The sequence below is a fragment of the Pseudoalteromonas galatheae genome (genome assembly GCF_005886105.2).
In the GTDB taxonomy this organism is placed as follows: domain Bacteria; phylum Pseudomonadota; class Gammaproteobacteria; order Enterobacterales; family Alteromonadaceae; genus Pseudoalteromonas; species Pseudoalteromonas galatheae.
Genome location: NZ_PNCO02000001.1, coordinates 2,652,815 through 2,710,485 on the forward strand (window position 1 = coordinate 2,652,815; position 57,671 = coordinate 2,710,485).

The 57,671-nt window shown below is 42.9% G+C and carries 53 protein-coding genes, 3 tRNA genes and 1 pseudogene (2 of these 57 running past the window's edge); 28 read left to right on the forward strand and 29 right to left on the reverse strand.

Annotated features, from left to right (window positions below):
* Positions 1-201: the beginning of a GTP cyclohydrolase II gene (locus tag CWC29_RS11725; RefSeq protein WP_128725550.1), read on the reverse strand. 426 nt of this gene lie to the left of the window's left edge; the window shows 201 of its 627 coding nt (coding positions 1-201); its start codon is at positions 199-201; the stop codon falls past the left edge of the window.
* Between the two features lie 160 nt (positions 202-361).
* On the opposite strand from CWC29_RS11725, the gene CWC29_RS11730 reads away from it, so the two are divergent.
* From CWC29_RS11730 to CWC29_RS11740, 3 genes are read left to right on the forward strand one after another with little or no spacing between them, the layout of a single operon-like run.
* Positions 362-1,588, forward strand: coding sequence for a hypothetical protein (locus CWC29_RS11730; RefSeq protein ID WP_138522337.1), 1,227 nt, complete (start codon positions 362-364; stop codon positions 1,586-1,588).
* Positions 1,588-2,010, forward strand: a complete 423-nt coding sequence (locus CWC29_RS11735; protein WP_138522339.1) for a type 2 periplasmic-binding domain-containing protein — start codon at positions 1,588-1,590, stop codon at positions 2,008-2,010. Before CWC29_RS11730 ends, CWC29_RS11735 begins: the two co-directional genes overlap by 1 nt.
* Entirely contained in the window at positions 2,003-3,568 is a 1,566-nt protein-coding gene (locus CWC29_RS11740; protein WP_138522341.1) for a sensor domain-containing diguanylate cyclase, read from the forward strand. Before CWC29_RS11735 ends, CWC29_RS11740 begins: the two co-directional genes overlap by 8 nt.
* Before the next feature lie 69 nt (positions 3,569-3,637).
* Here CWC29_RS11740 and CWC29_RS11745 read toward each other — a convergent pair whose 3' ends face one another.
* Both CWC29_RS11745 and CWC29_RS11750 read right to left on the reverse strand, forming a co-directional pair.
* Entirely contained in the window at positions 3,638-5,452 is a 1,815-nt protein-coding gene (locus CWC29_RS11745; protein ID WP_328820803.1) for a DUF3413 domain-containing protein, read from the reverse strand.
* Between the two features lie 111 nt (positions 5,453-5,563).
* Positions 5,564-6,070 carry a DUF3087 domain-containing protein gene (locus CWC29_RS11750; protein WP_138522345.1) on the reverse strand — a complete coding sequence of 169 codons (507 nt, stop codon included), beginning with the start codon at positions 6,068-6,070 and terminating at the stop codon, positions 5,564-5,566.
* A gap of 169 nt (positions 6,071-6,239) precedes the next feature.
* Between CWC29_RS11750 and CWC29_RS11755 the strand changes: the two genes are divergently transcribed.
* The 3 genes from CWC29_RS11755 (at position 6,240) to CWC29_RS11765 (ending at position 8,124) form a co-directional block, all read left to right on the forward strand.
* Positions 6,240-6,875 (forward strand): energy transducer TonB, encoded by a 636-nt coding sequence (locus CWC29_RS11755; protein ID WP_138522347.1) that lies wholly within the window; start codon positions 6,240-6,242, stop codon positions 6,873-6,875.
* A 93-nt stretch (positions 6,876-6,968) separates the two neighbouring features.
* Positions 6,969-7,526 (forward strand): RNA polymerase sigma factor, encoded by a 558-nt coding sequence (locus CWC29_RS11760; RefSeq protein ID WP_128725543.1) that lies wholly within the window; start codon positions 6,969-6,971, stop codon positions 7,524-7,526.
* Positions 7,519-8,124, forward strand: coding sequence for a hypothetical protein (locus CWC29_RS11765; protein WP_128725542.1), 606 nt, complete (start codon positions 7,519-7,521; stop codon positions 8,122-8,124). The genes CWC29_RS11760 and CWC29_RS11765 overlap by 8 nt, the downstream gene beginning before the upstream one ends.
* Before the next feature lie 9 nt (positions 8,125-8,133).
* Here CWC29_RS11765 and CWC29_RS11770 read toward each other — a convergent pair whose 3' ends face one another.
* The gene (locus tag CWC29_RS11770; RefSeq protein ID WP_138522349.1) at positions 8,134-9,510 is read right to left on the reverse strand and encodes a Na+/H+ antiporter NhaC family protein; all 1,377 of its coding nucleotides are present in this window, start codon (positions 9,508-9,510) and stop codon (positions 8,134-8,136) included.
* A gap of 212 nt (positions 9,511-9,722) precedes the next feature.
* On the opposite strand from CWC29_RS11770, the gene CWC29_RS11775 reads away from it, so the two are divergent.
* On the forward strand, positions 9,723-10,571 hold the full coding sequence (locus CWC29_RS11775) for a MurR/RpiR family transcriptional regulator (protein WP_128725540.1): 849 nt from the start codon (positions 9,723-9,725) through the stop codon (positions 10,569-10,571).
* Positions 10,572-10,629: 58 nt separating this feature from the next.
* Here CWC29_RS11775 and CWC29_RS11780 read toward each other — a convergent pair whose 3' ends face one another.
* From CWC29_RS11780 to xerD, 10 genes are all read right to left on the reverse strand, one after another.
* On the reverse strand, positions 10,630-11,787 hold the full coding sequence (locus CWC29_RS11780) for an exo-beta-N-acetylmuramidase NamZ family protein (RefSeq protein WP_138522351.1): 1,158 nt from the start codon (positions 11,785-11,787) through the stop codon (positions 10,630-10,632).
* Positions 11,788-12,343: 556 nt separating this feature from the next.
* A tRNA-Arg gene (locus CWC29_RS11785) sits at positions 12,344-12,420 on the reverse strand.
* Between the two features lie 136 nt (positions 12,421-12,556).
* A tRNA-Arg gene (locus CWC29_RS11790) sits at positions 12,557-12,633 on the reverse strand.
* A 21-nt stretch (positions 12,634-12,654) separates the two neighbouring features.
* A tRNA-Ser gene (locus tag CWC29_RS11795) sits at positions 12,655-12,747 on the reverse strand.
* 106 nt (positions 12,748-12,853) lie between these two features.
* A complete protein-coding gene (locus CWC29_RS11800) occupies positions 12,854-13,048 on the reverse strand; it encodes a hypothetical protein (protein ID WP_235956569.1) in 195 nt (64 codons plus the stop codon).
* 238 nt (positions 13,049-13,286) lie between these two features.
* Positions 13,287-14,837 carry a lysine--tRNA ligase gene (gene lysS, locus CWC29_RS11805; protein WP_099030199.1) on the reverse strand — a complete coding sequence of 517 codons (1,551 nt, stop codon included), beginning with the start codon at positions 14,835-14,837 and terminating at the stop codon, positions 13,287-13,289.
* 27 nt (positions 14,838-14,864) lie between these two features.
* Positions 14,865-15,963, reverse strand: a protein-coding gene (gene prfB, locus CWC29_RS11810) for a peptide chain release factor 2 (RefSeq protein WP_100053028.1) whose coding sequence is annotated in 2 segments (ribosomal slippage) — positions 14,865-15,887 and positions 15,889-15,963 — 1,098 coding nt in all. Because the reading frame shifts where the segments join, the coding sequence is not laid out codon by codon here.
* A gap of 169 nt (positions 15,964-16,132) precedes the next feature.
* Entirely contained in the window at positions 16,133-17,866 is a 1,734-nt protein-coding gene (gene recJ, locus CWC29_RS11815) for a single-stranded-DNA-specific exonuclease RecJ (protein ID WP_138523276.1), read from the reverse strand.
* Between the two features lie 102 nt (positions 17,867-17,968).
* A complete protein-coding gene (gene dsbC, locus CWC29_RS11820) occupies positions 17,969-18,706 on the reverse strand; it encodes a bifunctional protein-disulfide isomerase/oxidoreductase DsbC (protein WP_128725894.1) in 738 nt (245 codons plus the stop codon).
* Between the two features lie 98 nt (positions 18,707-18,804).
* Complete coding sequence (gene xerD, locus CWC29_RS11825) at positions 18,805-19,728, reverse strand: site-specific tyrosine recombinase XerD (RefSeq protein WP_128725895.1); 924 nt, start codon at positions 19,726-19,728, stop codon at positions 18,805-18,807.
* Positions 19,729-19,808: 80 nt separating this feature from the next.
* Here xerD and fldB point away from each other — a divergent pair, with 80 nt between their 5' ends.
* Positions 19,809-20,333, forward strand: a complete 525-nt coding sequence (gene fldB / locus CWC29_RS11830) for a flavodoxin FldB (RefSeq protein WP_128725896.1) — start codon at positions 19,809-19,811, stop codon at positions 20,331-20,333.
* Between the two features lie 103 nt (positions 20,334-20,436).
* Here the strand turns inward: fldB and CWC29_RS11835 are convergent, their stop codons facing one another.
* The gene (locus CWC29_RS11835) at positions 20,437-21,138 is read right to left on the reverse strand and encodes a tRNA1(Val) (adenine(37)-N6)-methyltransferase (protein ID WP_138523278.1); all 702 of its coding nucleotides are present in this window, start codon (positions 21,136-21,138) and stop codon (positions 20,437-20,439) included.
* A gap of 67 nt (positions 21,139-21,205) precedes the next feature.
* On the opposite strand from CWC29_RS11835, the gene srmB reads away from it, so the two are divergent.
* Positions 21,206-22,432: an ATP-dependent RNA helicase SrmB gene (gene srmB, locus CWC29_RS11840; RefSeq protein WP_138523280.1), complete on the forward strand. Its 1,227-nt coding sequence runs from the start codon at positions 21,206-21,208 to the stop codon at positions 22,430-22,432.
* A gap of 365 nt (positions 22,433-22,797) precedes the next feature.
* On the opposite strand, the gene CWC29_RS11845 is transcribed toward srmB, so the two are convergent.
* From CWC29_RS11845 to CWC29_RS11855, 3 genes are all read right to left on the reverse strand, one after another.
* The gene (locus CWC29_RS11845) at positions 22,798-23,268 is read right to left on the reverse strand and encodes a hypothetical protein (protein ID WP_138523282.1); all 471 of its coding nucleotides are present in this window, start codon (positions 23,266-23,268) and stop codon (positions 22,798-22,800) included.
* A gap of 125 nt (positions 23,269-23,393) precedes the next feature.
* The gene (locus tag CWC29_RS23740) at positions 23,394-24,317 is read right to left on the reverse strand and encodes an HNH endonuclease (RefSeq protein WP_235956570.1); all 924 of its coding nucleotides are present in this window, start codon (positions 24,315-24,317) and stop codon (positions 23,394-23,396) included.
* Between the two features lie 55 nt (positions 24,318-24,372).
* On the reverse strand, positions 24,373-24,954 hold the full coding sequence (locus CWC29_RS11855; RefSeq protein ID WP_128725900.1) for a class I SAM-dependent DNA methyltransferase: 582 nt from the start codon (positions 24,952-24,954) through the stop codon (positions 24,373-24,375).
* A 186-nt stretch (positions 24,955-25,140) separates the two neighbouring features.
* Between CWC29_RS11855 and CWC29_RS11860 the strand changes: the two are divergent.
* Positions 25,141-26,021, forward strand: a pseudogene (locus CWC29_RS11860) (transposase).
* A 237-nt stretch (positions 26,022-26,258) separates the two neighbouring features.
* Here CWC29_RS11860 and CWC29_RS11865 read toward each other — a convergent pair.
* The 3 genes from CWC29_RS11865 to CWC29_RS11875 form a co-directional block, all read right to left on the reverse strand.
* On the reverse strand, positions 26,259-27,107 hold the full coding sequence (locus tag CWC29_RS11865; protein WP_138524702.1) for a DUF3859 domain-containing protein: 849 nt from the start codon (positions 27,105-27,107) through the stop codon (positions 26,259-26,261).
* A 414-nt stretch (positions 27,108-27,521) separates the two neighbouring features.
* A complete protein-coding gene (locus CWC29_RS11870) occupies positions 27,522-28,004 on the reverse strand; it encodes a YbaK/EbsC family protein (protein WP_138524700.1) in 483 nt (160 codons plus the stop codon).
* 192 nt (positions 28,005-28,196) lie between these two features.
* Positions 28,197-29,336, reverse strand: coding sequence for an EAL domain-containing protein (locus CWC29_RS11875; protein WP_138524698.1), 1,140 nt, complete (start codon positions 29,334-29,336; stop codon positions 28,197-28,199).
* A gap of 133 nt (positions 29,337-29,469) precedes the next feature.
* On the opposite strand from CWC29_RS11875, the gene CWC29_RS11880 reads away from it, so the two are divergent.
* Positions 29,470-30,384: an ABC1 kinase family protein gene (locus CWC29_RS11880; RefSeq protein ID WP_235956571.1), complete on the forward strand. Its 915-nt coding sequence runs from the start codon at positions 29,470-29,472 to the stop codon at positions 30,382-30,384.
* Between the two features lie 364 nt (positions 30,385-30,748).
* Here the strand turns inward: CWC29_RS11880 and CWC29_RS11885 are convergent, their stop codons facing one another.
* Complete coding sequence (locus CWC29_RS11885) at positions 30,749-31,780, reverse strand: IS110 family RNA-guided transposase (protein WP_138524990.1); 1,032 nt, start codon at positions 31,778-31,780, stop codon at positions 30,749-30,751.
* An 89-nt stretch (positions 31,781-31,869) separates the two neighbouring features.
* On the opposite strand from CWC29_RS11885, the gene CWC29_RS11890 reads away from it, so the two are divergent.
* The 11 genes from CWC29_RS11890 (at position 31,870) to CWC29_RS11940 (ending at position 43,423) form a co-directional block, all read left to right on the forward strand.
* Positions 31,870-32,280, forward strand: coding sequence for an AarF/ABC1/UbiB kinase family protein (locus tag CWC29_RS11890; RefSeq protein ID WP_138524908.1), 411 nt, complete (start codon positions 31,870-31,872; stop codon positions 32,278-32,280).
* Between the two features lie 246 nt (positions 32,281-32,526).
* Complete coding sequence (locus CWC29_RS11895) at positions 32,527-33,201, forward strand: response regulator transcription factor (RefSeq protein ID WP_138524910.1); 675 nt, start codon at positions 32,527-32,529, stop codon at positions 33,199-33,201.
* A 1-nt stretch (position 33,202) separates the two neighbouring features.
* Complete coding sequence (locus CWC29_RS11900) at positions 33,203-34,579, forward strand: sensor histidine kinase (RefSeq protein WP_138524912.1); 1,377 nt, start codon at positions 33,203-33,205, stop codon at positions 34,577-34,579.
* Positions 34,580-34,706: 127 nt separating this feature from the next.
* Positions 34,707-35,063, forward strand: a complete 357-nt coding sequence (locus tag CWC29_RS11905) for a DUF1800 domain-containing protein (protein ID WP_138524914.1) — start codon at positions 34,707-34,709, stop codon at positions 35,061-35,063.
* Positions 34,967-36,499, forward strand: coding sequence for a DUF1800 domain-containing protein (locus CWC29_RS11910; RefSeq protein WP_138524916.1), 1,533 nt, complete (start codon positions 34,967-34,969; stop codon positions 36,497-36,499). The genes CWC29_RS11905 and CWC29_RS11910 overlap by 97 nt, the downstream gene beginning before the upstream one ends.
* Positions 36,500-36,510: 11 nt before the next feature.
* Positions 36,511-37,866 (forward strand): DUF1501 domain-containing protein, encoded by a 1,356-nt coding sequence (locus CWC29_RS11915; protein ID WP_138524918.1) that lies wholly within the window; start codon positions 36,511-36,513, stop codon positions 37,864-37,866.
* Between the two features lie 211 nt (positions 37,867-38,077).
* Positions 38,078-39,499, forward strand: a complete 1,422-nt coding sequence (locus CWC29_RS11920; RefSeq protein WP_138524920.1) for a DEAD/DEAH box helicase — start codon at positions 38,078-38,080, stop codon at positions 39,497-39,499.
* 96 nt (positions 39,500-39,595) lie between these two features.
* The gene (locus CWC29_RS11925; protein WP_128725910.1) at positions 39,596-40,405 is read left to right on the forward strand and encodes a fascin domain-containing protein; all 810 of its coding nucleotides are present in this window, start codon (positions 39,596-39,598) and stop codon (positions 40,403-40,405) included.
* A 99-nt stretch (positions 40,406-40,504) separates the two neighbouring features.
* The gene (gene dbpA / locus CWC29_RS11930) at positions 40,505-41,893 is read left to right on the forward strand and encodes an ATP-dependent RNA helicase DbpA (protein ID WP_138524922.1); all 1,389 of its coding nucleotides are present in this window, start codon (positions 40,505-40,507) and stop codon (positions 41,891-41,893) included.
* A gap of 333 nt (positions 41,894-42,226) precedes the next feature.
* Positions 42,227-42,856, forward strand: coding sequence for an SDR family oxidoreductase (locus tag CWC29_RS11935; RefSeq protein WP_128725912.1), 630 nt, complete (start codon positions 42,227-42,229; stop codon positions 42,854-42,856).
* A gap of 396 nt (positions 42,857-43,252) precedes the next feature.
* Positions 43,253-43,423 carry a hypothetical protein gene (locus CWC29_RS11940; RefSeq protein ID WP_010370673.1) on the forward strand — a complete coding sequence of 57 codons (171 nt, stop codon included), beginning with the start codon at positions 43,253-43,255 and terminating at the stop codon, positions 43,421-43,423.
* A gap of 239 nt (positions 43,424-43,662) precedes the next feature.
* On the opposite strand, the gene CWC29_RS11945 is transcribed toward CWC29_RS11940, so the two are convergent.
* The 4 genes from CWC29_RS11945 to CWC29_RS11960 form a co-directional block, all read right to left on the reverse strand.
* The gene (locus tag CWC29_RS11945) at positions 43,663-43,911 is read right to left on the reverse strand and encodes a DUF3297 family protein (protein WP_010370670.1); all 249 of its coding nucleotides are present in this window, start codon (positions 43,909-43,911) and stop codon (positions 43,663-43,665) included.
* A 103-nt stretch (positions 43,912-44,014) separates the two neighbouring features.
* Positions 44,015-45,001, reverse strand: coding sequence for an acrylyl-CoA reductase (NADPH) (gene acuI, locus CWC29_RS11950; RefSeq protein ID WP_167815425.1), 987 nt, complete (start codon positions 44,999-45,001; stop codon positions 44,015-44,017).
* Between the two features lie 76 nt (positions 45,002-45,077).
* Entirely contained in the window at positions 45,078-45,716 is a 639-nt protein-coding gene (gene acuR, locus CWC29_RS11955; RefSeq protein WP_128725914.1) for an acrylate utilization transcriptional regulator AcuR, read from the reverse strand.
* 153 nt (positions 45,717-45,869) lie between these two features.
* Positions 45,870-46,763, reverse strand: coding sequence for a LysR family transcriptional regulator (locus CWC29_RS11960; RefSeq protein ID WP_167815426.1), 894 nt, complete (start codon positions 46,761-46,763; stop codon positions 45,870-45,872).
* Between the two features lie 96 nt (positions 46,764-46,859).
* Between CWC29_RS11960 and CWC29_RS11965 the strand changes: the two genes are divergently transcribed.
* Complete coding sequence (locus CWC29_RS11965) at positions 46,860-47,792, forward strand: peptidyl-alpha-hydroxyglycine alpha-amidating lyase family protein (protein WP_161568672.1); 933 nt, start codon at positions 46,860-46,862, stop codon at positions 47,790-47,792.
* A 276-nt stretch (positions 47,793-48,068) separates the two neighbouring features.
* On the opposite strand, the gene CWC29_RS11970 is transcribed toward CWC29_RS11965, so the two are convergent.
* Positions 48,069-49,166 carry a TRAP transporter substrate-binding protein gene (locus CWC29_RS11970; protein WP_138521869.1) on the reverse strand — a complete coding sequence of 366 codons (1,098 nt, stop codon included), beginning with the start codon at positions 49,164-49,166 and terminating at the stop codon, positions 48,069-48,071.
* Between the two features lie 196 nt (positions 49,167-49,362).
* Between CWC29_RS11970 and CWC29_RS11975 the strand changes: the two genes are divergently transcribed.
* From CWC29_RS11975 to CWC29_RS11995, 5 genes are all read left to right on the forward strand, one after another.
* The gene (locus tag CWC29_RS11975) at positions 49,363-50,859 is read left to right on the forward strand and encodes a cytochrome-c peroxidase (protein WP_138521871.1); all 1,497 of its coding nucleotides are present in this window, start codon (positions 49,363-49,365) and stop codon (positions 50,857-50,859) included.
* A gap of 20 nt (positions 50,860-50,879) precedes the next feature.
* On the forward strand, positions 50,880-52,352 hold the full coding sequence (locus tag CWC29_RS11980; RefSeq protein WP_138521873.1) for an ATP-binding protein: 1,473 nt from the start codon (positions 50,880-50,882) through the stop codon (positions 52,350-52,352).
* A 12-nt stretch (positions 52,353-52,364) separates the two neighbouring features.
* Positions 52,365-53,063, forward strand: coding sequence for a response regulator (locus CWC29_RS11985; RefSeq protein ID WP_128725920.1), 699 nt, complete (start codon positions 52,365-52,367; stop codon positions 53,061-53,063).
* Positions 53,064-53,190: 127 nt separating this feature from the next.
* Positions 53,191-54,273 (forward strand): MBL fold metallo-hydrolase, encoded by a 1,083-nt coding sequence (locus CWC29_RS11990; RefSeq protein WP_138521875.1) that lies wholly within the window; start codon positions 53,191-53,193, stop codon positions 54,271-54,273.
* A 237-nt stretch (positions 54,274-54,510) separates the two neighbouring features.
* Entirely contained in the window at positions 54,511-55,896 is a 1,386-nt protein-coding gene (locus CWC29_RS11995) for a hypothetical protein (protein WP_128725922.1), read from the forward strand.
* Between the two features lie 100 nt (positions 55,897-55,996).
* Here CWC29_RS11995 and CWC29_RS12000 read toward each other — a convergent pair whose 3' ends face one another.
* Together CWC29_RS12000 and CWC29_RS12005 are read right to left on the reverse strand one after the other, a co-directional pair.
* Entirely contained in the window at positions 55,997-56,245 is a 249-nt protein-coding gene (locus tag CWC29_RS12000) for a hypothetical protein (RefSeq protein WP_138521877.1), read from the reverse strand.
* 222 nt (positions 56,246-56,467) lie between these two features.
* Positions 56,468-57,671, reverse strand: the 3' end of a protein-coding gene (locus CWC29_RS12005) for a DUF2339 domain-containing protein (protein WP_138521879.1). Its footprint extends 1,493 nt past the window's final position; the window shows 1,204 of its 2,697 coding nt (coding positions 1,494-2,697); its start codon lies off the right edge, out of view; the stop codon is at positions 56,468-56,470.

Below are 57,671 nucleotides of genomic sequence, written 5' to 3' on the forward strand. Positions count from 1 at the left end.
ACGAGAAGAATGAAAGACATCGCCAGTCAAGCACTCAGAGTGCATACGGATTAGGGGAATTTGCTGCTGACTGTCTGCGCCATTAAATACTAGCGCAACGTGTTCTTGACCATCTTTTAGCCCAGAAAATGAAACTATTTCTGCAGGGATGTTACTGTGCTGCCCTACTTTCAGCCCGACTCTCGCTCTTACTTCTGCCACGTCTCAATCTTGCCTAATGTGATAATATAACAATATGTTACCATAAATGGGATATGGTGTCTCTTGCATCATTATACAAGGGCGAGACGAACATCGCATTGGTAAATGTCAAAATTCGAACTAGGCTGTATAAAAAGGAAAGCGAAAACGTATATATCTCATGCGCTCTGTTTTTATCTGCCTACTATTATTTTCAACCACGTTTAGCTACAGCTCTGACATTGATTTCAGCGGCTTCGCTACGCTCAAAGCGGTTAAAACAGATTCACACACAGCCAAAATTAGAGAGACCATCTCTCAACCAAGTGGTGTCACCAAAGATGAGCTCGACTTTTCATTTTCTTCTTTGGGTCTACAGGCCGAGTGGCATGCAAATGATAATGTAGAGCTTGTTGGCCAATTGCTTTTAAAAGAGCAGCGTGATGATCGAGTTAACAATGCAATCAAACTAGCTTTTCTACGCTACAACCTAAATTCAAACTGGCAATTTCGCGCAGGACGCACCGGGTTAGACCTATTTTTAATGACTGAATATCGTGATATTGGCTATTCAATGGATATGGAGCATCCGCCTGTCGAGTTTTATTCTATTATTCCTCATCAAAACTTGGACGGTGTTGACTTGCAATATCGCGCACCACTTCATCAAGGCATAGCCGGCATCAAAACATACTGGGGGCGTTCCAAATCTCCTATATATAGTGATAATGATTTTTTTTGGAATGTAGAGCTCAAGTCTATCTTAGGCGTGGCGATACAATACGAAACGTTAAACTGGCTGTTTAGAGCCAACTACACAACGACAAAGTCAGCAAATGAACACCAGCAGCAACGGCAATTACGTGACGCTTTGTCACAAGTTCCGTTACAAGTTTGGCCAACAAGAAATGAGCTGATCGAATCATTGAATATCCTCGATAAACGCTTTACTTATAGTGCGTTCAGCATGAGATACGATGACTCGAAGTGGTTGGTACAAAGTGAAATATCTTTGACGGATTCAAATTCCAGCGTACTTAATCGCTTAAAAGCAGGTTATATCACATTGGGTAAGCGCTTCGATTTAGACACCTTGTCTTTCACTTACTCACTTGCTAAATCCGACAACGAAGAGAGAGTAGAGCCAGGTCCACTTGTTCCATTACCCGAGTTAATGCAAATTTATGAAGCCGCCTCCATGCATTCTGGCTTTTATCAGCTGGATCAGTATAGCACCTCGGTTACTTGGAGACGTGAGCTAAGCCCGACATTAGCTTTAAAGCTCAACTGGAAACATACATCAGCCGATCACTTGCCAAGCGCTTTCTATCTTCATCACATTGACCAGTTTGATGATCCCGACCTCTCGTTCAACACCTTTACGCTTAGCTTTAATTGGGTGTTCTGATGGGTAGGTTACTTTCTATTGTTTTCGTCCTAATTTCTTATCCATTCTCGGCAACTGCTGATATTGCGGTCATTGTTAACAAAGACAACCCTGTTGACTCTATATCTCAGCGTCAGCTCATCGACATGTACATGGGAAAATACGTTGCCTTTCCCAACGGCGATATGGCTGTGACCTATGACTACGAAAAATCTCACCCTTTAAGAGGCCCTTTTTTTCTGGCACTGACAGGACGCAATGAGAGCCAAATCAACGCCTATTGGTCGAGAATAAAGTTCAGCGGTAAAGTTTCTCCCCCACAGTCATTTTCCTCACCGTCGGCTATACTTGAAAATGTTAGAAATATTCCAAATGCAATCGGCTATGTTCCAGCAGACTTTGTAACAGGTGATGTGAAGGTAATCTATCAAATCAATGACTAAGTATGGGTTGATCGTGCGACTGGCACTCGTGCTTGTTGTCTCGACTTTTATTTTTTCGATGCTTTACGCTAAGTTATATCACGACCATATTTTTGACCGTGAGCTTCGGCGCTCTACTACTATTATCGGGCAAATTGGCCAAACTGTTTCATCCTCCTCTTCTATTGCGACTTATCTCAATGATAAAGATCTTGCTGTAGAAGTTATTAATGGCCTAGTCAGTAATGACGTTATTTCTTCGGCTGCAATTAAGAGTGAAGCAAAATGGCTTGCTCAGAGTGTAGGGTTTAAGCCACAAGATGCCACTATTATTAAACTTAATCATCCATTTTTATTGAGCGAAGTTGTTGGTGAGATCTATATACAACCAAACTCCGTTTTTATCGAACAAAATGCTAGAGAAATCGCACGTTCAAGCGTTCAAACCTTACTGGTCGTAATCATCCCTATCTTGATCATCTTCACTGTTGTAACACATTTCATAGTGACAAAACCCCTAAGCAACTTGAGCAGTCAGATAGCGACAGTTATTCCTGGAACACCTTTGAATTTAGTCGTGCCAAGAGGACACAGATCGAGTGAAATCGGCGACATTGCGAGTAATGCCAATCAACTTATTGCCAAAACCGCTTCTATGTTTGAGCAAGAACGGCAACTAAGAGCTGATATTGAAGTGCTAGAGAAGCGCTTTCGGCTCATGTTTGAAAGATCTTCCTCTCCCACTTTATTGGTAAAAGATAAAGGCGAAGTCATCTTAGCTAACGATGCTGCCTGTGATTTACTGGCTCGCATGGCTATTGACCTTGATGAATATTTCCCAGAAAGCTTTGGTCGGTACTGCACGACTCCAGATATTCTTTATACTTTCACTGAGCATACACTGGAGTTAAACCAACCAACCCAGTCAGAGTTTGAATTCATTAATCCGTTAACCGAACAACCTGTATGGTTGAGCATTATCATGTTGAGAGTCGAAAGCGGTGGGCATTTCTACTTACAAATCTTATTGTCAGACATCACCCTACGAAAAACTGTGTTTCATGAGCTCAATAGAAAAGCAAGTCGCGATAAACTTACTGGCCTTTATAATCGTCATGGTACTGAAATAAAAATCAACGAGTGGTTAGATAACGAAGCTCCCTTTAGCCTCTTTATTATTGATTTGGATGAATTTAAGCCAATCAATGACATTTATGGCCACAACGCTGGTGACGCGATGCTAAAACATATCGCTTTACAGATTAGCGCTCAGGTTAGAGAACAAGATGTGGTTTGCCGCTGGGGGGGAGATGAATTCTTGATTGCCTTGCACTGCGCCAAAAATGAAAAATTGCAGCGTATCGCTGAAAGTCTGCTAGCGGCGATAAACACTGAAATGATTTGGCAAACGCCCGAAGGGAAATCACAACCACTACGAGTTGGTGCGAGCATAGGTATCGCAACTTACCCAAGGGACGCGGTTGAATTAAGTCAATTAATTGAATGTGCTGATGTCGCTATGTATACGGTCAAAAAAGACAAGAAAAATGCCTTTCAATTCTACTCGTTAAGCGCTTAGAGACTATAGCTCGCGTTAGTGTGTACTGATGAACAACACAGCCCACCAGCACACATAATTTACTTGTATTTACTGAAAGTGGCTTATCTGCTGCATTGCCTCTTGAATATACTCAAAATTTGGCTCTTGTTCAGATGGCTTGTTCGCTGGGTCGAGCAACTCATAGGTTCCCATGGGTGAAACTTCAATAATTTGCTGCTTACTCACAACCGCATATTTATTATAGCTGCTAAGTAGTAACCAATTTCTCTGTTTAACCGGTCCAGTTAAGTTATAACCCGCGCTATAACCTTTAGGCGTACTTTTGACCCCCAAGTACTCGTTCATCAACGTCGGTACCACGTCTAAATGACTGGTCACCACATCTGAGGCTTGCCAATGCTGCCACTTTTCGCTTTTTGGCCCAACCACAACAAATGGCACTTTTATCTGTGGTTCCGTAAAATTACTATTGTGTCCCCAGTAATTAAGCTTGTTGTCATTAAGCTCTTCACCGTGATCAGAAGTAATGATCACAAGTGTATTTTCTATATCGAGTTGCTCTAATACCGATGCAGCGAGACTGTCTACAAAGTGTGTACTGGTCAGATAACGATTTAAAATTGGTTCTCTATCATAATTGTTGTCCAACAACATATGATTAATGGGGCCGTGCATTGGCTCAAACCCAGCATGGTAACCCTCAGGAACTGCATAGCCATGGATTGCGTCATAGAAAATAAAGCTAAATGAAGGCTTATTTGGATCTCGCTTTGTGTACCAAGAAGACCAGTTTTTTGTGACCTGCTTATCTCGCGCTAATACGTCATCGCCTTTTGTATGCGTTTTTAGTCCCTCAATGCGAGCAAACACGGTTTCATTAAACTCTGGGCGAACCAGTTGTGCAGACGAAAATATCCCAAATTGATAACCCAAATCGCGCATTCTATCCATCAATAATGGCGTAACTCGATTATTGTAAATATCCTGCCAAGCAGTGCCAGGCAAACCATAAAACAGTCCAGAGATCCCCGTTCGTGTAGAATTACCTGTGGAGAAATGTTGATTGAAGACCACTCCCTGTTGTGAGAACCGCCAAATATTCGGAGTAACTTGTGCCGTGAAAGCATCATAACGCCAAGAATCTAGTACCACAAAAACAATATCGAGAGGCTTTTCAACTGGCTCTACTTCAATAGGTTGTAACGGATAGTTAAATTGTCCTTGTGTTAAAGACATAGACTTTTGCTGTGCCAGTGCCTCCTCGTCAACAAGACCGTATTTACGCATGAAGGAGTTTGCTGTAGCTGGTTTAAAAAATGGTAAGTATTTACTGAACCCCGTAATCGGTTGATATACCGTCGCACTAGCCCAAGCATGCATTGTGTTACTCGCCAACAGCGCTATAACGGTCACACTGGTAAACTTTCGACCAAGCCGCAACTTCATAACAGTTCGGGGTTTACTCAGCCACGTTGCAAGATAAAACTGGAAAACAAATATCACAATAAAAATAACGATCGCTTGAGCCCACGCTATTGGAGAAAATTCTATAACTTGCCCGGCAAGCAACATATCAACAATAACACCATTAATATGAAATTTGTAAAGCTCAAAGCACAAGCTATTCACAATAAGCGCTACAAAAAACAATGCATAGAATAAAGCAAAGCAAAAAAACCTTACTTTATTTGACCGTAACAATATTATCGGCATAGCCACAATACTCACTAAAGCCGTAAGCAAAGCCATGTGGCTCCATGTCGATATAGAAGCATAGAATAGCGTCAATCCGTGATAATCGACAGGGTTTGTATTTACGACATTTATGGTAATTAAGATTGAGAAAAGAGAATTGATAAGAACCAACCAGCCAAACTGGTGTAAACGATGACGTAATAGCACAACCAACCCGTTCCTTTAATAGAAAAAATTGGCTTGCTATATTACCGACATGAAACAAAAGTGTCACATTAAAAATTGTGAAAATTTATAAACTTAATCTAACTCACTCGGTTAGTATTTTTGTAAAAGCACTTCGTGGTAATTTTCTGCTTTTATTTCAACCTGATACTTGGACGCAAGCGCATCTAGCTCCGCTTGCCACATCGCTAAATCATCCATTGTTATGGTGTTGTCATCCAGTTGCCACAGTTGACGAGACCCAGCATAGCTATACTGTATTGCCGTCATCGCGTCCACATCACCTTGCTGTGCAGCCTGCTTTAACTTCGACATTTTACGGGTAATTTTGTTCAGTGACTGCTTTAAGTCCCACACATAACTGACTTCGGTCATAAAAGGGTGCGCTTTATACTTTTTGAGCACAAGTCCAATGACGATGCAGGTCGCTGCCACACCAGTTAAATTCCAATGAAAGTGACTGCCATCGGCGTCAGGAAATAGCTGGATCAATAACTGAGCAATACCTAAACTGCCAACAGTCAAAGCCACAACACAGGCAATAATTACTTGATTTAAATGTTTGCGATAACGCGCTTTATTGATCTCAACTAACTTCATAACTACCTATGATGACCACGAAAAATAAAATATGTGTTCTGCTTTTCGTGCATTGTAATCCATAGCCTGCAACCGAGCCAAGATACATATCAAAAAAATCTAAAAACTTTCACCCTGTTTCATTTACCCAAACGTTCTATATATGAAATATCATACTGGGGATGAAATCATGACAACATTAACGACATTTAAACAACCGAATTCAACGATTCTAAAACTTGCGTTTTCATTTGCTGGCGCAATTGTGATTACTTTTGCTACTTTCAGTTTTATGCAAAATTTAGTTTCTCAAGAGTTAACGCGTCCAATTGTAGATATAGAGGTATTTGACCTTACGATAGCAACAGACAAAGAGGACTCTCCTGTAGCGGAGAAAAGCACAAGACCTGAACCACCCAAGCCCATGGTTGCGCCTGTTAGACCAGTTGAAAATATTGTTGATACAGGAAATAACCTACAAATTAGTAATGAAGCACCTGATATCAATTTAGGTAAATTCACTAATACTATGACACTAAAACTTAACACTGATGGGCAAGCGACTCCACTTGTTAGAAGCAACCCTAACTACCCACCAGCAGCCGCAAGAGAAGGAGTGGAAGGCTGGGTTGAAATGGAGTTTACCATTTCTCCACAAGGTGAAGTATTTGATGTTAGAGTAACAAATGCAGAACCCAAAAGAGTATTTAACCAGGCCGCTATAAGAGCACTGAGAAAATGGAAATACAGACCGCTCATCGTTGACGGAAAGCCACAATCACAATACGCTCAACGTGTTGTGTTAGAATTTACATTACAACAATAAATAACAGTAGATAAGTATCCAACCAATTTGAGAGGTTAACTCCAAAGTAAATCACTGAACAACACAAATTGGTATAACGACGTGGAATTGCCTATGCTGAGTAGCCTGAAAATGTGGCGCATTCGCGCCACCAGCAATATAGAAGATCCGCTCTATGAGTATGCTACGACGGGTAAAGTGAAGTACCTAGAGCAAGTCATTGAGCGCTATCAAAGTGATTTATTTCACTTTCTAAGAACACAAACACAGACAGCATCGGCAGAAGATATATGCCAGAAAACATGGCTTAAAGTCATCGAAAAGAAGAGCTCTTATCGACAACAGGGTCACCCCAAAGCTTACCTGTTTCAAATTGCACGTAACTTGTTAATCGACTCTATTAGAGCATCAGATAAACTCTCGGAGCTTACTAACAGTAAAGTAGGCACCATTAGCACCGATGCACTCACTAAGACCTCTGAACAGTCGTGGCTATACCAGCAAATAGCTGCGCTTCCTTTATTACAAAAAGAAGCGCTAAGCCTACAGTTAGAAGGGTTCAGCTTAGCTGAGATAGCCCAAATTGTCGGGGCCACACAAGAAACTGTGAAAACTCGAATTAGATACGCAAAAGAGACTATTAAGTCTCAGGTGAGTGAAGAGCATGAGTAATTTAGATGAATTTGACGTAAAACTGAAAGAGGCTTATCAAGCTAATAAACAGAACAAACCGCTAACACTGGCAGCTCGCGTCAAGGTACGGGTGGTGAGCTTTATCCATCACTATCTCAGTCGCGTAGAAACATGGCAGTGGAGCGCAGTTACTTGTTCACTCGCCTTACTTTTCACCTTGTGGTACCAGAATCAAGATTTTAATTTTAATAAAGAATACAATTCAAGTGCACATTTAGTGAGTTATGGCAACTTTCAGCACATCGAAACGCATGAGCTAACACAAGGCCAATATCTAGCTCGGATAGATGAACAAAAGAAAGTATTAGATGCCCAATTTGAAGTCGCAAAGCAGCGAGTTCAAGAGCAACGTTACGGTAGATTGATTGCGATTAACGACAACGCTTGGTTGATTGAGGAATGTAATACTCGTACTCTAATCGAGTTAAAAGAGAGTTTACTCAGTGCTATGCCACAATCAAAAACCAGTGTTATCAATTTTAATACACCCGTTATGCTCGCACTGTCGACCGCCGAAAAAGGTCAAATAATTGCAATTGAGAGTATGGGGCAACACCAAGTTTTGGCTTGCCCCTAACAGGCGCTCTTAAATCATAATAAGGCTGGCAATAAAGAAGCAGATAATAGCTAATACGCCCCCCACCAGTGCATAGGGTAGTTGGGTTTTAACATGAGTTAATAAATCACATCCTGATGCCAGTGCCGATACTGCGCTGGTATCAGAGATAGGCGAGCAGTGGTCGCCAAATATGCCGCCACTTAAGATAGCTCCAAGTACGAGTGACGGCGGTAAGCCAAGCGCTTGAATAAGTGGCACACCAATCGGTATTAATATGGCAAAGGTGCCCCACGACGTACCGGTTGTAAATGACATGATTGCACCAGTAATAAAGAGCACTGGCACTATCAAGTAAATAGGCAGATAGTCACCAACTAAAGACGCGACAAAAGTCCCGGTTCCCAACTCTTTTAGACTTGCACCTAAGGTCAAAGAGAGCAACACAATGCTTACCAGTGGTAGCAGCTCCCCCATCCCCTTAAATCCAACATCCATTAGTTCGTGATGACTAAACCTCTTGCCAGTCAAAAGCAGCAGGTACGCAACCGTTGAAGCTAAGATTGTGGCATAAAGTACTGACTTAGAGCCGCTACCATTTGCCAATACACCATCGCCTGTCCAAAACATAAACCCAATCATACTCACAATCAGCGTCAATAAAGGGATCAGCATATAACGCGACTTGGTGGCGCTCGGCCCACTACTTAATTCACCCGTATGGTGCTTTAACTCTTGCTCTTCACTCTTCATCGGTCCATGGACCTTATCAAAGACAATCGTATAGAGAACAATTAACAGCGCGATAATCGCGTAAAAATTAAACGCGACACTCCCCCATAAAATGCTCACTGCTGATTGCTCAAGTTCATAGTTGCTCAGCAGTCCGAGAATATAAGCGCCCCAGCCATTAAGTAAAATCAAAATACATACAGGAGCGCTAGTACTATCGATAATGTAAGCCAAACGAGCTCGGCTCATTTTGAACTTATCAAATAGTCCCCTAGCAACAATTCCTGAGGTTAGCACGCTCATATTTGATTCGATGAACACCGCCGTGCCTGTAAACATAGTCAATAAGCCAACCTGACGTTTACTCTTAGCAACGCCTCGATTAAGCAACATATTCACCGTTGCTGCAACACCGCCAGACTCTCGTATGTAGGCGAGCAATGCACCGATCACTATGCTAAAAATCAAGATCCGACTGTTACCTGCCGATGTTGCAACCTCGATAACACGTTCAATACTGCCCACAAATGTGCCTGCAACTAACGACTGCTGGCCATGTAAAGCTAATAAAAATTCGGAAGAAACTAGCGCTAAAATCAATGCGATAATTACTTCTTTACGCCAAAACACGACTGCAATTGCAATCAAAGGTGGCAAAATCGAGTACCAAGCCATATAGTTTAATCTATAAATTCAAAACACTTAGCTTAAGTTAAGCGGTTTAAAACACCAAGTCTTTGCGACTAAATTAAATTTAAGTCAACATTTAACCCCAATACTGGTACAATGAGTGTGTTTTGTGCAATGATATTCCTTTTTGGTCTATCGTAACGTTCCAATTGGACCTATAATATGGACAGATTAAATTAGTTCGGATTGAGTATCGTATGTCTACATTTGTCAAAATAAAAGCACTTCGTCCATCACTATCTAATAGTGAGGCAAAGCTTGCTGACTTTACCTTGAACTCGGGCGATAAAATCCGTGCGCTTTCCTCTGTTGAACTGGCACGCGAAGCAGGTGTCAGCCAATCTAGCGTCGTAAAATTTGCCCAAAAGTTGGGTTATAAAGGATTTCCAGCTTTTAAACTTGCCGTTGTTGATGCGCTCAATGAGCAAACAGACAATAGCGCCCCAATTGATGAGTTAATTTCCAGCAATGATTCTATCGAGTTGATCGCAGATAAATTACAACTAAAACAGCAAAATGTTATTTCCGAAACTCGAAAATTGAACTCAGCAAAACAGTTCGAAAACGCAATTCAGTTAGTGAAAAATGCACGAAAAGTCATCGTATGTGCACTTGGTAGCACTTTCACGATGGCACAGGATTTAACTTGGAAACTCCAAAAGCTTGGTATACCTGCGATTGCTCAAGTTGATGAAATCAGCGCCTCTAGCTTTATTGCAACAATGGGGAAAGACGATCTTTTAATTGTGATCAGCAATACAGGAACCAGCAAGAGCTTGCTAACCTTGACTAATCAAGCATTGGATAATGGCTGTAAATGTCTCGCCATTTCACGTTACGGTAGCCACTCACTCGCAGAAATGGCGGATGCGATACTATATTGCATTAATGAAGGGGAACCACTTAAACATTCAGGTATGCTGTCTCGTACTTCTCAGGCCTACCTTATTGATGTTTTATTCACGGCACTTACGCAATCTAACCTACATTGGCAAAAACGTGTGGATAAGGCCAATGAAAACATGCAAATATTGCGTAGCGAGTAAGATGTAAACCTCTAACGGCAGACTTTCACTGCCGTTTACCTCTAGCAAAGACCCAATACTACCTCGGATATAATAAATACTTTTTCCGCTGCTTTAAAAAACCTTGTACATCCTGCTGCCACAGTTTTCTCAATTCTAATGCTGATTGGCCAGACTCAATGGCTTTGCGGATTTTGTCCGTGCCAGCAAGCTTATCGAGAAAATCGGGGGACTGAAAAAACGCTTTATTCTCGTGCTTGAACTGCGCGTATGCAGCAACAAACCAAGTTAGATCAAAACCTCGTACATTGCTGTTTCTTAAATCCTGACCAAACGCAGTCACACCGTTTAATTTAGGATTAGAAGCCGCGCCTAGCACTGGTCGAGGAGTGAACTGAAACTCCCCCAATTTAGGATCTGGGTAGCCAAAAACTTGAAATGGAAAATTCGTTCCACGACCAACAGAAATAGGTGTCGCTTCAAAAAAGCACAATGATGGATACAAGTAGATTGCTTGTTGGTTTGGTAGGTTAGGACTTGGCGGGATCGGCAATCTATATTCAGTGCTGCCACTATAGTTTCGCATTGGAAATACTCGTAACTGTGGCGCTTTAAGCGAGGTTAACCACCCCTCTCCTTTAATCATAGTTGCCAGTTCGCCAACGGTCATGCCATGCAATACAGGAATGGGATGCATACCAACAAAAGATTGAAATGGTTTTTCTAATAATGGGCCATCAACATACGCAATATTTGGATTTGGCCTATCAAAAACCCAAAATTCAATATTTGCATCGGCTGCAGCTTCCATCGCGAGGTGCATAGTGCTGATGTATGTATAAAAGCGCAACCCCACATCTTGAATATCAAAAATAAGCACATCGATATCTTTGAGCTGCTCAGGCCTTGGCTTTTTATTACTGCCATAAAGCGAAATGATTGGTAGCCCAGTTTTCACATCCTTTGCATCATCGACTTTAGCACCCGCATCATAATTACCACGAAAACCGTGTTCCGGTGCAAAGACCTTTTTAACATCCACTTCTTTATTAAGTAAGTAATCAACTAGATGCTGGTCGTCAACGCGAGATGTTTGGTTTACGATTAATCCGACGCGCTTACCTTTTAACACAGGTAAATACTCATCTGCGCGCTCAGCACCTAATGTAAGCGCTTCAACAGTTAAAGGAACACAACAAAAAGCAAGCAGTAAACAAATTCTGAGTGATTGAAACATATAACGCTTTCTCTAAATAAATACGCGATTAGGGTATCAGTCAGAAAAAAAATGAAAAGTGTTTCGGGAGTTTAATCATGCAGTAGTGAATCTCTGAGCGTTGTCGTCTTCAACTTTCGTAAAAGATCGCAGGGTAAACCTGCTCCTACACGAGATATTTAAGTACAAAAAAACCGACTTTCGTCGGCTTGTTTATCTCTTTATTTCACCACTTGAGGAAAAGTGGCGGACGCAGGACGTGTGTTATGGAGAGTGAACCTCCGAGCGCCGTCGTATTCAACTTTTGTAAAAGATCGCAGGGTAAACCTGCTCCTACACGAGATATTTAAGCACAAAAAACCGACTTTCGTCGGCTTGTTTATCTCTTTATTTCACCACTTGAGGAAAAGTGGCGGACGCAGGACGTGTGTTGTGGAGAGTGAACTTCCGACCGTCGTCATATTCAACTTTTGTAAAAGATCGCAGGGTAAACCTGCTCCTACACGAGATATTTGGGCACAAAAAAACCGACTTTCGTCGGCTTGTTTAACTCTTTATTTCACCACTTGAGGAAAAGTGGCGGACGCAGGAGGATTCGAACCTCCGACCGCCTGGTTCGTAGCCAGGTACTCTATCCAGCTGAGCTATGCGTCCGTTATGAATGTATAGTTTTCCAACTTTCTTTATATTTAACCACCTAAAGAAAAGTGCTGGACTCAGGACGTATTTTTTGAAGGTGAACCTTCGACCGCCTGTTTCCTGCCTTTATATTTAACCACTTAAAGAAAAGTGGCGGACGCAGGAGGATTCGAACCTCCGACCGCCTGGTTCGTAGCCAGGTACTCTATCCAGCTGAGCTATGCGTCCGTACAAGACAACCATTAAAAATGGCGGAGAGGGAGGGATTCGAACCCTCGATAGGGCTACAAACCCTATACTCCCTTAGCAGGGGAGCGCCTTCGGCCACTCGGCCACCTCTCCGTCTTGTGGGGCGTATAATATAGGTTAGAAAAAATATGTCAAATACTTTTCTTGTAAAAAAGCACTGAATGGTGATAGATTGTGCAGTCTGCTTAGTTACTCGGCACTAACGCCAATTTTTACTCATTTTGTAGGGGGTTAGGATTGCTGTAGGTGTTCTTAATGCACGTTGTTGACGCAAAACTTCGTCCAAAAATGCTTCTTGATAACCAAGCTGCTGAAACTCAGCGATACAAGCCCGATAATATAAAATTCTCGCTTGCTCGTGCTCATCGACATTTTCAAACTCATTATTGCTCATCTTTTTGGATTCCCTATTCGTTATTTTTAACGCAGCAGTAGAACTTGAAAAAGACTAGTTAGGAAATTGGGATAATCTAGTTTCAAAAGAGAAACAATTTTTATTATGAATAGGCGTTGGCAATAAGGACATAATAAATCTAAGTATTTAGAAATACTGTGAGATTTATCTTACGAAAATAACAGAAAAGCGCCATAAGGCGCTTTTCTAGATGTACGTTCAGATTACGTGAAAATACTTACTGTTCAGCTTGCACTTCAGGACGCATATGCGGGAACAAGATAACGTCTTTAATAGTCGGTGAGTCCGTGAATAACATCACAAGGCGATCGATACCAATCCCCTCACCCGCTGTTGGTGGTAAACCATGCTCTAGCGCACGGATATAATCCGCATCGTAGTGCATTGCTTCATCGTCACCTGCATCTTTTTCTTCCACTTGGCGAGCAAAGCGCGCAGCTTGGTCTTCAGCGTCATTAAGCTCAGAGAAACCATTTGCAAGCTCACGGCCACCAACAAAGAACTCGAAGCGGTCAGTGATAAATGGGTTTTCATCGTTACGACGCGCAAGCGGTGACACTTCCCAAGGATATTCAGTAATGAACGTCGGTTGGATAAGTCTGTGTTCAGCGACTTCTTCGAAGATTTCACATAAGAACTTACCAGGGCCCCATACACAGTTTTCAGGGATCTTAACGTGAACTTTCTTAGCGTATGCTTTTAGTGCTTCAAAATGGTTTTCTGGATCTTTGAAGATTTCAGCTTGTGCTTCAGCATCTGGGCCATATTGTAAAATAGCATCAGCCATAGACAAACGCTGGAACGCACTACCAAAGTCATACTCAATCGTCTCTGTCACTTCGCCTTCAGCATTCTTCACAGTATTAACAACCGTAGTAGTGCCTAACACGTCTTGTGCCACGGTGCGTAACATGTCTTCAGTCAAGTTCATCAAATCATTGTAATCTGCATATGCTTGATAGAACTCAATCATAGTGAATTCTGGATTATGGCGTGTAGATAAACCTTCGTTACGGAAGTTACGGTTGATTTCGAATACACGCTCAAAACCACCAACCACTAGACGCTTAAGGTATAACTCAGGCGCGATACGTAGATACATATCGATATCGAGTGCATTGTGATGCGTTACAAATGGACGTGCAGAGGCACCACCAGGAATAACCTGTAGCATCGGCGTTTCCACTTCCATAAAGTCACGCTCGGCTAAGAAACGGCGAATACCTTCAATCACTTTTGAACGAATACGGAATGTTTCGCGCGTATCCATGTTAGTGATCAAATCAACATAACGCTGACGGTATTTTGCTTCTTGGTCAGTCAGACCGTGGAACTTTTCAGGTAGTGGACGTAGCGACTTAGTCAGTAGTTCATACTCAACCATGTCGACGTATAAATCGCCTTTACCTGATTTATGAAGCGGACCTTTAACACCAACGATATCGCCGATATCTAATTGACCATACTTCTCTTTTAGGTCTTTTTGTACGTCTTTTGAAGCATAAGCCTGAATACGACCTTTCATGTCTTGCAGCACTAAGAAAGGACCACGTTTCGCAAGCAAACGACCCGCAACAGAAACATGATGATCAAGTTCTACCAGCTCTTCTTTCGATTTATCACCAAACTTAGCTTGTAGATCTTGTGTGTAGTCTTCGCGGCGGAATGAGTTCGGGTGGCCATTCGCAGGGCAATTTTCCCGGATCGCATCTAGCTTGCCACGACGCTCAGCAATAAGTTTATTTTCGTCTTGATTGTGATCTGTCATTGTTTAGCTCTTAGTTTAGCTTGTGGATTAAAGGCCTGATTTCAGGCTTGCTTCGATAAATTTGTCTAAATCGCCGTCTAGTACGGCTTGGGTATTGCGATTTTCAATACCTGTACGCAAATCTTTAATACGTGAATCATCTAGCACGTATGAACGGATTTGGCTGCCCCAGCCGATGTCAGATTTTGCATCTTCTTGGGCTTGCTTTTCAGCATTTTGCTTTTGCAGTTCAAGTTCAAACAATTTCGCCTTTAACTGCTTCATCGCCTGATCTTTGTTCTTGTGCTGCGAACGGTCATTCTGGCACTGCACTACCGTATTGGTCGGTAAATGGGTAATACGTACCGCAGATTCTGTACGGTTAACGTGCTGACCACCTGCGCCCGATGCTCGATATACATCGATACGAAGATCTGCTGGATTAATATCGATTTCGATATTGTCGTCAATTTCTGGGTAAACGAATACAGAAGCAAACGAAGTATGACGACGGCCGCCTGAATCAAAAGGACTCTTACGTACCAAGCGGTGTACGCCCGTTTCTGTACGAAGCCAACCATAAGCATATTCGCCCGTGACTTTAACTGTCGCACCCTTAATACCAGCAACGTCGCCATCTGTCGCTTCAACGATTTCGGCTTTAAAGCCTTTCGCCTCAGCCCAGCGCAAGTACATACGCAGCAACATATTACACCAGTCTTGAGCTTCAGTACCGCCAGAGCCTGACTGTAAGTCGATGTAAGCATCGTTGGCATCTTGCTCGCCCGAGAACATACGACGAAACTCTAGTTTTTCCAGCTGCTCAACAAGACCGTTGACCTCTTGCTCTGCTTCAGTGAAGGTTTCTTCATCTTCGGCTTCTACGGCAAGCTCAACCAGACCTTCCGCATCATCGGCACCAGCCACAAGATTGTCGATGGTTTCAACAATCACTTCTAAATTCGATTTTTCTTTGCCCAGTGCTTGGGCTCTTTCCGGCTCATTCCATACAGCAGGATCTTCTAATTCGGCATTAACTTCTTCTAAACGCTCTTGCTTTAGAGCGTAGTCAAAGATACCCCCTAAGAAGCTCTGTACGTTCGCGAATTTCCTTGATTTGATTAATCACAGGATTCACTTCAAACATTTACCTTTACTCCAGAACTAAATTTGTCGGTTTGCGAATTCACACAAACAGGCCTGACAACGGGTCAGACCATAGATTTAAGCGACCAATAGTATCAAATAATAACCGCGCTTAGCATCCCTTAAAGTGAGAATTTTGGGAGTTTTTTAACAAACTCAGTCGCACACCTCTATTTATTCGGCTGCGCCTGAAGTTCACGCACAATGAGCTGCAAATTATATTTACCACGAAACTCATTAATATCTAATTGATAAGCAAATAACGCATGGGTTGCCTGGAGATTAGGCCAAGCCCGAACGTCAACGTTAAATGCTATCGCATCAACCAATCGGCCCGAGCGATGCTTAAGCACGAGTTTTAGATGTTTGTCACCAACAATACGTTGCTGCACCAGCTCAAATACATCCTGAAATACCGGTTCATTAAATTGCTGCCCCCACGGACCTGCCTGCTGTAGTTCAAAAGCAAAATCCATGGTAAAGCAATCGCCCGGCAGCTCACCGTCCGTCAACAGAATGCTTTGCTTTGCTTCTTCGCTCAGCGTCGCACTGACGTTCTGTTCAAATACCTGTTTAAACCGCGCAAATTCAGACTCTAAAACGGTCAGTCCTGCTGCCATCGCATGACCACCGAATTTTACAATTAATTCTGGATACTGAGTGTTTATAGATTCTAAGAGGTCGCGCATGTGTAGACCTTCAATAGAACGACATGAGCCCTTGATCTCGCCGTTGTCGCCTTGTGCAAAAATAATACACGGGCGGTGATATTTTTCTTTTAAGCGTCCCGCTAGAATACCTATCACACCTTGATGCCAATCATCTTGATACAAACACAAGGCATCTGGTACTTCTTGGCTTTTAAGTACCAAGCGCTCCAATACGGTTTGTGCTTCTTGCTGCATACTTTGCTCAATCTCGCGTCGCTCTATATTTAGACTATCGAGCTCAGACGCAATACGGCGAGCTTGGTTAATGTCTTTCGATAACAAGCAAGCAATACCTAAACTCATATCGTCAAGACGCCCCGCGGCATTGAGTCTTGGCGCTAACGCAAAGCCAAAATCACTGGCACTTAATCTTGCATTATTACGGTTAGAAACCTCGATAAGCGCTTGGATCCCTGGTCGCGTTTGACCACTGCGGATCCGCGCGAGCCCCTGGTGTACCAAAGTGCGGTTATTCGCATCCAAAGCCACAACGTCAGCCACGGTCCCTAGGGCAACAATATCTAATAATGCCGCCAAATTTGGCATCGCGATATTTTGCTCCACAAAATAATTTTGTGCCCGTAAATAATGCCTCAGCGCTATCAGCAGATAAAAGGCAACCCCAACGCCCGCGATAGACTTAGACGGGAAATCGCAGTCAACACGATTTGGATTAACAATCACATCGGCACACGGCAACTCATCGCCTTGTAAATGGTGATCGGTAACAATCACCTTTATACCCGCTTGCTTCACGATTTCGACACCGCGAATGCAGGAAATACCGTTATCTACGGTGATCACCAAATCAGGCTTTATGGCGACGATTTGCTCGGCCAATGCTGGGCTTAGGCCATACCCCAAGCTAAATCTATCCGGCACGAGGTAATCCACACGCTGAAAACCAAACTGAGGCAACCCCTCCATTAACACGGCAGTGCTCGTTGCGCCATCAGCGTCAAAGTCACCAACAATCAACACTTGTTGTTGCAAAGAAAGTGCTTCAGCCAGAATTTGGCTTGCAAGCTCGATGTCTTTAAATAATTTAAAATCGTGTAAAGTTGCGGCGCTATTGTCTAGTTCAACAACCGACTTAACCCCTCTGGCAGCATAAAGCTGCTTGATCACGGGATGCAGGGAAGTCGGTAAATGGCTGTCATCAACTCGCTCTCTTGGTTTAATTTCTGTATGCATACTTTTTCACAAAACAAAAAAGGCCAAAATGGCCTTTTATATTCTTTAATCTTGCTATCTTATCGAGTTCTCAATACGAACTCCATCACCAAGCGTGAGTCATTATGACTTAGGGCTATTTGCGTCTAGCATTTGTGCAATAGCTGCTGCAGGTTGATAACCTGGAATCATTGAACCATCTTCAAGAATGATCGCAGGCGTTCCTGAAATACCAAAACTTTGCCCAAGCTGATAGTGTTCTGCAATTGGTGCATGACAGCTTTCGACTGTTTTCACTTCACCGCCAGCTTTCGCCTCAGTAAGTGCAGCCGCGGCGTCTTTTGCACACCATACGTTTTTCAAATCTTCATAGCCTGAGCCACGTAAGCCACCACGCGGGAAAGCTAGGTATTTCACGGTAATACCCGCCGCTAAGTAATCTTCTAGTTCACGGTGAAGTTTGCGGCAGTAGCCACAAGTAATATCTGTGAATACCGTAATTTGATGTTTTTCATTTTCCGCTTTATAGACGATCATGGAGTCTTCGTACTCAGCAATACCTTTCTGGCGTACATCGCTCAACGCGTCTTCAGTGATATTACGACGGTTATCAAGATCGATCATAGTGCCCTGAATCAGGTATTTACCATCAGCACTTGAATAAAGTACCCCTTTATCTGTGATCACTGTTTTTAAGCCAGCAAGCGGACTATCTTTGATTTGCTTAACCGTTATACCTAGTCCGCTAAATTGCGTCGTAATTGGGTCTACTTGTGCCGTTGGTGCGACAGGACCCTCAACTTGTTCAGCGAAAGCGCCAAAGCTCAATGCCAGTGAAGCGGCAACAATTAATTTTTTCATTATGTTCTCTCTAAACCTGTTATTTGAGGGGAGCACTCGCCCCTTTGTGTTACCCACTAAGACCGGAATAACCATAAATAATTCCCAAGCAACACAAATTAAGCTCTTGGGTGATGCTGCTGATGCAACGTCTTTAAACGTTCACTAGCAACATGTGTATAAATTTGAGTCGTCGACAAGTCGCTATGGCCAAGCATCATCTGTACAACTCGCAAGTCAGCGCCATGATTCAATAAATGTGTTGCAAAAGCATGACGTAACGTATGTGGCGATAACGGCGACTTTACGTCTGCCAAAATAGCATAGTGTTTTATCCGATGCCAAAAAGTTTGTCGTGTCATACCTATACCGCGCTTGGATGGAAAGACAAAATCGGTAGCATGCTTGATCATTAAGCCCCGCCCTTTTTTGAGAAATTGTTCAATCCAATGCAATGCTTCTTCACCCATCGGCACTAAGCGTTCTTTGCCGCCCTTACCACGCACAAGTACAACAGCTTGTCTCATATTGACTTGTTCCATTCTTAGCCCAACCAACTCAGTCACGCGCAATCCTGTAGCATACAAGAGTTCAAGCATAGCCTTATCTCTCAGTCCCATCGGGTCATCACAATCAGGGGCATTGAGCAAGGCTTCAACTTCCTGCTCTGACAAGGTTTTTGGCAACGACTGTGTTGTTTTAGGTTGCGCAATAGTATCCAGCGGCGATTGCGCGATTTGTTTTTCTCGCAGCCAATATAAATAAAATCTCTTCAATGCACTGATAGCTCGCGCGTTACTCTTTGCTTTTAAGCCCTTGTCTATTCTGTGTGCCAAATAAGCCTCAACGTCCTGACTTGTGATCTCCAGTAAAGAAGACACAGAGGTTTCTGCTTTTATAAATAAGAGAAACTTTTCAAGGTCGCTGCGATAGGCTGCAATAGTATTTTCACTGAGCCCTTGCTCCAAAAATAGCGCATCTAAAAAGGCTTCTATATATTGTGGATCGGACAGTGTATGGGAAGTTGCTTGGTGTTCGCTCACAGAGTACCTGTATTAATTATTAACGTCATGATGTAGACTTGCCACCTATAATACCAGTCAAATTGAAAGTGATAAATACAATGCAAATTGGGTTATTTTACGGCTCGACAACATGTTACACAGAAATGGCCGCAGAAAAGATTCAAGAAATCATCGGCAAAGACACAATTACCTTATTTAATATTAAGGACGAGCCGCTAAAACAAGCAGAACAGTTTGACTTCCTCATTTTTGGTATTTCCACATGGGACTTCGGCGAACTTCAAGAAGACTGGGAGTCTCATTGGGACGATATCGACAGTGTTGACCTTAGCAACAAAGTGATAGCGCTATTCGGCATGGGTGACCAACAAGGCTATGGTGAATGGTTTCAAGATGCACTAGGCATGCTACATGAAAAAATTGCCCCACAAGGCGTCACCTTTTTAGGTTACTGGCCAAATTCAGACGAGTATGAATTTGAAGCGTCAAAAGCACTTACCGAAGATAAAAGTCAGTTTGTTGGTCTGGCACTAGATGAAGACAGTCAATACGATAAAAGCGACGAACGTATCGCAACTTGGATAGAGCAAATCATGACGGAATATACTGAGTTAGCGCTTTAACCTTTCGATGAGTTAGCACACTACCAATTGCATTAACTCTGAAACCTATTTGAAAGTTGGAATAGTTCATTTACGTAATGCAATTGGTGTAACGCATTGGCATCTACATTTTTAAATAAAACGCATGGCATAATCTAACATACTCTTTCGTATATTGATTATTTGAGTCATAAATCACCAATACCTCTTCACTGACGCTTTCATAACGCGCTTTGCCTAGCAACATCAAGCGCCTTGAAGGTACTTTATTCGGTGTTGTGTGAATAATACAACTAGCTGCAAGCCCCAGATTTCTTTTTTCTAATAGCTGCTGAAATAGCAAGCTCTCTTCATAGGGTAAAATTACCGCAAGTTGCCCAGCAACCGTCGTAAACTTTTCGAAGGCATCAAGCAAAGCATCAAAACTTAGGCTGTCCGTGTGTCTCGCTCTATTTCTCGCTTGATTTTCTCCTTTCAAACTCGCGTTGAAGTAAGGTGGGTTTGATACCATGAGGTCAAAGCGCAGCTCGCTATCAAACTCTTGTATTGCACAGCGATGTAGCTCAATATCAGGCCACGGGCTGTGCTTGATATTAAATTCTGCATCCTTTAACGCAGCGTCATCAAGCTCAACTGCATGAACTTTGCTAATTGGACTCCGCTGTTTACACATCAATGCGATAAGTCCAGTTCCCGTTCCGACATCAATAATCCGGTTGGCTTCAGCGAGTGGAACCCACGCGCCAAGCAAAATACCATCAGTTGAAACCTTCATTGCCGCATGATGCTGAGTCACCGAAAATTGTTTAAATGCAAACTGAGACATCCTATACCTTTGAGAAAATGCAATAGCAACGTATAATTCCGCTATTGTCCTTTATTTGTGATGCAATATGCAATTTACTGAATTTGATTTAGACAGCAAGCTGATTAGTGCGATTAAAAAAATGGGGTTCGATACTCCCACCAGCATTCAACAGATGGCTATTCCTGAAGCGCTAATTGGCCGAGATATTCTCGCCAGCGCACCAACCGGTACGGGTAAAACCGCTGCATTCTTGATCCCTGCGATTCAGTATTTGCTTGATTTCCCTCGCAAAGAGCCCGGCTTTGCCCGCGTACTTATCATGACGCCAACGCGTGAACTTGCCTATCAAATACACGAGCAATGTGAACTCCTTGCCGCAGGTGTTAACCTTAAAATAGGTGTGGTAACTGGCGGTATTAATTACGGCAGTCACAAAGAAATCTTCGAAAAGAACAATGATATCCTCATCGCAACGCCTGGTCGTTTGATGGAATATCTTGAAACCGAGAACTTCCACGCAGAAAACGTTGAGCTACTGATCTTAGATGAAGCGGATCGCATGCTAGACATGGGCTTTCGAAAAGAAATGCTACGTATTTGCTCTGAAGCGGTTAACCGTCGTCAGTGCTTTTTGTTCTCTGCAACCCTTGAGGGCGAAAGCGTTGAGAAGTTTGCTGAACGTATATTACAAGACCCAGCACTACTTGAAGCCACGCCATCACGAAAAGAAAAAGGTAAAATCCATCAGTGGGTTCATCTCGCAGATAACTACGAGCACAAGGTTAACCTATTAGCGCAGTTGCTCGATGATGAAGAAGTCACTAAAGCCGTTGTGTTTGTTAAAACCCGCGAAAGACTTGAAACACTGGTGGGCGAGCTATTTGCAAAAGGCATTAAAACCACCTGGCTACGTGGTGAAATGCCACAAGACAAACGCATGGCTGCGATGGCAAGTTTTCACAGTGGCAAGACCAATATCTTAGTGGCAACAGATGTTGCAGCCCGTGGTATTGACGTTGCTGATATCAGCCACGTATTTAACTTTGATATGCCACGCACTGCGGATATTTATGTACACCGCATCGGTCGTACTGGCCGCGCTGGTAAAAAAGGCACTGCGGTTTCTTTGGTTGAAGCTCACGATGTTGAGGTTTTAGGAAAGGTTGAGCGTTACACCGACCAAAAACTTAAGCGCCGTGTAATTAAAGGTCTTGAACCTAAACATAAAGAAGCAAAAGCACCGAAGAAGAAAAAAGACCCGGTGAAAATCAAGGCGAAAAAGAAAGCCGCCAAGGTTAAAAAGAAAAAATAACCCAAAAAACCAGCGTCAATACGCTGGTTTTTTTATGCTAATTTGGGCAAGAGCTAATGTGAGTAAACCTTAACTTGCTCTGTTAGATTTGACTGGTAGAACTTAGTTAAATCTAACGTCGTATATGTGCCAATAGCGAGCGGTGGTAACGCCGCATTAAGTATTTACTTCACTTTCTCAGCTTCGATATTAATAGTGATGGGTGTGACTTATTTTTATCCTCATTTTTATCTCTGACATACTCCAATGGTGGTTGGTCGTCGAACAACATAACAAGCTTAGTTTTTAACACCTTGTTATTAATGAGGCTTTCAATCTATTTTATCAGAAGCTGTTTTTTGTTTAACGGCCTTGCTATAAGTACGTTATTTTCTAGCTTTACCAGCTTCTAAAATTGGGAGTCCAGCTTCTGTTGGTATATAAATGCGCTCTCCTTTACCATCTTGTAGCCCTTTTATCCAAACGTAACGCAGATAAGCTTCGTTGCCTTTAAGCGACTCACCAATAATTTTATTAGCTTCAGCGGCAGCCTTTGCACGTTCGATATCAGCCTGGCCTTCAGCTTTAGCTTGGACGATTTTCGCCTCACCTTCTGCTTGAGCTAAAGTGACTCGCGCTTTAGCTTGCATCAAAGCTGCCTGCTCTCTCGCTTTGGCTTCTTCAATTAGAATTTGCTTACTCCACTCAGCTTCTTTCAGAGCAGCGATACCATTCATTTCTAGTTTATAAACTTTGTACTTTGGCCATGCCCAGAGCGCTAGGACAATTAGAATTACAAAAAATAACACCGAAGCAACAAGGCCGCCAAAAGCAATTGCATTTCTATTTGGGTGCACGATTTCTCCTAGTACTTATAACGCTTGTCGTAAACGACACAAAATAGCAGGCTAAAATTAGCAACTAAGGGATGCAAGCCTGCTGTTTTGCATCTCTTGTTTAAAGCGTTCGTGTTATTACGGTATTATTTCGATTCTACAGCTAGTTTTAATTTTCTAATATCGTCAGGAAAAGCAACCAAGTGCATTTTTCGATGACAGTTAGGGCAAAGAGCAACTACATTGTCGACAGTATCTAATCCCCCCTTTGACAGCCATTTTATATGGTGAACTTCAAGGAACCAGCGGCCCATTTTTGATTTAAATGGTCCTTTTTGATTACACAAATCACAATAACCACCGGCACGCCTGAGAGCAAACTCTTTAACATACTCACTACGTTCATAAGTAGTGCTTGCTGTCTTTGCTCGCTTGGGTGTTTTTCTCTTTGGGTTTTCGTTGAGAATGCGATTTAATAAGTCATCGTCTGTAAGGAAAGTAGCTTCTGTAAGCTCTCCAGACCTAATTGCTTCTTTAAAGCTGGCAATTATTTGTAAAAACTTATATAGATTCGTGATAAAATTCTCGTCTTCAACAAAGCCAACCATTATGGCTTTATCCACATCCACACCTGTCATTACTTCAGTTAATTCATAAGATGAGCATTTTAGAAAAGCCTGTTTACCTACCCCTTTACACCCTCCACCAAGACCTCCTCTATGAAAAAGAGCCACCTTTCCATTCTCACTCTTTGCAAAAAAACCAGCTACTTTTCGATTAACTCTGTTCGTAGGGATGTTTATCTCGACTACTATATTATTAGATTTTTTATCACTTAAACTTTCCGTAAGTCCAAAACCATTCCAATACCGAGGAGACTTCTCCTCACCATCTATTTCGTAATGTAAAAACCAAAAATCATTATTGTAATGTATCTCTTTGTCTTTCCAACTCCCCCCGGGAAAACCGATATTAAAGCGCCCTTTGTTCGAAAGACTGTTCTTTAATACTCTTTCAAGAAGTAATTGACATTCCTTGATTTCGGCCAAATCTGTTACTGTTTTAAACAACTTATGTACTCCCTTAAAAATAGCGTTCTAACGCAGCAGATCGGGTATGAACTTGCTATGCATTGCATGCTATTCCCATTAATACATGCATAGTGCCTTTTTCACTTGCTAACGAAAACTCTTCGGTAACACGTACAAGTGAAAGACCTACATTTGTATAGGCACTTTTTATCATGTCTTCGGTAAAGCCAAAATCACCATCTTCATTGGCTCGTTTCCAATCCCACTGGACAAATGTCCCTCCTTCTTTTAGAAGAAGCTTAAGCTCAGACAACGTTTTCTCATAATCTGGAACAAAAGCACAAACGGATGACGCAATAATTAAATCAAAACCGGGCTCAAAAATAGGATGGTTGATTGAGTCTCTTGAAATTTCGCACGATAGTGAGTTTACATTATGAATATTCTTGTTCTTTAAAACTTCAATCATTTTCGGTGAGGGATCAATAGCAACAACTGAAGATGCGACACGAGCTACTTTTTCAGTTAGTTGCCCTGTTCCACAACCAAAATCTAAAACATTTTTGCCTTCCAGACTTGTAAATTTAGTTAACGAGTCAAAAGCTTTTTTTGAATATTCGACCACATCTGGATCTGTATCCCAGTCATCAGCATAATCATCCCAACTATCACTCATTATATTCTCCTGTATTCCAAATGATTCACGGCTGCATAAGCCGTTGCAACTAGCCAAAACTAGTTGGCTAAAATTTTGTGGGGCACGAACAAAGCCAACAACAATTACCTCCCCCCCTAACTTGTACCTTCCTCAGATACCGCCTAAGCGTTAATCCCGCTCTCAAAGGATTGAGGAAACCAAACTATGGCAACAGCCCGTAAAAAACAAATCAGTTTAACTAACATCAAATATTATCACTGTATCTCCCGCTGCGTAAGACGCGTATTTTTATGTGGTAAAGATAAATTTACCGGAAAATCATACGAACACCGCCGGGATCGGGTTGAAGAAAAGCGCCTGATGTTTGGCTCCGTTTTTTATTGATGTCTGTGCTTATGCCGCGATGAGTAATCATTCACATTGTTTTATACGTTGATGCAAGACAGGCTAAGCGCTTATCGGATAAATCAGTTGTGACACGGTGGCACAAGCTGTTTAAAGGTAATAGGGTAAGCCAAAAATTTACTGAAGGTGAGTCACTCAGCGAATCGGAGCAATTGATATTCAATGAACATGTCGCCAAGTACAGAGAAAGGCTAACTGGTTTTGAGAAGGACAGTTTAAATCCCACGCATTACTAGACGAGGCTGCATTGACTGCTTGTCTCGCTTACGTAGACCTAAGCCAATATTGCCGCAACGCCTGAAACCTCAGACTACACCAGCATCAAAGAACGAATCGACCATGCAAAGCTGGGAAAACAATCAAAAAGTCTGTTACGTTTTGCGGGCAGCCCACGAAAACGCATGCCTAAAGGCCTGCCCTTTGAAATTAAATCTTATATTGAATTGGTTGAACTCACAGGCCAATGTATTCGCGCCGACAAGCGAGGCTATATCTTTAAGTCTCAACCCATACTCATTCCACTTAATATAGAGCCTGAGAACTGGATAAAACTCACTACGCAGTTTTCTCGGGTATTCCACGGTGCTGTTGGTCGAGAGCGAACAATAACCGCTTACTGCGAAACACTGCAAAAACGACGACGGACAAACCTAACAAACTGCGAGCGGTTGTTGGCTTAGCAGAGCAAGCTTTTCAATTCTAAATTTCTAACTATTGTGTTTGCAGAGCGTTGTCGTGCGCGATAACCCAGTTTTAGTAAATAGATGCCCATGAGTACCAGTCCTTTATAAATTGCCTTCAAAACTTGATTATAAAGAACTTCTAGCTTAGACAAACCACCCCAACATACAAGTTGGGATGTGTAATTTGGAAGCTGAGGTGGGTGTCCTCGTTAAACTCTATGAACTAAGTCGGGGTTAATTAAACCGATTTACTTCAATACAGCTATCCATATCTTTTAAATCACAACCTTTATGATAAAACGCATCACGTTTTTCAGGAGTCGTTGCCATTTTTGCTGCTTGGCGGCAGCCTGAAATATCACCAAGTTCACAGCTTTTTGCATAGTATAATGCCGCGCCTTCTTTATCTCGTATACGCTCTAGACCACGCCATGCAAAGTTATAACATGCTTGCGCATCATTGTTCGTACAACATGCCGTATTTGCTTGCTGCAAAGCACTTGGAAACTTATCAATTTCGACTTGGCAAACTTGAGTCACTTTTTTCGGCATCTTTGGTGGCACACTTACAAAAAAGTTTTTGGTCGCGATTTCTTTGTGTTGGTAGGTAACAGATATAGTCCATTTGCCGTTAACAAGCTCATTCGGACTTTCAAACTTCCACATCGCAAAATTATCACGACCAAAATATAATGTATCTTTCCATGAAGAGGTTGTTTCTGGTTTTCCATTGATCATGATCTCAGGATGCACAACCGTTACGGTAACTGGTACTTTAACCGCGACATAGCCCGTACTGTTTGGGTTTTCAGTCGTGCTATTTATTAGTTGATTCACTCGATAGCTAAAGCCAAAGAAGTTTCCTAACTCAGCAGGTATGGCAAAGCCTTTTTTGAACTCATACCCTACAAGTTGGTTGTTTTGAAAAAGAGGTTGTGCATGGCCTGACTTTTTAATTTCAGCACTGCCAAGCTCTATTGTATTTTTAACTACTTCTGTGCTTTCAGAGTTAGAAGAGGTTTTACAACCGGAAATAAAAATCGCTAATGTCGCCAAAAGGAGGGAAATGATGGTCTTTTTCATAATTTAATCCTTAAAAAAATTGGCGCATTCTAAAATAATTAAAAAGACATAGTAAAACTATTGTTTTGTAAAAATAAAATTTAAATTAACACCATTACCAATCAAAAAGTTCACTTTATTAACTTTAACTTTTATTAAATTTTAAGATTAAATTAATTATTTACAAATTCAATAAAACTAGATTCTTTATAATTTAAAAAGGTAAAAAGCTATATTTTTAAATATCCCCTACTTACCATAGAAGAGCATCTTCCCCAGACTCGCAACGTTTTTTCATTTTAATAGACCGAATGCAAGCAACTCAAAGAAAAAGGTCATCAAAAATTCATACCTTTATCGGATCAGCGCAAATAAATATCAAGAAAGGCGCTTGCATTAATCAGTGGTATATACCCTCATAGCTATTTGTCACGTTTATTTTGCTAAATCTATCCATTGACCCTTAGTAAGTTCACTTAACTTCTGCGGATTTAGTTTAAATACGGAATTGGGGGTTCCCGCCGCGGCCCAAATCTCCGCATACCGATTTAAGTCTTCGTCTAATATTGTATGAACTGATGAATGATGAGCGACTGGTGGTACACCGCCTATTACATAACCAACTTTTTCACGTACAAAATCCGCATCAGCTTTGGTAAGTGTAATACCTGTCGCTTTTTTAACTTTGTCAGCGCATACCATGTTAGAACCAGAAGCGACAACGAGTACTGCTTCACCGGTTTCTCCATGTTTGAATATTAGTGACTTTGCGATTTGAGCAACTGAACATCCGATAGATGCTGCGGCATCTGAAGCTGTACGAGTTGAGCTAGGCATTTCCTGAACTACAAAGTCTTGACCATTTTTGGACAAAAACTCCTGCACTTTCATCGATGCAGGCTTCAATTCCTTTAACATGTATTCGTAACCTCATTAATTAAACCTTAAATATAACACTGTCTAAAAATCACACTGGATTGTAGCAAAGTAAATTGATAGGTAGATGCAAGATAACTTTTCATCTTAATTATTTTATTTAGATTCCGGCACCTTTTATGAATGGAATACTGCTAGGGCTGCCTTAATAAACTCCCCGTCCTTCCTTACCTATCACAAGGTATCAAACTTGTGAGCTGCGTTCGATAGGGACTTCACTCCTTGTGTTATTTCGTCTTCGAGGTTGTTGGACAACCGTGCACTTAGTGCCGAAGGTTTTGCAAAATAATAGCCTTGTAAAAAATCAGCCCCTATTTCCCGAAGGACTTTGGCTTCATGTTGGCTTTCGACCCCTTCAGCAATGACTTCGATACCGTTTTCATGAGCAAGCTGAATTAGGTGAGACACAATGCTCCTTTTGTGTTGATTGATATCAATGTGCCTGACAAGATCCATATCTATCTTAATATAATCTGGCCTTAGCTGTGCCAACATATTTAAACTCGACCACCCAGAACCAATATCATCCAGTGCAACACCAAAACCACAACTGCGATAGAATGCTAGGATCCCTCTTAAATGATTTACATCCCGAGCTTGGTGCGTCTCTGTTACCTCAAATACAATGTCTTGAGGTTGAAATCCCAGCTCACTAATTGCTGAGGCTGTCGAACGTAAGCAATATGACGGGTCATAAATGCTTGAGGGGTTGAAATTTATAAATATTTTCGAGTTCAAATTCGCTTTAGCGGCATGCTCTACAGCAGACTTTCGTGCAATCAAATCAACAGAAAAGAGCAATCCGCTCTGCTCGGCTAAATTAAAAACGAGGTTTGGCGGAACCATGTTGTTTTCATCATCGAACAATCTAAATAGCGCTTCATTAGCAAACACATCTAGGTTTCCCGGTTCTGAATATGCTCTCACTATGGGTTGAAACCAGCTTTGATATGTCTCATTTTCTATCGCAGTTTTTATCCACCGCGCTTGATAACGGCGAACGAAAGTTTCAACACTGGCGACTCGACTAATTGCATTGATATCTGGATGACCTTCTTGTGCCATGGTTGTCATTTTAGATTGGCCAAATTCTGGACCAGCTAAACAGCCACCAATGTTGTGTAAAAACGTAGAAAGTCCATTTTTATTCACTTGAACCATAATGCATCTATTTGCAACCAACTCGGGATTTAGTGCCATCTCGGTGCACATTTTCAGCAAGTTTTGTTCTGCATTACCTGTCGGTAGGAAAAACCAAAAGTAAGTTGTCTCAAAAAAGTATGACTCAATTGCTTCACAATCTGCGCACCACATATCACCCTCCGTACTTAATGTATTTTGCTTTTTACGAAATGCCCCAACAGTTCGCTCACAAAGAGTGAACTTAATTATAGAAGATGTCGTATTGTTCGCATGTTAAATAAAATGTATCGCCAAGGGTTTCGGTTTGAAAAACAGTTCACGAAAAGTCCCATCATCAAGGTTGAGCCGCCTTGCTCATTTGGGTGGATTGGCAGGTCAAGTTGCATCAAATATGTTATTTGAAGGCGCAAAGCAGGCGCTTCAAGGGCAACCTGTAAAACGAAACGACCTATTGCTACAGAGCAAAAATATTGATGCAGTTGCGAAGAAGCTGAGTCACTTGCGCGGTGCCGCAATGAAGTTAGGACAGTTACTTTCAATGGATGCTGGAGATCTGCTACCGCCGGAGCTTGCCATGCTGCTTACTCACCTGCGCGCAGACGCCATGCCAATGCCACATAAGCAACTTGTTAGTGTGCTAGAACATGAGTTAGGGCATAACTGGCTCGATAAGTTTAGTCATATTGAACTAAAAAGCTTTGCACAGGCGTCGATTGGGCAAGTGCACAAAGCCATCACCGAGAATGGGCAACCTCTTGCAATCAAAATACAATATCCAGGAGTGGCTCAGAGTATTCATAGCGATGTAGACAATGTCGCGAGCCTAATCAAAATGACAGGGCTGCTTCCTAAAGGGATTAATATTGCCCCTTTAATCGAGGAAGCAAAATCGCAGCTTCTCGCGGAGACCAATTACCAATTAGAAGCAAACTATCTACAGCAGTTCGCCAGCGGACTTTCTAAAGACACGCGCTTTAAAGTCCCCGCTGTGCATCAAACGCTAAGCAGCCAGCACATACTGAGTATGGAGTATGTCTGTGGCGAGCCGCTTGCAGAGGCCGTTGCTTTACCACAATCTGTTCGCAATGACATCATGACCGCATTAATTGAGCTTTTCTTTATCGAAATGTTTGAGCTTAAATTGATACAAACAGATCCTAACTTTGGTAACTATTTATATAACAAAGACATATATGGACGCTCTGCTGCTGTCAAGTAATACTCATCCAACAAGGTTGTTTTAACAGCCTTGTTGCTTCTTTTATTTATCTCTCATTTACTATTTGTATGTATTGATAAACAGTCACTTTGAGTCACCCTAAATAAGGTGCTGCTCTGACATATATTCGGGCTTAACTGACTTTCAGCGCCCCTAATGAGTTTCGAACCTAGCCACCCAAAAAGTAGAATACACCCACGCGGCATTGAATGCCTTGCCTATAACGGGTTTAACTAGGTAGGTTTGACCTTTTGTTCATCGTTATGTTTACAGCAATGAGAATATGGCTATCAAGGGCTCATAAACACCCACTCGGGCTCGAGGCCCTTGTCACGACCGGGCTCCTTAATAGCCATAATTTGAGTCATGATTGCGCCTCACTTTGTGTATATTGGGCTTTATAAGGTTCATTTCTTTGTAGCAATATCCACATTAAGCGAGCCAATCGGTGGGCCGTGGCCACCACCGCTTTATTTTTACCGCGACGTTCTACCAATGCGTTGATCCATTTGTTTAAATCATCCTGCTTTTTGTGCGCATGATTGACCACTGTACGGGCACCATGAATGAGTTGTTTTCTTAGATAACGATCACCTCGTTTGGTGATCCCTCCCATCTTCTTGGTTTCACCCGAAGCATATTGACGTGGTGTGATCCCAAGCCACACAGCCAACTCCTTTTTATTAGAAAATGCTTGCCCTTTATCTATTGTGGCACTCAATGCCGATGCGTTGATAATCCCAATTCCGGGGATGGATTGGATAATTTGAGCAGCTTGGCTCTGTTCATTAAACTGCTTAAATTGTGCCTCTACATTTTTAATATTGGCGTCTAACTTTTGCATTTCTTCATAAACGTCTCTGAGGAGTAGATTTAAAGCTCCATGTAAATTACGGTTGAGCAGATCAGCAATGGTTGCACGAAAAGACTTTAAGCTCTTCTTGATGACGATGCCAAATTCAAGTAACAAACCACATGTTTGGTTGATGCAGGCAGTTCGATTATGTATGAGCCGTTCCCGATAACGATGTAGTGCTAGGATTGCTTGTTGATGCTCTGTTTTTACAGGAACAAAGCGAATGTTAGGTCGAAGGCTCGCTTCATAAATCGCCATACAATCATTTTTATCGTTTTTATTGCCACGGACAAAAGGGGTAACATGTTGCGCAGGGATAAGCTGAACTTGGTGCCCAGCTTGTAAGCAGCAGCGCCCCCAATAATGAGACGTTGAGCATGATTCCATAACAACATTACAAGCAGGTAATTGGGTCAATGTTTGCAAGAGCTTTGCTCTATCTAACCTTCTGGAAAAACATTTATTACCTTGCTTATCAAACGATAAAAGTTGGAATACATTTTTTGCTAGATCAATTGAAAGCGTGCTAACGTTATTCATGATGGACTCTCCTAATAACTGTGTTTGCAACTATCAGTTTGGCGCATTGACGCCGATTTGGGAGCGTCCATCTCATCACCCACCAAATCGTGTTATTAGATTTTGGCGCAACACGTATTGTTAGCGACGCTGTTAGTGTTGGGTATAAGAACCTGTTACAGGCAGCGACAGAGCAAAACCGTGAAGCTGTTAAACAGGCCGCATGTGACATTGGATATTTTGATACTGATATTGCACCCGAGTACTGTAACGCAGTTATTGAGCTGTTTTTACTTGCAACAACTCCACTTCGGTGTGACGGCCCATTTGATTTTGCTAACAGCCAGCTAAGCAAAGAGATAAGTGAAAAAGGACTGGCTTTAAATAGCCACTCCAACGAGTGGCACACACCACCTGTAGACGCATTATTTATACATCGAAAGCTGGCGGGGTTATATTTAATCGCGGCAAAATTGCAAGCTAAAGTAGACTTAAGCCCACTGCAAAAATACCTCACCTAAGCTGTGGGTAACCAAAACAGCTGCTAGCGTCGAAGCTGACTTTATTGGCATTGTATGATGTCTATCACGCTTTCTTTTCTACCAAGTAATGACAAGGCATCACTCCACTATGGACTGCAAGTCCTAAAATCAAAAAACATAGCCAAAAACCTTATTAGAACGAACACAGCCAATCATACAAAATTGTATTCTGAACACTTTGGAAACTGCGTTATGCTATAGCTAAACAACCAAACAAACCACACAATGAAGATATTGCTCGTAGAAGATGACCACGAGACTGCAGAGTTTATTTGTAATGGCTTAAAGCAAGCTGGAGAATCAGTGGACCATACTCAGTGTCCAAAAGATGCAATAATAAAAGCCTCTACCACCTCATTCGATGCCATTATTTTTGATAGGCTACTGCCGTCGATGGATGGCCTAGACGCAGTAAAAATCCTTCGAGCGAGCAACATCTTAACTCCTATCATTATGCTAACGGCATTGAGTGACACCGCAGCACGGGTTGAAGGCTTGGAAGCTGGTGCAGACGACTACTTAGTTAAGCCCTTTGCGTTTGTCGAGTTACATGCAAGGCTAAAAGCACTGTATCGTCGCAAACCAGCTGCGCAAACCGTGAATGAATTACAAGTTGGCTGTGTAAAACTACTCAGAACGTCAAGGCAAGTATTTAGAGGTGAAAGCGAGATTGAGCTGATGCCAAAAGAGTATCAGATTTTGGAATTTTTAATGCTTCATCCTAATCAACTGGTTACCAAAACGATGCTGCTAGAACACGTGTGGGGGTTTAGTTTTGATCCAAAAACCAGTTTAGTTCAAACACATGTCAGCCGCTTACGTAACAAGTTAGACAAGCCTTTTAACAGTGAAGTTATCAAAACCATTCGTGGCAGTGGCTACTTACTTTCTGAACAATAATATGAAAACGAATACTCAAAAATACCATTTTGTGCTGGCGCTTAAATTTTCTTTTTTATGTTGGGTACTCACATGTGGTCTAGCACTTTTGGTATCGCACTTTGTGTCTCAAAGTGAACAGTCCAGACAACAAACCGAAATGCTTGAACTTATTGAGGAAGCCGTCGAGCTTTACCATAGTGATGGGTTGGAGTCTTTGGTAGAAGTATTTGAGTTAGCAGAAAATGAAACTTGGACCAAAGAAGAAGCGCAGGAGCATTGGCAAGAGGAAGGCTGGCTTATGGCGTTATACCAAAAAGACGTGATAATCGCTGGTGGCGATTTGGGTTTTGAGCGAGCAAATACCTCGAAGTCGCAGCCACAAACTGAAATAGACGAAGAAACACAACTCATTTTTTATCAGGCACAGCAAATCAACGATGGTCTTTATTTACATCTATGGCAGCGCCTTGACCACGATGTTGTTATTGCCCAGAACGCCAGAACCCAGTTTATTGTGTGGCTAGCGATATTTTGCTGGCTGCCGCCTTTGCTCATCTTTGTCTATTTTAGACAAATGCAAGGCAATACCATTACCAAGCTGAGCCAACAACTCTCTTTAGTGGCTAAAGCGCCTGAGCTGCATCGCACCGTCGCAAAAAGCGATGACCCACAGCTGCTACAATTATGCAGTGTGATCAACACGATGCTCGACGAAATTACCAAGCTCCATCACAATATTAAAACAATGTCTGTGGGAGTTGCCCATGACCTTAAAACGCCTCTAACCCGCGTTGCAAACCGATTGCAATCGATGGAGCAAGACATAGACGATCCGGTACAATTAGCCGTTCACCTTGAAAAGGCCTGTGAAGAATTAGAAAAAATCATCTCGACTTTTAATAATTTAATCCGCTTGAATAGTATTGAATCTGGAAAATATCAACAAGGTTTTAAACAGATTGACTTATCAACACTGCTTTTAGATCTAACTGATAGCTTCACTCCGGTTTTTGAAGACGCAGAAAAAACCTTATCCGTCTCGATATTGCCAAATATCAGCTGTTATGGAGATGCGGATTTGCTCGCGCAATTGGTCTGTAACCTGTTAGAAAATGCACTTGAATATACTAATCCAAGGGCGTCTGTATGGATCAGGCTGCAAAGTCACTCATCTGGCGTATTACTACAAATCGGTGATAATGGCCCTGGCATCGCAACATCAGACCAAGCACATATTTTCGAGCGCTTTTATCGTGCCGATACCAGCCGTTCCTCTTCAGGTAATGGGCTCGGGCTTAGCATTGTCAAAGCAATCTGTGACATACATGAGGCTCGGATTTATTTGCTGGAGGGTCAACCGGGCGCTGTATTTAATATTGAAGTGCCAACTCATTAATAGATTGAGCTAAGCTTTGACTTGGTTAGTTTACAATTTTGTATGGTTTCGCACGCAAACTTGTAAAACACTAAAGTCAAAAATCATCCTACACTCATCACTTATCGTTCACTATTTGAGTTAAGTTATGAGATCAGTCATTAAATACTTTTCAGTTTGGTGTGTGTTAACCCTAACAGCGACTGGCTGTGGCGGTGCGCAAGAAACCGAAGTCGCGCAAGCCAATCAGCAGCTCACTGACAACACTGAAATTACCGAGCCATCGCAACCTATTGCAGTGGATAATGTGTTTGCAACACCACAAAGTACGGCCTCGTTTTTACACCAAACGACTTTTGGCGCTACACCACAACAGCTCAACACACTTGTCGGCACGTCTGCCTCTAAATGGTTCATAGACCAAATAGCACTAAAACCAAGCTTGAAAATGAGCTCAGTTGCAAAATATACCCCGAAGATGGCGGTTTTAATACGCTCTTCGTAGAGTCAACAAGTATTGGGTTTTGGCAAGATGCCATCACTGGCGAAGATCAGCTGCGTCAGCGAGTTGCTTTTGCTTTATCTGAGATTTTGGTGGTTTCTAATGCCGGTGGTGACGAACTCACTGACATCCCAGCAGCAGTAGCACGATTTCAAGATATACTTATCGAACACGCCTTTGGCAATTATCGAGAGCTGATTGAGGCGGTGACTTACTCACCCGCGATGGGAACTTACTTAACATATTTAGGAAATCAAAAGGGAGACGAGCAAACTGGCAGGATGCCTGATGAGAATTATGCTCGGGAGATCTTACAGCTCTTTACTTTGGGTCTTGTTGAGTTAAACCCAGACGGTAGCGAGAAACGCGATAGCAATGACCAAGCCATTGAGTTGTATACCAATAAAGATATTACTGGTCTTGCCCGTGTTTTTACTGGGTTAGTGCTTGATGAGTCAGGCGCCGAACAAGCCGCTCAAGAAGAGTACGCGCTACCTATGGTCGGCGACCCTGAACTACATTCGACTAAAGCCAAATCCTTTTTAGGCTACACCATAGCTGCTGGCACCGATGTTAACCAATCAATCACGCTCGCATTAGATCATATCTTTTCGCATCCTAATGTTGGGCCATTTGTGGTTAAGCAGTTAATCCAACGTTTAGTAACATCAAACCCCTCACCTGGCTATGTCGCTCGGGCAGTAGAAAGCTTTGATTCTGGTAGCTACGTATTGCCCGATGGTACCAAAGTGGGCGCTAGCCAACGGGGCGATTTAACCGCAACGATTGCAGCAATTATCTTTGATAAAGAAGCAAGAAACGAGAAAACAGCGCGCAGTGGCAAGTTAAGAGAGCCAATATTAAGATTTACGCAGTGGGCGCGAGCCTTTGAGGTAAAAAATATTACGCCTGAGTATCAAGAGCCACTATGGGATACTCGTTCAGCAAACGCATTAAATCAACACCCCTATCGTTCAAGTAGCGTATTTAATTTTTTTCGCCCAGGTTACAGTGCACCAGGAACGCTAATATCGCAAAATCAACTAGTTGCACCTGAGTTCCAAATTACCAACGCCTCGTCAATTCCGGGTTATATTAACTTTATGACCTATTATATTTTTGGCTATCAACAAGATGTTGATGTAGCTGATTTACAAGCAGATTATGACGCCGAAAATATACCGCTTGATGCTCGTCAAGCTGTTTATAGCTTTCTTGCAGACTATGAATACGAACTCACTTTGGCAGATGACCCAAAAGCGCTATTGGCTCATTTAAACCTACTCCTAAGCGCAGATCAGCTCACTGAGCATACCGTGAATAAGATCACCCAAATTCTTGAGACACTACCAATGGAGGAACCACAAGATAGCCTTATTCGAGTGCAATGGGCGATTTTACTCGTGATGACCTCAGCAGATTATTTGATTCAAAAATAGGACTAGACAAGATGAAAAGACGTGATTTTTTGAAACTAAGCGGTGCGACCATGATGTCAACGTCCTTGCTTTCGTTGAGTCAAGCCGTTGCGGCAGCAGAGCAAGGTGAAGATTACAAAGCACTTGTTTGCGTATTTTTATACGGCGGAATGGACTGCCATGACACGATTATTCCTCTGGATGACAGTAACTATCAACAGTGGGCAAAACACAGATCCTCACTACTCAGTGCTTACCCTACACCAAGAACACCACAAAATTTGCACGCCCTCAGTACTCCCTCTCGATTTAATCAACGCAAATTTGCCTTACCTCCAGAAATGGCAGGCCTTGCGAAACTCTACGGTCAAGGGCAACTGTCTGTTATTGGCAATGTTGGACCATTACTTGAACCTGTTAATGCCTCGCACCTGGAACAAGTCACGGCAAGCGTGCCTCCCCGACTGTTTTCTCATAATGATCAGCAGTCAACTTGGATGTCTGGTAAAACAGAGGGAGCACAATTTGGTTGGGGAGGGTTAATTAATGATGCACTTATCAATACAGGAAAAACGCAGCAGACGCCTTTTAATGCCATTACCACAGCCGAGGCTGATCTGTGGTTAACCGGCAGTAATACCTTTCCGTACCATGTGAGTGATGGCAAAGCTGGCATAATAGAAATCTTAGAAGAGTTCGACAACAACCAAGCACTCGCTGACTACTTTGCGGGCAAAGAAAGCAGTAGTAGCAATAACATACTTCAGCAAGACCTAGATACGCTTACTCGCAGCGCCATGGCGGCAAATTCGCAATACAATGACGCCATTGCAAATACAAGTTTTACTTTACCACAGTTTCCTACCACACCATTGGCACAACAGCTGAAGAATGTTTGCCAAAGTATTGCAACAAGGCAGCAACTCAACACCAAACGACAAGTGTATATTGTGGGTATGGGTGGATTTGATACTCACTCAGGTCAAGCTCAGAGCTTACCTAAACTGCAATCAGCGCTTGATGGCGCACTTGTGGCGTTTAATACGGCAATTGCCAGCTTGGGGTTAGAGAAGCAAGTAACTTTATTTACTGCATCTGATTTTGGTCGCACCCTTGCAGTCAATGGTGATGGTACCGATCATGGCTGGGGCGCCCATCATTTTATTATGGGTGGTGCAGTCCATGGTGGCACTATTTTTGGTGATATCCCTCCTCCAGAATTAAACCATGCCTTTGATGCTGGTAGCGGAAGGCTCATTCCCACCACAGCTGTTGACCAACTGGCTGCGAGCCTTGGTAGCTGGATGGGGGTAGACGACAATACACTGCTGCAGATTTTCCCAAACCTTAAAAACTTCTCTGGTAAACTCAGTTTATTCAAAGCATAGATTTCTATTCGTAATTAAACACACAAGGATGTGCTGCTATGCTCGAGAACGCTATCACTAATATGAGCGTGAAGATCAGCGTATTTTTAAACCCCATTAATCTATTACACATAGCAGAGGACGACTTAAAAGTAATTTAGGCGGTGGCAAAATTGCGTAACTGGTGTAAATACTGTACTCTTGCCCGCCGCCTACTACAGAGTAACAAATCATGAGCTTTAGCCACCTAGGTTTAGCCCCAGAAATAAATCAAGCCGTTGTCGAACAAGGTTACGACAAACCGACTCCCATTCAAGAGCAAGCCATTCCTGCTATTTTAAAAGGCAGAGACGTGATGGCTGCGGCGCAAACGGGAACGGGCAAAACTGCGGGCTTTACATTACCTTTGTTGCAAAAGCTGATTGCCGGCACTAAGCCTCGTGCGAATAACGTGCGCGCGTTGATTCTAACGCCAACCAGAGAGCTTGCTGATCAAGTATGGCAAAGTGTTGAACTCTACAGCAAACACCTTCCTATCAGCTCTGAAGTCGTTTACGGCGGTGTGAAGATCAACCCGCAAATGATGAAGCTGCGTAAAGGCATTGATGTTTTAGTGGCAACACCGGGGCGATTACTCGACCTTTACCAGCAGAATGCTGTCAAATTTGATGATCTTGAAGTACTGGTATTGGATGAAGCCGATCGTATGCTAGACATGGGCTTTATTCACGATATCAAACGCATCATCAAAGTATTACCAAGCCGCAGACAAAATTTGATGTTCTCGGCAACTTTCTCTGAAGAAATTAGAGCTTTGGCGAAAGGATTAATTCATGATCCAGTAGAGATTTCTGTAGCACCGGCAAATAGCACCGCCAAAAGTGTCACTCAGTGGGTGTATCCAGTAGATAAAAGTAAGCGCACCAACTTACTCAAGCATCTAGTTCAAACGCATGACTGGCAACAAGTGTTGGTATTTACCCGCACCAAACACGGTGCCAACCGCTTGGTTAAGGATCTAGAAAAAGCCAAGATCAATGCCGCAGCAATCCATGGTAATAAAAGCCAAAGCGCTCGCATGAAAGCCCTTGCTGGTTTTAAAAATGGTGAAGTACGTGTGCTTGTTGCCACCGATATTGTGGCAAGGGGCTTGGATATTCAAGAGCTGCCCCATGTCGTGAACTTTGACCTGCCAAATGTTTACGAAGATTATGTTCACCGCATCGGCAGAACTGGCCGCGCTGGTGCAACGGGTGAAGCTATCTCATTTGTTACCCAAGAGACCGCAAGCGATTTATTTGGTATTGAGCGATTAATTCAACAGTTGGTGCCGCGTAAAGTGGAACCTGGGTTTGAACCGCAACTTGCCGTACCTGAGTCAAAACTAGATACGCGCCCAATCAAGCCGAAAAAGCCAAAGAAACCGAAAAAGCCAAAGGCAACAGACGCTGAACAAGCAACTTCCGCTCAGCCGAAAAACAAACCTAAGCAAAATTCAGGTCCTCGCAACAATAAGCCGAGTGGCAACGGTAAACCTGCTGGTAATAACAATGGCAACCGCAGACGTCGCCCATCACAGTCTACCAATAAGCCAAAGAACCAACACGCTGGAGACAAACGTGCACCACGCCAAAAGCAAGCTTCTGGCAATTAAAGGTGTAAGTAGGTGTAATAGCATTTGCGACACCTTCTCCTAAGCTAAAAAAGGCTGTTAATCGTAACAGCCTTTTTTTGTCAAAGGAGCTAGGCTATGAATAAGTTCAAGTTACTACTATTGACTGCATGCAGCAGTACATTTCTAGCGCATGCCGGTACGCAATATTTGACCCAACCTGCAAGCAATATCACCCAAACATCTGCGCAATTAAATGGTTATTCCTCTTCAACTATCGGCCTAAGTGGCGAGATTTTTGATTATGGCACCACCACAAGTTACGGCAGTAGTATCTTTGCGACACCACCTGGAGTAAATGGCCCCGTAAGTGCTCAGATTTCGAACCTAAGCTGTGGGACTGAATACCATTTCCGCTTCCGTGGAGATCCAAAACCACCACGTACCACAATCCAAGGGGAAGATCTCACTTTTACTACGTTGCCTTGTGGCCCCACCAACTACGCTAATGTGTCGTTCGAAACTGGCGGACAATATTACTTTGTGGCTGAAGGTAACGGCGGCAGTACAGTCAATGCAAACCGATTAGCCATAGGTCCTTGGGAGCAATTTACCCTTGTAGATATTAATGGCGGAGACCTTAATAGCGGTGATGAAGTTCATATTCAGACTACATCTGGCTACTACTTTGTTGCCGAACAAGGTGGTGGAGGTGAACTAAATGCCAATAGAACCGCGGCCTCTATCTGGGAAACGTTCACGATTGAACTGCCAAATAGTCCCGGTGCGCTCATCCAAAACGGTGATAAAATAGCGCTCAAATCTGTCAACGGCTACTATGTACAAGCTGTTGGTAATGGTGGCTCGGGCGCAAATGCTGAGCCGACGGTTATTGGCTGTAATGCGACCTACCCTTGCTCATGGGAAATGTTCAAAATCATTTTTTAACGCACTTGTCCGTGGTAAAAAATTTTATCACGGCCTTACACGCGCTATCCGTTGGAGCCATGTTATAATTGCTGTTTTAGAACTACAGAGACAGCGACTTTGACTCAGCCACTTTTTTCAAGCACCCCACTTTCCAGCGCCTTACTTGATAACCTCACTTCGTTGGGTTATCACACCATGACTGACATTCAAGCACAAACCTTACCGCTTATATTGGCGGGTAAAGATGTCATTGGCCAAGGCAAAACGGGCTCAGGTAAAACCGCCGCTTTCTCTTTAGGACTATTACATAATTTAAACGTGAAACGCTTTCGTGTGCAGGCGCTCGTGGTATGTCCTACTCGAGAGCTTGCCGATCAGGTTGCGGTTGAAATTCGCAAGCTTGCCCGTGCAATCCATAACATCAAAGTATTGGCGCTGTGCGGCGGTGCTCCTATGGGGCCGCAAATTGGTTCTCTTGAACACGGCGCGCACATCATTGTGGGTACGCCAGGACGTATTGAAGAGCATCTGCGCAAAGGCCGTTTGTCGCTAGATGAAGTCAATACCTTTGTACTAGACGAAGCAGATCGAATGCTGGAGATGGGTTTTGAAGAGTCATTGCAATGTATCATTGACCACTGCCCTAAAACACGACAAAACCTACTTTTTAGCGCAACTTACCCGCCAAAAATAGAGCAGCTTGCGCAGCATATCATGAAAGATGCAGCCAAAATCACGGTTGAATCAACCCACGATGATAGCTCAATTGAACAGTACTTTTATGAAGTCGACAATAACGACGCGAGACTGCCAGCAGTACAAAAACTGTTAATGCAATTTCAACCTAATTCTGCGGTTATCTTCTGCAACACCAAGGCAGAATGCCAGAACGTATGTGACAGCCTATATAGTCTAGGTTTCGATGCTGCTGCACTTCATGGTGATTTAGAGCAAAAAGATCGTGACCGCACATTGGTTCGCTTTGCGAATAAGAGCGTCACCATTTTATTGGCAACGGATGTCGCCGCTCGGGGTATCGACGTCGATCACGTCGATATGGTGATCAACTACCATATCGCCCATGACCCAGAAGTACATGTTCACCGCGTTGGCAGAACTGGACGTGCAGGCAATAAAGGGGTGGCGTGCTCTTTGATGAGCTATAAGGAATCACATAAAGTAAACGCCCTCGAAGACTATTTAGGCAAAACCATTGAACCCAATACCTTGCCAAGCGATCAAGTATTAAATAACAAAATTAACCGAGCACCGATGGTAACCATTCAAATCGACGGCGGTAAGAAGGCAAAATTAAGACCGGGTGATATCTTAGGTGCACTGACCTCAAATCAAGCGTTAAAAGGTGACCAAATCGGTAAAATCAAAGTCACTGCGATGTCATCGTACGTTGCAGTTGAGCGCAGTGTTGCCAACGTAGCGCTTAAAACAATTTCAGAAGGGAAAATGAAAGGCCGTAACTTTAGAGCTCGAAAAGTAACAAAATAACAGATAGCTTTGCTTTTCCTACGGTGGTCAACTTTTCCCTGACCACCGCAATTTTTAGATTAACTCAGCAATTTCTCGCCTATTTATAACTTATTTCACACTACAGGGGTTTAAATCTGCGCCACGATCCCAAGGTCTTATACCAGTTGTATTAAGTAAATGATCTATCTTGAAGCGGGGAAATAGCTTTAGTAGCAAGGCAAAAATTTTGCTATTTAGTTGTTCTAAATGAGAAATTTTTAACGAAGCTAATATGCTATTTCACCCTTCAAATTGATTGGAGAATTAATTCAATTGGTATTAGTTAAGCAAACACTTTAAAGGAGTTTATCTATGAAGACCTTAATCATTGGTGCCAGTGGTCAAATTGGAAAAATGACGACAAAGAAAATGCTGGAACAAGGCCACGACGTTGTGGCGTTAGTGCGTAATAAAGACAAGTTGGCAGATATTGAATCTGAGCAACTCACTATCACTGAGCAAGATCTTGAGAACGATTTTAGCTCTGCTTTTGACAACGTCGAGCAGGTAATATTTAGCGCAGGCTCTGGTGGGGAAACGGGTGCGGACAAAACCCTACTGATTGATTTATGGGCCGCCACTAAAGCTATTGATTATGCTGTGAAAGCAAACGTTAAACATTTTATTATGGTCAGCTCTATCGGTGCCGACGATCCTGATAACATTGAAAGTGAAATCAAACCGTACTTGGTAGCCAAACACATGGCCGACCAACATCTACAAAGAAGTGTCGTAAACTACACCATCGTTCGGCCAGGTGCGTTACAAAATGAGCCTGCAACTGGGGGATTCTCCACTTCACGCCCTGAAAATAGAAAAGATGCAGTGATAAGTCGAGAGAATGTCGCAGATGCGCTAGCTTATCTTGCCACTCGGCATCCTCAGAATCTAACGTTTGAACTATTTAACGGCGATCAGTCAGTCGAACAATTACTGTCCTAGTAAAGTAACAATGTCTCGGGGTTTAACACCTCGAGGCAAGCCCATGTGCTTTAAGTTGGATAAGTGTTAAAAATATTTACTGCTACACCCACATAAAAAGCTTGCTTTAAAAAAACAATTCTATAGTATTCGCTACTTGCTTTAACTTCCTCTCAAAATAGAGCAAATTCCAAGTAATGCCTCCTTGCCTTGATCCAGTAAGTCCGCATAAAAATACAAGTAGAGCTTAATATAGTCAGGCGAAAATCAAACCAATCAAGAAAATTGGTATAAGCTGTCATACCCATGTCGGGTTGTTGCGAGGACAGCGTCTTCTGTTCGCTAAACTGTAATGAAGCTCATCTACTATCAAAAGCATCAGCTAATTTGCTGTGCATTATAAAAGTGAGTTTTATTATGTCATATACATATAACGGAACAGAGATCCGTGTTGAGCAACCAATTCGCTCGATTTCGGTGAACAAATCTAAAGTGATCTTTGCTGACGGCACAGGCCGTAAGATCACACAATTCGCCAATGGCGGCGAAGCACGTCAATTTCTGAGCTGGTTAACTTCAGCACATTGATTGTGTGGTAATACCAATTTGACTTAATACTTGCTCAATTTGAAGGAGTAAATCTGACGCTAACAGCGTTAAAAATTTCTTATTTAGAACAACTAAATAGCAAAATTTTTGCCTGGTTATCGACAAGATTTTCTCGCCTCAAAATAGACCACTTAATTAAGAAAATTGGTATAATATAATTGATGTAAAAAAATGCCGGACAAAGTCCGGCATTTTTGTATCTTCAATATTTGTTAAGCTTAGCAATAGTAAGCTTCAACAGTCCCTTTTGACTTCAGTAGCAAAGGCTGACCACGACGGTCTAATGCCTTTGGTGATGCTACCTTAATCCAGCCTTCGCTGATGCAGTATTCTTCAACATCAGTGCGCTCTTTTCCGTTGAAACGAATGCCAATGTGGTGTTCTAGCACTTCTTTTGCGTAATGCGGACTACGAGGGTTGATAGAAAGTCTATCTGGCAATGCTGGTTTTTCAGTTGAATCTGTCATTTTGTTTCTTCAATTATTTAAGCATGCTGTATTGTAGGTAATCGCATCGACCTGCTCAATAGCGGTCGACCTAAATTTTGACAAAACCCAGCTTAACCAAACATCAAGCGTTAACATCAACAATAACGCGCCCTCTTACTTTGCCATCAAGCAAGTCCGCTGCGGTGGCAATCACCTCATTCAACGTAATTTCATGGGCAATCATATTGAGTTTATTTAATTCAAGTTCGCTCGCTAATCGCTGCCATGCTTCAACTCTTAACGCTTTGGGGCACATCACACTGTCAATACCTGCCAACGTCACCCCTCGTAAAATAAAAGGCGCCACTGTGGCAGGTAAATCCATACCACCAGCTAACCCACAAGCAGCGACCACGCCACCATATTGTGTGCTAGCACAGGCGTTTGCTAAAACGTGTGAACCAACTACATCTACCACTCCTGCCCAACGCTCTTTTGCAAGCGGCTTACCAGCTCCTTCTAACTCACTGCGATGGATCACATTTTGCGCACCAAGCTGGCTAAGAAATTGAGCTTCTTGCTCTACCCGCCCGCTTAGCGCCGTAACACTGTAGCCAAGCTTTGATAAAATAGCGACGGCAACACTTCCTACGCCCCCAGCTGCACCAGTCACAAGTATCTCGCCTCGTTCAGGTGTCACACCATGGCGTTCAAGCGCCATCACACATAACATCGCGGTATACCCTGCGGTGCCGATAGCCATCGCATCTTTTGCCTCAAATTGAGTCGGCAAAGGAACCAACCAGTCACCGTTCACTCGCGCTTTTTGTGCCAGACCTCCCCAGTGCTTTTCACCTACTCCCCAACCATTAAGGATCACAAATTGTCCAGGCTGATAATCGGGATGCGATGAAGTAGACACTTTCCCCACAAAATCGATACCAGGAACCATAGGAAAGTGCCTAACTACGGGAGACTTGCCAGTAATAGCTAACGCATCTTTGTAGTTTAGCGTTGAGTACAACACGTCTATATCAACGTCTCCTGGCATGAGTTCTGATCCAGTTACCTCATTCAGTGTTGCGACGTAATTACCATCTTGTTTATCAATGACTATTGCTTTATACATATCATCTCCATTAATTAGACCAATCGTCTATTAAATTACAAAAAAGCGGGGCATACCCTGCTCAGATGTAGCTTGGTTAATCCGGCATTTGAATCGAGCGAATAAAAAACGTTGAAAAACGCTGAAGTGGTACACCACTTTGTTCAAGCTTGGCTCTCATAACTGCGCCTTCCCAACCATTCCAAAACGTGTAGGCCAGTTCATCACAATGGTGCTCAGTTGAAATATGACCAAGCTGCTTGGCGTGCTCAAAGCATTGAGCGACCAAGATTTGCCACTCATTCAGAACGTCACCTAGTTTGTCTCTAAAAGATTCTGGTAGCTGAGCAATTTCTTGACTTAAATTGCCAACTAAACAGCCTCGTGTGTAATTATATTTAGCCATCGACCGTTCAGCTTGCTCCATAAATAGTGCAAGTCTGGCTAACGGCTCAAGACCCTCAGCGGATAATGCTTTAGTGAGCTTTGCACTTAGAAACGATGAGTAATGTTCAATCAGTACTAAACCATATGCCTCTTTGCTCGCAAAGTAATGATAAAAAGACCCTTTTGGTACATTTACCGTTCGCAAAATGGCATCAATCCCAGTAGCAGCAAAACCTTTTTCGGTGAGAATTTCCATACCTGTTCGGATCAATGCCGCCCTAGTTTCACTAAAACCAGCTTGCTCTTTTTTTGGCCGGCCACGACGCCGTTTTATACTACTTTCATTCATAAATTAAATATTAGACCGGTCGTCTAATAAAGTAAATAGCCATCGTTACTTAAATTAAAATGCCACCACTCATTCCAATTGGCAGGTACGGGATCCCAGAGTTCAAGAAAGAGCCGGTAACGTTTGTATACCCCTAGACGGAGTTGAGACGTATCAAGATGCAAAGTCTGCACGCTTAATAAAATGAATAAATGCACTGACCTTTTGAGAGTCATACGATTTACCATGATAGATCGCATGTACCACTTGTTCTCCCCAATCATATTCTGGGAATAAAACTTGAAGTTCGCCACTGTTTATCTCGCTGCGTACTTGATACTCAAATAGCCGACTTACCCCGCCACCTTGGACACAAAGCGATTTTAGTGCCGCATAACTGTTGCTAGAAAACGCAGTGGCAGTTTTTACACTGAGACGGCAAGAGCCATCACTATAAGCCCAGTCATTAAGGGTTTTACGATGAGTAAAGTTTAAACATCGATGCTGTGTCAGGCATGATGGCTCATTTGTCATCCCATTCGACGCCAAGTACTCAGGGCTTGCGACAATTACTCTCTTACAGCTTGTGATCCGCTGGCTGGTCAGTGATGAATCTTCCAAAGAGTCACTGCTTCTGAGCGCAATATCTATCTCCTGCGAGGGCAAATTGAGCTGCTCATTGGTAAGGTTGAGTGATAAACTAAGATCTGGATATTGACGTTGAAAATCAATTAGCATTGACTCAGAAAGTAACTCGCCAATCGCAGGTGTTGCGGTAATAGTCAATCTTCCCTGTATGCGCTCACTTGCCTTCATGTCATCAAGCATATTTTTTAAAGCATGCAATTGTTCAACGGCTTTGGAATACATCATTTTCCCATCGGCACTAAGCTCGATCGCACGCGTCGTACGGTTTAACAAGCGTTTGCCCACACAATGTTCAAGCTTGGCAATTGCTTTACTTACTGCGGGGCTCTGTACACCTAATATTTCCGATGCTTTAACGAAGCTCCTCTGCTCCACTACAACACAAAACACCCTAAGTAAATACACTAAGTCTTTATCCATTATTTCCTCAGTGGAAGTTAATACATTCCATTAGCGCTATTTTAAGGAACTTATCTGGTAGTGATAATGGCATTACCAACCTCGGAGATCAAATTGATGAATACAAAATACTACTCAAAGTTCTTGCAATATTTTTTCTTAATGATGTTTATTGCGATCACTCAAAACAGCCTAGCAGCACAAGGAGGTAAGCAACAGCAAGATGCTAAACATGTCGACCTAACCTTACCGAAAGATTGGTATTTAGGTGAAGTAACTGGATTAGAATTTTTACCAAACGGCGATCTTGTCGTGTTTAACAGAGGGCTACACCCACTGCTAATTTTTAGTGCAACTGGTCAGTTTAAACGTGAAATTGGCTTAGGGTTATTTGCCGTTCCTCATGGTTTATTTGTTGATAGCCAGGGGAGTATTTGGACAACAGACCAACAAACACACCAAGTGCTGAAGCTTAACCCTGAAGGTAACATTGAATTAATTTTAGGGCGCAAAGATTTTAAAGGTCTAGGTTGGTTTGAAAACGGCTATCAAGTCAACTTGTTTACTTCCCCCAGTGATGTTGCACTTGATAGTAAAGGTAATATCTATGTTGCTGACGGGGGAAATTTTCGTATCGTCAAATTCGATCAATATGGGAAACTAGTGAAAGCATGGGGTGAAAAAGGAGAGCTTCCGGGGCAGTTCAACTTCCCCCATTCGTTATATATTGATGCTGATGATACGCTTTATGTCACTGACAGACAAAATGCAAGAATTCAGCTTTTTGATACTGAGGGTGAATTCTTAAAGCAATGGAAAGACATTGGTTTTCCCTATGAGATAGAGCGCCTTAATGCTAACTCTCTCGTTATTTCTGACGCCCGAAGCGGCGAAATTAACAAGATTGATTTTAATGGCCAAGTAACAGAGAGGCTCGGAAAGTGGGGCAAGCGTGAATCTGAATTTGGCTTTCCTCACGGCCTTGCTGTCAATCACAAAGGGGAAATTTATGTCGGTGAGCTACTTAACTGGCGAGTGCAAAAGTTTTAACGGTATTATAAGTTTCTAACCAATCAACGGCTCCTATTATTACTGCAATTGTAATAAGTAAACGAGTTATACCAGCTGTATTAAGTAAATGATCTATCTTGAAGCGGGGAAATAGCTTTAGTAGCACCGCTCTCGCGTCCTGCTACCGCTAAGGTACCTATATCCATATAGGCAAGGCAAAAATTTTGCTATTTAGTTGTTCTAAGTGAGAAATTTTTAACGAAGCTAATATGCTATTTCACCCTTCAAATTGATTGGAAATTAATTTTATTAGTACTAATATGCCTTTCTCTCTGTCGAATCCAACAGCTGTTGAAACGCGCGGGTGCTACCCAATAGCTCGCGTTTAACTTCATTCCATTGGGCGTTGTGGTGTCCAAATCTTAGCTGCCATTGGCGCACTTCATCTTGGCTTGGCTGGTACAGCTTTGCACCCAACGCCATCAACGCTCGTTCACAACGCTGCTGAAGTTGCTCAATTTGCGACACATGAATGTGAAATGTCTGCTGTGCCGCTTCCTCTATTTCTCCTTTTATACGTAAGGGCAACGTATTTAGCCACTGTTGGTTCGCAACTGTCACCCAAGCATCAGGAACACTCTCTAGAAGAGATACATGACCAATTTGGTTTTTGAGCTGATCGGGGCCGGCAAACAGCCCAACGACACTGGGGTCAATCACATCTATATGCTTTGTGCGAGCCATTTTTGCAACGTTGGCCCATGGAACATCAACAACACTTGCTGGAGTCATACTATAAAAATGACTTAACACCCTAGATGCCGGTACTCTCAACACCGCTTCTTTTAGCTTATCAGGTAAATTAATTAACCGATTGAAGTGCTTGATACTCGATAACGTTCGTGCTCCAGCAATATGATGCATTAATATCGTGAGTTTCCCTTGGCGGTTGATAGGATCAACAACTAATGAATGCCAATGTGGAGAGCGTATCAAGTTTAGAAATGCTTGATTGCTGCCCGCCCAAAATGGAATGTTTAAAATATCTAGCATGGGCAGCGCACGAGACAAATTTGATACTGATATAAGTATGCCTTCCACCTGACCACGCATTACCGCAGCCATTAACTCTCGACCTGTGCCTAACTTACCGCTATGGTGAATATCCACATATACCCTTCCTCTAGTCATACGCTCAACGTTTTGCTTAAACTCGTTGTGCATATGTGGAATAAATTCAGACAAATTAGTCGGGTACGGAGAAGCCAACCTTAATACATATAGTGCATTTTGGCGTTTGGCGAGCTCCTCCTCTGAGGGCTGCACCGTAGCAAACGCCTGTTGATATGGTAACGAAAGGCTCGCGCATACCGCTAAAGAAGCTTGAATAAATCGACGCCGACTTCTAGACACAAGGAGTACAACCAAACTAACCACCAATTACTAAAAGATAGTTGAGCCTTGTACTATTTCAATCGGGTCAACAGATCCTAGCCTTTGGTATAAGAGTTTTGTCTACTTTCTAAGCATAAAGTTTTTGCTTTCCACATTCTCTGCACTTTTGCCTGTCATTTTTAAAACTCGAATCACAATAAGGTTTGGAATAACGATGAACAACGCGAACTTTCTACGTGCAATGGCACTTGTTACCGCGGTGGCAAGTTTACCAATAGCAGCACAACATAGACCTCTACCACCTCCGCCTCCGAGTCAACCGCAACCAAGCTCGGTATTAGATGATGAGCTCTCGCAAATTATTACTGCTCACGGTATTACTGGCAGAGTCGCAGGTGCACAGCAACTGCCGAAGATCTCAGATCCCATCGCTCAGCTCGGCATGCAGTTATTCTTTAGCAAAGCCCTTGGAGGAGAAAAGTCAGTCGCCTGTGCCAGCTGTCACGACCCGAGACTCGGTGGCGCCGATGGGCTTTCCTTGCCAATTGGTACCAATGCAGTCGAAAGTGATGTGATAGGCCCAGGCCGCCAAGCTGTGAATGATGACATCAATATCCCGCGAAACTCTCCCACCATTTTTAATACAGGGTTTGAGAATAGCGCTTTATTTTGGGACGGCCGTGTTCAACGAGTGACCACCACTGACGATCAAGGTAATGAGAGCAGCTTTATCAGCACACCTGATTCAGGTTTTAATCAACCAGATCCAAACGCTGCAGATTCACTAGTTGCAACCCTGTCCCGTTTTCCTGTCACCTCTCGTGAAGAAATGCGTGGTGAAGCTTTCGAAAGTGCCGAAACCAATGAGCAAGTTCGCTCGCATCTCGCACAACGTATTGGCGATTACGGCGATGAAGCCGGAAGCTTGGCCACCAATGATTGGCTCCAAGCCTTTAGAGAAGCATTCAACTCACAAGCAGACGCGCAAACCTTAATTACTTTTGATAGCATTGCCTTCGCACTCGGCCAGTATCAAGCGTCATTTGTGATGGTGGATACTGATTGGCATCGTTATGCCCGAGGTGAGCGTGGCGCACTCAGCGACAAACAAAAACGTGGTGCTAAACTCTTTTTTACTCCCGTTGCTGAAGGCGGTGCAGGGTGTGCGGGGTGCCACAGCGGTGAGCGGTTCACTAACAATGGCTTCTTTAACCTCGCCTTTCCACAGTATGGTATTGGTACGCAAGATAATAAGGCCGACATCGGGCGTGCTGCAATTGACCCTTCGCCTCAAAACCAATTCGCGTTCAGAGTCCCAAGCCTAATAAACATTGTACTGACTGCGCCATATGGCCATGCAGGTGGCTACGAAACATTAGAGCAGGTGGTTAATCATTACTCAAATCCTGAGCAAACCGTCGAGCAATTTTTTCAACGTGGTGGTGCATGTGGGTTAAAGCAGTTTGCCTTGACCGCTCAGTGTGACACACTAAACCTACAAGCGAGAGAAAATAGTGAAGCGGCGTTAGCGTTACTGCGCCAGTCACCTTTTGTTGCTGCTAATTTAGCACCACAACAAAAGCAAGATCTGGTCGCGTTTTTACATGCCTTGACAGACAAGTGTGCAAAAGACCAGCAGTGCGTAAAAAGATGGGTACCGAACCGTCGCACACCAGACCCTGATAATTTACGCTTGCGTGCTCAACGTTAACGGGTGGAATAACAACAACTATGAAAATGACCATTCGCGTCAAACTATTGCTGATAATATTAATAGCCAACACCGCATTGGTGCTGGCTATCTATATCGCCAATAAATTAGCGTTTGAAAAAAGCTTTACGACCTATCTTGAAAATACTTCCCGGGCTCAACTAAAAGAGGTCGTAACGCAAGTTGCCGAGACGTATGCACGCCATGATTCTTTGAACTGGGTATATCGAGGTTCAGAAGATTGGAACAGCATAGTGCGTAGCTTCTATGGTCTTTCTGAAGATGAGCACCCGCGAGATAGACCACATTCTCGTCCACCACCAAAGCATCGTGAAAGAGGCGAAAGAGGGCCACGAAGACATGACGGCCCTCCACCTCGTTTGGACAATAAAAAGCGCCTGCTGATCAAAGACGCACAAGGCAATATTATTATGGGCACACCGAAAAGTAAGCAGACTTCGCTGTGGTTCCCAGTCTATCAAAGCGACCACTTGGCGCAGCCTAAACGCGAACAGATTATCGCCTACTTAGGCGTCGAGCAAAGTGGCTTGGTACGCAATGACTTCGACCAACTGTTTGCGGAGCAGCAACGCAAACAGTTCATCATCATTGCGCTCGTCGCCTTATTAATTACGTTAGTGATTGCCGTGCCATTTAGTAAATATATGGTCAATCCAATTGTTTTGTTGCGCCGCAATGCAAAAACACTGACACAAGGAAATTACGATGCTCGCGTCGATATTGCGAGTAAAGATGAACTTGGCTTACTCGCCAGAGATATGAACCGCTTGGCAGACACATTAGCGCAAAACCAAATAGCTAGACAGCAATGGATAGCAGATATTTCGCACGAGCTACGCACGCCAATTGCCGTGATCCGCGCGGAACTTGAGGGAATGATTGATGGCATAATAGCAAGCGATCCCGAACAACTTATGTCGCTTAACGAAGAGATCCAACGATTGACTCGACTGGTGGACGATTTACACCAACTGTCGCTGTCAGACCGTGGCGCGCTCACTTATAACATGGATAAAGAAAACCTCTACGACCTGCTCTCACGCACGTTTGCGAAAAGTAGTCACCAAATTGAAAAGCACCATCTTGCTTATTCATTGCAATGCGATGAGCATATTACCTTAGAATGTGACGAGCAGCGCCTTGGACAGCTATTCGACAACTTGCTGCAAAATACCTTGCGCTACACAGATTCCTCAGCTGAGCAACCGGGAAGCCTTGATGTAAAAGTCATACAGCAACAAGATAAAACGATAATTTACTGGCAGGACAGCGCCCCTTCAGTACCACCAGAACAGCTAGATAAACTATTTGACAGGCTCTATCGAGTAGAGGAAGCACGGAGTAGAAAAACGGGCGGCTCAGGCCTTGGTTTAGCCATATGCCAGAGTATTGTTGCTGCCCACAACGGAAAAATCACTGCAGACTTGAGCGAACTGGGTGGTCTCGCTATTATTATTGAACTGAAAAAATAATGAGTTTCCACTGTGCCAAACAAACATATTTTAATCGTCGAAGATGAACCAAAACTTGCCGATATTTTAAGTAAGTATTTGGCTCAAGCCGAGTATACCAGCCATTGTGTTCACGATGGCGCATTGGCTGAAGAAGCTTTTAAACAACAGCAACCCGCCCTTATCTTGCTTGATCTCATGCTACCTAATCTTGACGGTATCGAAATTTGCAAACGGATCAGAGCTTACTCAAACGTGCCTATTGTCATGATCACCGCCAAAATAGAAGAAATTGATCGCCTACTTGGTCTAGAAGTTGGTGCTGACGATTACGTGTGCAAACCCTATAGTCCAAAAGAAGTCGTCGCCAGAGTAAAAGCCATTTTAAGGCGCGTGGCACTAAACGAACGCGGCACAGTGTCAGAAACAGAGAGCAAACTTAAACTGGATGAAGAGAGCTTGTTTGTCTCTTTCCTCGACGCTAAAGCGACGCTCACTTATGTCGAGTTTATGCTGTTAAAGGCTATGTACGGTCATCCATGTCGAATTTATAGTCGCGACTTATTGATGGATCACATTTATGACGATAGCCACATTGTTAGCGACAGGACCATAGATAGCCATATCAAAAATATTCGTAAGAAACTACAAAGCATCGCACCTAAATACGACTTTATCCACTCCATTTACGGAGCAGGATATAAGTTTGAGGCGCAGGAACGTAATTCCTAGTCCTTAGCCTGTAATGTAAGTTGGATTACGCGCTAATCCAACTCCCGCTAAGTAGCTCACCGCTATCCCCTATTTCCTTTTATTGGTAAACTCAAAAAATAGCTAATAATTATAAAAAGGAATAGACATGAAAAGGCTTGCTTTAGCAGTCTTAATCCCATTAACAGGTTGCAGTAATAGTAATGTTGTAGAGCGAATACAATCTGAGTCTTCCGTGGTAAAACATAGCTCTGTAGAAGGGTATGAAGATAGATATTCCAACATCTACAATAAGTTTAAAGATTACCCCGTGACTTGCGACGAAAACTGTTATCCAGCCACCCAACAAATTCAATGTCAGTCCGAAATGCAAGATTGCACCTACGTTTGCAACCCCCCCACTCTCTCGCTCAATACCGGCTTTGCTATCCAATGGCTTGGGCATGCGAGTTTTAAAGTGAATACCAAAGATGGACAACAGTTTTTGTTTGACCCCGTCACGGCTCAATTTGACTGGCCTGTAAACTGGGCATTTCGCCTCTCAGAAGGGTTTAATCGCAATCAACCTGCACAGCTCAGTCAAACAGAGTTACAGCAAACCAATGCCGTAATGTACTCCCACATTCATTACGATCATTTTAACAAGAGCGATATCGAAGCGATTGGTACTGGACCAAATTACCTCACACCACTTGGATTTGCAGAACACTTTCCTAAAAATGGATACAAGGTTTCTGAAATGGAGTGGTATTCAAGCAAACAACTTGGTGAAGTAACCGCACACTTTGTGCCTGCAAATCACTTTAGCAGCCGTATTTGGGTGCCGTTTTTATACGAAGATCATGGCGCCGCACTGTGGGGTGGCTGGATATTAGAACACCAAGGTAAGACTCTATTTTTTGCAGGGGACACAGGATACTCACCGCATTTTAAAGACATTCAAGAAAAGTACGGTGATATTGATGTGTGCCTACTTCCTATTGCCTCATACTACAGCGAAGAAGATCCTAATTGGTATCGTAAAGTACACACCACACCAGAAGATGCACTAACTGCCGCAAAAGAGCTCGGCTGTAAGGTCATGGTGCCGTGGGGCTATGGTAATGCTAGTTGGAAAATGGGAGATAAAACTTCACATTCAGCGCTTTTCCGCCTATTGCATATGCAACAAGTGCTAAAAGCCCAAACGCCACTGTATATTTTAAATGAAGGCGATTCAGTGCACCTATAACCTCATGCTAGCGCACCAAGTCTCAAATTGATTTGTTGCGTTATCAAGCTTCTTGTTTTCTGGCTTTTCTCAGCGATAGTTAATTATGCGTTTTACTGGCTAAAAAGTGATATAGATGACAACAAGAAACAATTAATAAAAACAGATACAACAAGTAGTTATAAAGCTTATTCCGGTTTTGTTCAGGTTATTGTGTTATAATTACAAAGTGTTATTTTAAGGAGGCACCATACCCGAGTGAGCAGAGCCAAACTAAGTCAAGACGAGAGCTTATCTTTTAAAATCAACTATCAACTCCTTCCCAAAGAGACAAACCAACTCGATCTGTATTTTTCAATCCCAACCGATATGGGGATTAATACCAACACGTTGAACGAAGTAGACTACTTTAATGCCAATATAAAAAGCCACAGTGCATATTACTCGGAGCAGCTCCACCTCCCCTTGGTACGTAGTCGCTTTATCAGCCAAAGCAAAGGTCAAAAAACCGATTACCGCGTTAATCTAAACCTATTTTGCTACCAGATCCGCATTGCGCTAGATGCCGATGTAAAACAGACGCTGAAGCTAAAAGAAGCCGATGAGTTTTATCCAGCTGCGCAATTATTAGTGGAAGAAACCGAGCGCCTATTGAAAAAGCTAAGACGTTACACGCCACCAGATAATAAGCTCAAACCTTACTACCAAAACGCAGATAATTACCTTAGCTGGCATACTGAGCAAGCGTTTTTGAAACTTCTCTCCAGCGGGCCTAAGTCAAGCGACTTCAGTGATGAACGAAGCTGTATTGTTAGCTTCTGCCAACAAGAAAGCCAATACCGTGAAGAGCAGAGCTATAATTCACAAGTGACGTTGGACGACCCAAACCGCATTACCAATAAAATGAAATTGCTCGAAAGGCTCATTGAATACGGCGTTGTTTTTAACAAACAAACTATAGACTTAAGTACCAATCTAAAGCGTTTAGTTCGCGGTGTGGTTACTGGCATTATCATGGCCTTTGTGATGTTTATTGTGCTCAACGCCCGTTCTAACTTTCAAGAAGTTACCGTCGCTCTTATCGCTTTACTTGGGGTCATTTATGGTCTTAGAGAAACTTTCAAAGAAGACTTAACCCAGTGGGCATGGCGTCATATTCAACGCGGCCGACCAAAGTGGCGCAACAAGTTTAAAAACTCAGTGACGGACGCCATCGTTTGTACACAAACGATATGGCTGGAACATATTCGTAAAAAAGATCTACCAGAAGACGTTGATAAGCTGCTGAAAAAGCGCCGACAGCAAAATAAACAAGCTGCGCATCTACTGCATTTTTGCTGTAAAAACCAAGTACATATCGATGAGTTTTTACCCGGTTACGAAGAAGTACAGCAACGTATCACCTTTAACATGAGTTCGTTTGTACGCTATCTAAAAAAAGGCGCAGGAAAGCTTTATAGTCTTGAAGGGAAAAAGGTCTCGAAAAAGTCAGTTGAACGCCGCTATCAAATCAACTTGGTAATGCGGTTTAAATCTTCTCAGGGAATACAGTTAGAGAGGTATAAACTTACCATGAACCGCTCTGAAATCGTCGCCATAGAGCTTATGGCAAGCGACTCCGTCTATATTGAAAACGACGCTTAAGCACAGGCGCATTTTCGTATAACCGCCGATAAAACGGATTGGAAGCAGGTTTATTCCGCACTCCAATCCTAAATCCTATGATGCGGCTACTCAAGAGATATTAATGCGCTTTCTTTGGTCCGTAACGAACCATGTCTTTGCCGTTTTCATACACCTTTTGAGATACCCAACGACCCAACAACAATTGGTGTTTATCATCCAAAATCGCAATAAATGGTCTGCCATCACTGTTGTTCGTTGCTAGTGCCACACCGGCCACGTTTTGTAATCCTAAGCCACCGTTATCAACTAGCAACAAAAAAGCTTCCAGCTCGTCCAAGGTTTCAATGATATCTTTATCGTTGATCATCTCTTCAATCTCACTTTCTCAGTATGCCGCGTAGAATACCAGTTATGTCGAAATGATTGAACCCTACATCAAATGCTGCTTTATCGGTGTGACTCATACTAAAATCCAAAATAAGACCAGTATGAGCGAGCAATAAATAGGTAGGTTAAACGTAGAGTCAACAGCAATGCGCGGCGCACGCATCACTGTTGAGGGTGGCTAATGGTTGTCAAAATGCAATATTCAGTCCGCCATTGGTTTTGCCTCTCTGGGCCGATCCTGCATTTTTTGAAACAGCCAACCAATACCCACCAGACATAAGCCTAAACCGATAAAAGACAAGGCGCGCAGCAAGCCCTCGAGGTTTGCCATATCGACCACAAAGGCTTTTAAAATAACGATAGCTAGCCCTGCAAAACCGGCGTTAATCAGCACTTTATGCTCTATCTGCTTGGCAACAAAAATCAATACGGTTGAAATCAATAGCCAAACAATCGAATAAGTATATAACTCGGATTGCTCCATTGGTATCGACAGCACAAGGAACCCCTCATGAAATAACGCCCGAATTTCACCGTTGACAAACAAGACCCCTAGCACGGCTATCAGTCCGTATACCAAACGCTTAAATTGTGGTGGTATTAACTTAAATTGGAGCATAACAGCGAATATACACGCTGGTGCCAACCACTGCAAAAGTAGCCAATTAAACACACCGTCTCCAATGTATTGCCTGTCAAAAAACGGATTATTGGCAAACGAAATATCGGCGTGGAGCAACGCGCTTCCAAGTAATAGCAAGCTCGCGGCAAGCGGGTAAAGTCTGTTGCCCTTGTCGCTGAGCTGCCCTCGCCACAGATATACGGCGCCAAGCACCAGCCAATTCAAAGCAAGCAACACGGATTCTTGAAAACCAAGGTTAGTAAAATCAGGGTAGTCACCAATCAAAAGATAGCTTGTTTCGGTCGTGACCAGAAGCGCCACAATATGCATTGCAACACCCATAAACCAAGTGCTCAGGGCCTTTGAAGGGTTGTATTTGGTGGCGAACCAAATAATGCCCAGCACCAGCGGATAGACAACAAGTGTCCAATGTATGGTTAAAATCGTTTCGTGCTTGTAATCTGCAAGCCAAGGCGCAAAAGTAAGACGGGTAACAACGGCAATAAGAGCAGCCTTATACAACCAATCAGGTAAACGTACCTTGTACTTCCAGCTCAAATAACTCATAGACGCTACTTGTGCCGCAATCGCTAAAGTCAACGAGCTTGCCGAGAGTAACATCGTAAAACACAAACTCAGCATGGCGTTCGCCAAAATAAGGTAAGTGACCTGCTGAATATTTGTATCCGTTTTCATCGCATAATACGAAGCGAATAGCCCGATGGCCAACATCTCAATCGCCCATACAGGATATAAAATTGCTTCTGCGACTCTCGGAGAATTA

Excerpts from the sequence above, each read along its gene's own strand:
- CWC29_RS11965 (WP_161568672.1), top strand. The coding sequence starts at position 46,860 with ATGAATACAAAATACTACTCAAAGTTCTTGCAATATTTTTTCTTAATG.
- CWC29_RS11775 (WP_128725540.1), top strand. The coding sequence starts at position 9,723 with ATGTCTACATTTGTCAAAATAAAAGCACTTCGTCCATCACTATCTAAT.
- CWC29_RS11900 (WP_138524912.1), top strand. The coding sequence starts at position 33,203 with ATGAAAACGAATACTCAAAAATACCATTTTGTGCTGGCGCTTAAATTT.
- acuI (WP_167815425.1), bottom strand. The coding sequence starts at position 45,001 with ATGTATAAAGCAATAGTCATTGATAAACAAGATGGTAATTACGTCGCA.
- CWC29_RS11980 (WP_138521873.1), top strand. The coding sequence starts at position 50,880 with ATGAAAATGACCATTCGCGTCAAACTATTGCTGATAATATTAATAGCC.
- CWC29_RS11905 (WP_138524914.1), top strand. The coding sequence starts at position 34,707 with ATGAGATCAGTCATTAAATACTTTTCAGTTTGGTGTGTGTTAACCCTA.
- dsbC (WP_128725894.1), bottom strand. The coding sequence starts at position 18,706 with ATGAAAAAATTAATTGTTGCCGCTTCACTGGCATTGAGCTTTGGCGCT.
- CWC29_RS11740 (WP_138522341.1), top strand. The coding sequence starts at position 2,003 with ATGACTAAGTATGGGTTGATCGTGCGACTGGCACTCGTGCTTGTTGTC.
- CWC29_RS11935 (WP_128725912.1), top strand. The coding sequence starts at position 42,227 with ATGAAGACCTTAATCATTGGTGCCAGTGGTCAAATTGGAAAAATGACG.
- CWC29_RS11940 (WP_010370673.1), top strand. The coding sequence starts at position 43,253 with ATGTCATATACATATAACGGAACAGAGATCCGTGTTGAGCAACCAATT.
- CWC29_RS11910 (WP_138524916.1), top strand. The coding sequence starts at position 34,967 with ATGGTTCATAGACCAAATAGCACTAAAACCAAGCTTGAAAATGAGCTC.
- CWC29_RS11975 (WP_138521871.1), top strand. The coding sequence starts at position 49,363 with ATGAACAACGCGAACTTTCTACGTGCAATGGCACTTGTTACCGCGGTG.
- CWC29_RS11735 (WP_138522339.1), top strand. The coding sequence starts at position 1,588 with ATGGGTAGGTTACTTTCTATTGTTTTCGTCCTAATTTCTTATCCATTC.
- CWC29_RS11945 (WP_010370670.1), bottom strand. The coding sequence starts at position 43,911 with ATGACAGATTCAACTGAAAAACCAGCATTGCCAGATAGACTTTCTATC.
- CWC29_RS11780 (WP_138522351.1), bottom strand. The coding sequence starts at position 11,787 with ATGTTTCAATCACTCAGAATTTGTTTACTGCTTGCTTTTTGTTGTGTT.
- CWC29_RS11885 (WP_138524990.1), bottom strand. The coding sequence starts at position 31,780 with ATGAATAACGTTAGCACGCTTTCAATTGATCTAGCAAAAAATGTATTC.
- CWC29_RS11870 (WP_138524700.1), bottom strand. The coding sequence starts at position 28,004 with ATGTTAAAGGAATTGAAGCCTGCATCGATGAAAGTGCAGGAGTTTTTG.
- CWC29_RS11855 (WP_128725900.1), bottom strand. The coding sequence starts at position 24,954 with ATGAGTGATAGTTGGGATGATTATGCTGATGACTGGGATACAGATCCA.
- CWC29_RS11920 (WP_138524920.1), top strand. The coding sequence starts at position 38,078 with ATGAGCTTTAGCCACCTAGGTTTAGCCCCAGAAATAAATCAAGCCGTT.
- CWC29_RS11770 (WP_138522349.1), bottom strand. The coding sequence starts at position 9,510 with ATGGCTTGGTACTCGATTTTGCCACCTTTGATTGCAATTGCAGTCGTG.
- recJ (WP_138523276.1), bottom strand. The coding sequence starts at position 17,866 with ATGCATACAGAAATTAAACCAAGAGAGCGAGTTGATGACAGCCATTTA.
- CWC29_RS11765 (WP_128725542.1), top strand. The coding sequence starts at position 7,519 with ATGAGTAATTTAGATGAATTTGACGTAAAACTGAAAGAGGCTTATCAA.
- srmB (WP_138523280.1), top strand. The coding sequence starts at position 21,206 with ATGCAATTTACTGAATTTGATTTAGACAGCAAGCTGATTAGTGCGATT.
- CWC29_RS11915 (WP_138524918.1), top strand. The coding sequence starts at position 36,511 with ATGAAAAGACGTGATTTTTTGAAACTAAGCGGTGCGACCATGATGTCA.
- CWC29_RS11960 (WP_167815426.1), bottom strand. The coding sequence starts at position 46,763 with ATGGATAAAGACTTAGTGTATTTACTTAGGGTGTTTTGTGTTGTAGTG.
- acuR (WP_128725914.1), bottom strand. The coding sequence starts at position 45,716 with ATGAATGAAAGTAGTATAAAACGGCGTCGTGGCCGGCCAAAAAAAGAG.
- lysS (WP_099030199.1), bottom strand. The coding sequence starts at position 14,837 with ATGACAGATCACAATCAAGACGAAAATAAACTTATTGCTGAGCGTCGT.
- fldB (WP_128725896.1), top strand. The coding sequence starts at position 19,809 with ATGCAAATTGGGTTATTTTACGGCTCGACAACATGTTACACAGAAATG.
- CWC29_RS11800 (WP_235956569.1), bottom strand. The coding sequence starts at position 13,048 with ATGAGCAATAATGAGTTTGAAAATGTCGATGAGCACGAGCAAGCGAGA.
- CWC29_RS11750 (WP_138522345.1), bottom strand. The coding sequence starts at position 6,070 with ATGAAGTTAGTTGAGATCAATAAAGCGCGTTATCGCAAACATTTAAAT.
- CWC29_RS11990 (WP_138521875.1), top strand. The coding sequence starts at position 53,191 with ATGAAAAGGCTTGCTTTAGCAGTCTTAATCCCATTAACAGGTTGCAGT.
- CWC29_RS11730 (WP_138522337.1), top strand. The coding sequence starts at position 362 with ATGCGCTCTGTTTTTATCTGCCTACTATTATTTTCAACCACGTTTAGC.
- CWC29_RS11925 (WP_128725910.1), top strand. The coding sequence starts at position 39,596 with ATGAATAAGTTCAAGTTACTACTATTGACTGCATGCAGCAGTACATTT.
- CWC29_RS11865 (WP_138524702.1), bottom strand. The coding sequence starts at position 27,107 with ATGAAAAAGACCATCATTTCCCTCCTTTTGGCGACATTAGCGATTTTT.
- CWC29_RS11760 (WP_128725543.1), top strand. The coding sequence starts at position 6,969 with ATGCTGAGTAGCCTGAAAATGTGGCGCATTCGCGCCACCAGCAATATA.
- CWC29_RS11755 (WP_138522347.1), top strand. The coding sequence starts at position 6,240 with ATGACAACATTAACGACATTTAAACAACCGAATTCAACGATTCTAAAA.
- CWC29_RS11895 (WP_138524910.1), top strand. The coding sequence starts at position 32,527 with ATGAAGATATTGCTCGTAGAAGATGACCACGAGACTGCAGAGTTTATT.
- CWC29_RS12000 (WP_138521877.1), bottom strand. The coding sequence starts at position 56,245 with ATGATCAACGATAAAGATATCATTGAAACCTTGGACGAGCTGGAAGCT.
- CWC29_RS11835 (WP_138523278.1), bottom strand. The coding sequence starts at position 21,138 with ATGTCTCAGTTTGCATTTAAACAATTTTCGGTGACTCAGCATCATGCG.
- CWC29_RS11875 (WP_138524698.1), bottom strand. The coding sequence starts at position 29,336 with ATGTGGTGCGCAGATTGTGAAGCAATTGAGTCATACTTTTTTGAGACA.